A 55,772-nucleotide genomic window follows, 5' to 3' on the forward strand; every position below is an offset into this window, starting at 1 on the left:
ATATCTGCCAGACCCTCGACGAGCATGCCGAACTTACCGCGTGGTTGCGGCGTAATGCTCCTGTCGCGAGGCGAGTGGTGTCGGTGTGCAGCGGCGCTTTCCTGCTGGCCCAGTCCGGTTTGCTCGACGGCTGCCGCACCGCCACGCACTGGGCCATGTGCGACAACCTGCGCGAGCGCTTCCCGGCGATCGACGTGGATGCCGATGCGATCTTCATCCAACAGGGCAAGGTCTGGACCTCGGCGGGGGTCACGGCCGGTATCGATCTGGCCTTAGCGCTGGTCGAGGCCGATTACGGCCGCGAAGTGGCGTTGCAGGTTGCCCGCGAGCTAGTGGTGTACCTCAAGCGCCCCGGTGGTCAGGCGCAATACAGCACATTGCTGCAAGCGCAGGTGCAGGACAGCCCGCAGTTCGACCCGTTGCACTTGTGGCTGATCGATCACCTGGACGATCCGAAGTTGACTGTAGAGCGACTCGCCGAACAGGCGAAAATGAGCCTGCGCAATTTCACCCGCGTCTACAAACAGAGCACCGGGCGCACGCCGTCCAAAGCCATTGAACTGTTCCGCCTCGAAGCGGCCAGGCGCATGCTGGAGAACTCGGCGCACACCATCGACAAGGTTGCGCGTCTTAGCGGCTTCGGTGATGAAGAGCGGCTGCGCGCCTGCTTCCAGCGTCACCTGTCGATTTCACCGCGCGACTACCGCAGCCGCTTCAGCCGCGAAGGTTGATGCCGAAAACCGCTGACGCTCAAAAAGTCTCCACGGACTATACCTAGGTATAGTTTTGCGCCGGTGCTGAGGGCGTATGGTGCAAGAACGACAGGAGTCGCGATATGTGCCCGTCCGGCCAGGGAGCCCTATGCAGCATAAGGTTGTCATTGCGGTGGTTGACGACGACGAGGCCATTCGCGATGCACTCGCAGGTTTGCTTCGCGCCTTCGGTTATCAGGTGTTCACCTATCCGGGCGCGCAGGCATTCCTTGAGTCAAAAAGCCCGGCGCAGACACACTGCCTGATCTCCGATATCCAGATGCCTGGCATGAGCGGCCCGCAACTGCACGAAGCATTACGCGCACAAGGCTGGCGCATTCCGGTGATTTTCGTCACCGCCCATCCCGAAGAATTCCACACCCGCGCGCCCGGCGTCATCGCTTGTCTGCCCAAACCCTTCCCGCCCGACACCCTTCTCAACCACATCGACTTTGCCCTGAACCGTCCTCTGTAGCGTGTTCGATACCTTCGTATACCGCCCTTCGACCCATGCGTAATCCGCACACACCGATGGACAACTGCGCCCGCAGCGCCCACGCCATAGCATTGATTTCGACAGCGGACGATTAAACGCCATGCAGTACGGCAAGCAGTTTGCGGCGGCCAGTGATCATCACGCCAGTGTCGGAAAAAACTCGGGTTATCCATCCATCAGCATCAGGGAGCACATTATGAAACAGCAATTATTGGTGATCGGTGCGGGGTTCGGCGGGCTGTGGAGCACGTTGAGCGCCGCGCGTTTGCTGGATATGCATGACCGCCACGATGTGGAGATCACACTGCTCGCCCCGCAAGCCGAACTGCGCATCCGTCCGCGCTTCTACGAACCCGATGTCCACAGCATGTACGCGCCGCTGGATGCGCTGCTCGCTGCCGTGGGTGTGCGTTTCGTCAAAGGCACCGCCGAGAGCATTGACAGCCAGGCACGCCGTGTCGGTTATCGCGATGAGGCCGGTCGCCCGGGTGAGCTGACTTACGATCGTCTGGTGCTGGCCAGCGGCAGTCAACTGGCGCGTCCGCCGGTGCCGGGCCTGAAAGAGAATGCGTTCGACGTCGACCAGATCGAGTCGGCGGCACGCCTGGAGCGCCACCTACACGCGCTGGCCAGCCAACCGGCCACCGCCGCGCGCAACACCGTGGTCATCGCCGGTGGTGGCTTCACCGGTATCGAAACCGCGACCGAAATGCCGAACCGTCTGCGCGCCATTCTCGGCGAGCTGCAAGACATTCGAGTGATCATCGTTGATCGCAGCAAAGACATTGCCGCGACCATGGGCGACGGCATCCGTCCGTCCATCATCGAAGCGTCAAAAGAACTGGGCATCGAGTGGATCATCGACGCCACGGTCGCCGCCGTGGATGCCAACGGCGTCACCCTCGCCGACGGTCGCCACATCGAGAGCAATACCGTGATCTGGACCGTGGGTTTCCGCGCCAGTCCACTGACCGAACAGCTCAATGCCGAACGCGATGGCCAAGGGCGTCTGCACGTCGACGGCAATCTCAAAGTGCAAGGTCTTGAGCACGTGTTCGCCGCCGGCGATGTCGCCCGTGCTGCCACCGACGACGTCGGCAATATCTCGGTGATGTCCTGCCAGCACGCGATCAGCCTTGGTCGTCATGCCGGCAACAACGCCATTGCTGATCTGCTTGGCGTGACGCCGACCACCTACCGTCAGCCGAAGTACGTGACCTGCCTCGATTTGGGTGCTTGGGGCGCGGTGTACACCGAAGGCTGGGATCGCCAACTGAAGCTGGTGAAAGCCGAAGCCAAGGAACTGAAGACGCAAATCAACAGTGTGTGGATCTACCCGCCGGCCGCTGACCGTCGCACCGCCCTCGCCGCTGCCGACCCGATGATTCCGGTGGCCTGATCTCGCCCCCATTGTCCAAGAACCGATGTCTTGCCTGATAAAAAGGAGAACACCATGACCATACATCTGGATTCCTTCACCGCCCACAAGGCCACCCTGCAAACCCCGACCGAAGAGCTGGTGCCATCGCGTTACGCGCTGCGCCTCGGCAACATCGACGTGATGGTAATCAGCGACGGCGTCCTGCCGCTGCCGACCCAAACCATGTCGACCAACGCCGATCCCGCCGAGCGCGCCGCGTGGTTCAAAGAGATGTATCTGGGTCCCGACGCGTTCGACTGGGCACTCAATGTGCTGGTGGTGCGCAGCGGCGAACAGGTGATCCTCGTCGACGCCGGCCTCGGCGGACAATTTCCCGGTTTCCCTCGCGCCGGGCAGTTTCCCAAACGCCTCGCGGCGGCCGGTATCGACCTCGCGGACGTCACCGATATTGTCATCACGCACATGCACATGGACCACATCGGCGGCTTACTCGTCGAGACGGTGAAAAATCGTCTGCACGACAACGTGCGCATCCACGTCACCGCCACCGAAGTCGACTTCTGGACCTCGCCGGACTTCACCAGCACCGACATGCCCGCGCCTGTGCCGGACGTGCTGCGGTCCACCGCCAACGCCTTCATCCAGCAATACCAAAGCAAACTGCACATCTTCGAGGACGCGTTCGAAGTCGCCCCCGGCGTGGTCGCAAAACTCACTGGCGGCCACACCCCGGGCCACTGCGTGGTTTACGTGAACTCCGGCGACGAACGCCTGACCTTTGCCGGCGACGCCCTGTTCCCGGTTGCCTTCGACCATCCGGACTGGCACAACGGCTTCGAGCACGATCCTGATGAAGCGGTGCGCGTGCGCGTGCGCCTGCTGCAGGAAGCAGCGGCCAGTGGCGAACTGTTTGTCGCCACACATCTGCCCTTCCCGTCGGTCGGCCGCGTTGCCGTCAATGGCGAGGCGTTCCGCTGGATTCCGGCGATCTGGGATTACTGATTGAGCTAGCGCCACACCGCTTCGCCCGGCCTTGGTCGGGCGAAGTTGTTTTCGCCTGTTACAGGTCCGTTCCGGGACAACCGCTACCTTTCCTCCTTTACATGGAACGACGGTCGATCCTTGTTCTCTACCACTGAACCTACAGTGGAGGGATTGACCATGATTGCCCCTGAAACCGGTATGAAACCGGGTGAGCGTTACTGCATTGAAAGCGTCGAGCGCGCGCCGCAATTTCCTGGATTTTTCCTCGATGGCAAGTATTACCTGGGCCCCGAGTTGCAGACGGCCGTCGGCTGGCTTGAAGGACAGAATTTCCTGTATGACCAACTCGATCCCAATGGCGAGCCGGTTTATCCGGGCAGAATCGTTGGCACGATTACCGCGCGGACACTGGAACTGACGGATGGGTTGCGTCTGAGCATCGAGGAAATGCCGTTTCAGGCAGAAGCCGTTTCACCATTGCGGACGTTTGACGAAGTGACCGTTAAAACCCGACCTCTGACGATATCGCAGCGGCACACGACAGCCGGCCGCCAGCCGATGCAACCTTCTGCGCTGTTGGTTGCAGGCGCGGCATTGCTGGTAGGGCTGTGCTTGTTGGCGATCAATCGTTCTGGCCGTCGAGTCAAATAGGCTTTGCACGACGCGGGCGGTGACCGTTTTTTACGGCCGCGATCAAAGGCTGATTACAGCGCTGGCTTCGCGCATGAAGATCTCCACGGTCTTCGGACCGATACCATCGAACTCCGCCAGTCGCCTCTCGAATGCCTGGCGATCAGGGCTTGCCTCGACCATGTGGCTGACCTTGCCCGCGTACTCGTCGTTAAGCTTGCGTGCCAAGGCGTGCAGCCGCACGGCAGTGGTCTCGTCGTAACGCACGTAATGCGCCTTCCCTAGCATCGCGACCAGTTCACGATGGCTGCACGCAGCCAGTTTGCGCGGCGTATCGCGCCCGTGTTTATCGGCAATCACCCGATACGCTTCGGCGGCGATTTCAGCCTGTATCCGCTTGCCCATCAAGAAGCTCGCGAGCAGCCATTTGAACAAGCCACCGTCATCGTTGTGCTTAAGCTGAATGTTCAAATCCCTGGCGCTGATGGTCTTGTTCACCGCTAACCTCCGGAGTTGAAATCGTGGGGATTTTTCGTCCTCTGCCTGCCTGGTAAGTACTTGATCGTTAGGCTGCCGCCGGTTCCAACCGTTCAAAGCAAAACACCTACCAGCGGCCTGAAACGAACTCCCGAAAATCCTTTGAATTTTTTTCGTCGGCAAAACTCATTTGCGTATGAGCGTAAGGAGGAGCGCATGAGTAACGTCGACATCTTCGTCATCGAATACAAACTTCACGGCCAGCCAAAGTCATTCGTCATCCGCGCAAAAACCATGCGCAACGCTGACGCATGGCATTGGGCGAGTTGCGACGCCGGCATTGCGCCGATTCCAAAACCCGGCAAGCCTCCGTTGAAAGTCATCTCCAAACCCCAAGCCGAGCGGTTCGGTATCACCGAGGTGAAATGGCGCGAAACGGCGACGGTGGACTGGACGGAGGCTTAGTCATGTTCAAACAGATCGGTAAGATCATCTGGGTGAGGTGCCGGTGGCTGACGGTGGGGTTTGGCAGTCACCGTGAGCAAATCATCGCTGGCGAGCACTTAAAGGCTCGTCAGCGGCTCATTGAGCAAAATCAGCATTCCGAAAGAGGCCTGCCCTACTGCACATTCAGTTGAAGCAACTCACCACCCTGTTCACTCAGACGCTGCAGATATGCACCGGCGTCAAGCAACTGATAAGGAAAGTAAAGACCTGCCGGAGTCGGCGGCTGACCATCCAGCCCAAGCAATCGCTCCAGCAGCATGGCGACGCTCAGACCCGTCAACGCTGCAGCGCCTGCCGGGTGAACGAGAGCATGCCGGGTGTGCAACGGGCGCCCTTGATGATCCTCACCCAGCAGTTCGATAAGAATCTCGGTCGACATCGGCCGACCGGCGCGCCGCGATGAACTCACTCCGCTGGCGAGATTGAACTGAACATTTGGCGCATCGGTGGCCGCCGCCAGCCCGGTGACATCGATGGACGAGAAGCCGCTGGCTTGCATCGCCGTGCCGTCCAGCGCTCGGAAGCTGACGTTCTTGTCCACCCCTTCGCGCCAGAGGTAATCGCCCTCGCGCCGAGTCAGGGCGGCGGGCAGCATCTTGTTCAGGTGTTCGAAATCCTTAGCCACGGTCGGCCCGCCGCCATCCTGCTCGTCGACCAACGCATCGATGCGGATGTCGCGCACCCGGGCAAACGCCTTGGCAAGATGCAGCGTCGCCACGGTCGTCGCGCCCACCATCCATTCGTAACCCAACACAATGGGCGACGCATCAGGTCGATGGATGAAATTGGCAATTTGCGGCGCTATCTCGAAAATGCCGGAAGAAATGCTCAGGTGCGCCACCCGTCGCCTCTGCGCGAAACGCAACCCGGCAAGGGAATGATCCATATAGAAAACCGCCACGGCACTGACCGGGCGATCACCCAGCCCCAGGTCATCGGCAGCAGGGTCAATGACCACGCCCTGCGCCCCGCCCATTTCCTCGGCGGCTTGCTCAGCCTTGGCCAGGTCTCGGCCGCCGATCAGCAACGGGACGCCGGGATAAGCAGCACGCAACGCTTCGGCAGAACGGTGGCCAATGGCGCCGGAACCGCCCAGGAACAAAATCGGGTGAACTGACATGGGTATCCTTCCTCGTCTTTTGGGGTTGTAACCTAGTGTTAGGTGCGTGCCCTGTCGTGAGGGTTCCCCGCCACTGCCTGAGCTGGAGAGTGGACCGACGAATGTCATTTTGAACAGCGTGTTGATGAGCCGTGTTTAGGCGTCTTTCATGGTTGTTTAAAAGACACGTCGCGTTACCTGCTTAAGGCTACAACGTCTTGCGCCATTGCCTACGACTACGCCAGAATCCGCCGGCTTGTGCGTCTCAAGGGCCACCGGTAACTTTGTTCGCATCACTGATTCCCAGTGATCGGGTTTAGTAGCCCGTGGTAAATGAAAGTGCACAAGCGTCCATTAGAAGGTATTCACTTACCTGCACTTGATGGCGGCTGTGCGTAGGGCGCCCTCGGGCGCGCCGGCTTTCTTCTTTTCCCCGGTCTACTAACCTGCGTACAGCTGCCACCCCCTGTTTAGTAGCTCGGAGCGGCGGCCACCCAACAGGAAAAAGAAGAAATGTTCAAGATCACGCCAAACCCGCCGGAGACAGATCCGGCCTCTCCGTACGAATCACCCGACTCAAAGAAATTCCACGAAGCCGCCGAACGCGCCCTCGACCACTACCTCAAACCGGCCGACCGGATAATGGCCACGCCGTACCGACCCAGCACAATGTTCCAGGCCAACCCGAAAACTGCGACAGAAGAATTACTGGTCAATGCCAGTGAATCGCTAGGCTCTGCTTCGGTGATGTTGGGCAACGTGATCGGAATGGTGGAAGGCCCCGCGCGCAAGACCCTTCAGGGCATTGCGCAAGTGGTAATGCTGGGCGAATTGGCGGTAAATCAAGCGCTGGATAAAGTTGTGCCAGTGGATTGATGAGTAATCCCTTTGTGGCGGCGTTCTGGCTGCTGTCACAAAGGGATCAGGATTGCATTTGGCGTCGGCTCTCGGCCAAAAGCCGTCAGTTGCAATTAAAACTAAACGGCTACGTGTTTACCCAACTCACTTTTACTGAAGGAGCTTCAAGGCGCGATCAAAGTCGAACAGCTCCACCTGCGCCGCGGCAAGTGCCAGACGTTCCGCCAGCGCTCGATCGAGTGGCCTGTTGCGCAGGGCCGCTAGCACGTCCAAAGCCGCCGTATCTCCTTCGTCCAGAAGAACAATAAGCCTGTTCAGTTGCTCGCTGATTGCCGAGTCGTCCAGCAGGTCACCCTCCGTGGAGGCCAGTGTGTCCGCCTCAAGGTTCGCCAGACTCGCGAGGGTCGGGAGCAAGTAATGCTCGACCTGCATCGCTAGCGCTTGTACGACCTCAGCCGGTTCGTTGTCCTGACAGGCCTGTTCTAACAACGTGCTGGCCTGCGCCACGGCCTTGGCGCCGATGTTGCCGGCGGTGCCGCGCAAGCTGTGCGCCAGTCGTGCGGCAGCAGCAGAATCCGGATCGATTCGTGCGGCCTGGAATTGCTCGGAAAAATCTGTCTGAGTGTCGCGAAACTTGCAGAGCAGACGTAAGTAGAGATCCCGCCGCCCCATGCAGGTGGCGAGTCCCGCCGCCAGGTCAATGCCCTCAAGACGATCTGGCAATCCATCGACCAAACCTGCGTTCAGCGAAGCTTGAGCGGCTCGTGGCTTGATCCATTTTGCCATTGTGGCGAACATGGTTTCGACATTGAGTGGCTTGGAGATATGGTCGTTCATACCGCATTCGAGGGCGCGCTCGCGGTCACCGTCCATGGCGTTGGCGGTCATGGCGATCACTGGCAGAGTGCGAAAGCGCGGTTGCTGACGAATTTTCCGGGTGGCCGTGTAGCCATCCATCACCGGCATCTGGCAATCCATCAGCACGCCATCGAAGTCGTCATCCTCGCCGAGAATATCCAGGGCCTCTTGGCCGTGCGTGGCGAGTCGAAAGCGTATTCCGACACTCTCCAGCAGCTCGCTGGCCAGTTCCTGATTCAGATCGTTGTCTTCGACCAGAAGCAGTCGCGCTCCATTGAGGCTGGCGACGGTGTTGGCATTGTGCAGAGAGCGTTCGCCAGCCCGAGTATCGCTGTGGGTGTCTCTGCCCAGCACGACACCGATGGCTTCAAGTAACGAGGACGGCGTGACAGGTTTGGTCAGTACCACCGGCAACTGGATGCCCTGGCGCTCGGCTTCTTCGCGGGCTTCTTCGCGGCCAAAAGCGGTCACCATGATCACCGATGGCGTGCGCATCAGGCTGGCGGAATGCATTCTGCTCACAGCCTCCATGCCATCCATGCCGGGCATCCGCCAGTCCATCAAGACCAGATCGTAAGGCAGCACCTTGTGCTCGGCGTCGGCCAACATGCGCAGCGCCAGACTACCGCTCTGCGCGACATCCACTTCCAGACCAAAGCTGCGCGCCATGCCCGAAAGGATTTCACGGGCACTGGCGTTGTCATCCACGACAAGCACGCGCATGCCCAACAGCTCGCCAGCCTTGAACATGCGACGCGGCGGAACATTTTGCTGTACGCCGAGTTGTACCTGGAAGTGAAACGTGGAGCCGACTCCCGGTTGGCTTTCAACCCAGATACGACCGGCCATCAGCTCCACCAGCTTCTTCGAAATGGACAATCCCAGCCCGGTGCCCCCGTACTTGCGAGTGATCGAACTGTCAGCCTGACTGAACGACTGGAACAGACGTGAACACTGCTCGACGGTCATGCCGATGCCCGTGTCGCGCACCCAGAAATGCAGTTGCACGTGTTCGTTGTGAGAAGCAACTTCTTCAACGCCGACCACGATGTCACCGTGTTCGGTGAACTTGGCCGCGTTGTTGCCGAGGTTGATCAGCACTTGCCCCAGTCGCAGGGGGTCGCCCAGCAGTGCCGTGGGCAGGTCAGGCGGAATCTGAAACAACAACTCCAGACCCTTGTCCTCGGTCTTCAAGCCGATCATGGCAGCGAAGCTGTCGAGCACATCTTCCAGACGGAAGGGGATCTGTTCGAGACTCATCCGGCCGGCTTCGATCTTTGAGAAGTCGAGAATGTCGTTGATGATTCCCAGCAGGTTCTCCGCTGATCGGTGGACTTTTTCAATGTAGTTGCGCTGGCGTTTATCCAGTTCGGTACGCAGCGCCAGGTGGCTCATGCCGATGATGGCGTTCATCGGTGTTCGGATTTCATGGCTCATGTTGGCGAGAAACTCGCTCTTGGCCTGCGTGGCCTCCTCGGCCGCAGCCCTTGCCTCTGCCAGTGCGGTTACATCGATGTTGATGCCGGTTGCGCGCAATGGCTTGCCGTCAGGCGTGCGTGAGAAGCGATTCAGCGACCGGAACGTGCGCACCTGCCCATCGTTTTTACGCACAATCCGGAAGTCGAACTCGGCGCGATCATCGCCACTCTGGACGGCACTCTCGAACGTGCTGCTGACTCGCGCCAGGTCGTCGGGATGCACCAGTGCCTTCCAGTGCGCCAGCGTACCGCCGAAGCAGCCTGGCTCCAGACCAAACAGGACTTCGAGTTGGGGGGTCCAATAATTTGTGCCACTGACCAGGTCGACGTCGAACAGCCCGATGTCACCGGACTCCTGCGCCAGATTCAGACGATCGCTGGCCGTGCGCAGCCTGGCTTCCATCGCCCTGCGCTCACTGACATCGCGCACCGAGGCGCACACACAGACGCCACGCCCCTCCAGTCGCGGTAGATGGGAAAGGCCGATTTCCACGGAGAACAAACTGCCGTCTTTGCGTACGCCGCTCAGATCGTCAAGATCGCCGCCCATCTGCCGGGTTCCGCCGCTGGCAATGAAGCCGTCGCGTAACCTGACATGGCGCTCGCGGGCAGCCTGCGGTACCAGACGCTCGATGCTGGCGCCAATCAGCTCGCCGGGGGCGTAGCCAAACAGGGTATCCATTTGCGGGTTGGTCATCAGGATGCGACCGTCGGCGCCCAGCACCAGCATGCCGTCCGGTGCTGCCTCGATGATGCCGCGGTACCAGGCTTCGGTGGCGCGCAATGCGGCCTGCTGGGCCTCCAGCTCGCTGGCCTGGTGCTCCAGTTGCAAAGCCTGCGCGCCCATTTCGTCTGCCTGACGGCGAGTTTCCAAGAGCAGCGCCTGAGCTGCCTCACTGCGTTCCATAATGGCCATGGCGCCGGCCAACCGGGGCAGGACTTCTTGCAGCAGCAGCGCTTCGTTCTCTTCCAGTTGGCGAAAACCGGCCATTTCCATCACCCCGAGCAGGCGTTCGCCACGCATCACGGGCTGAACCAACAGGACGCTGGCGGGGGCTGCGCCCAACGGCGTGCGCACATGCCAAAACGGTTCCGGTAGGTCCTGAAGCTGGCGGGGCTGGCGATCCAGTGCGCACTGGCCAAGCAACCCTTCACCGAGATCAAGTTCAGCGGGGAGCGGATGAACACTGTCCACCGCATAACCGCCAACCAGGCGCAGGCGTGCCGCGCCTTCATAGAGAACGTAAAGCGCTCCCTGGCACATGCCCAACTGCGGCGCGATGTGGCTGAAAAAAGCCTGGGCCAACTGCTGCGGTGTCTCCGCCTGTTGCAGATCCACTTGCAGGAGCGACGTGTGGTTTTTGATCCAGCGCTGGCGCTCAAGCTGACAAGCTTCCAGCTGCAGCGTGGCGATGGCACGCGCCAGGTCGCCGGTTTCGTTGCGAAGATCGGTGTGCGGGATGTGACCGTCCAGCTTGCCGGACGCCAATTCGTCCACCGCCACGCGGACGCGATTCAACGGCACGCGAATGGAATAACTGACCAGCCAGGTCAACAGCAAGGCCAGCGTCGACCCACCCAGCAGCAAGATGGACGTAATCGCAGTACTTCGCTCTGCGTACTCCGCCAGGTTCTTCGCTGTATCGTGGATGTCGGCTTCCTTGTTTTTCTCGATCTTGTTGAGCAGCCCGTCGCCGCCCTGTTCCAGCGCAAGAAAATCCTTACTGTTGAGCAACATCAAGGCCTGACCCAAGGAACCCTTGCCGGCCAGCTCCAGTGCCTCATCGCCGTCTTTTTGCAGACGCTTTAATACCATTTCGAATTCCAGCAGGCTGCTGATGCTGCTCTGCCTGCGCAGCGTTGGACGAACCTGCTCCAGCGCTTCGTGGAGTCGCGCCTGGGCGACATCCAGCTGGGCTCTGGCGCTGATACGGATGTCTGCGTTGTTGGTCGCGATTGCACGTTGCATGGCGAGCAACAGATGCGGCAACTGCACCCGAACCTCCTGCACATGCTGAATACCTACCAGATCCTGTTGGTACAACTGCTGCATTTCAGTTCTTAGCGAATACTGCGTGCGCAGGCTTTGCACGCCCAATATCAGGATCAATATCAGCAGCGCAGCGAAGCCGATGATCAATTTACTGCGCAGAGACAGGCGCTCGAGCATCTCGAACAGTCTGTTCATAAACGGCCTCTTTCAGCTGGATGTGCAGAGTAATGCGCGGGATTCAGGGACGTTCGGCAATCTGCTCAAGCAGTGCTAACTGCCTGGCCATGTCCTGGTCGCTGTCGGCAAATCGCTCGGCAATTGCGCGGAACTGCTCGGCATTGGCGAGAAACGCGTCACAGATGTCCGGATCAAAATGCGAGCCCCGGCCTTCGCCGATGATTTTCACCGCCTGCTCGTGAGGCATGCCGGGCTTGTACACGCGGCGGCTGATCAGCGCATCGTAGACATCTGCCACGGCCATTAACCTGGCGCTGATCGGGATATCGTCGGCGGCCAAGCCTTGCGGATAGCCACTGCCATCCCACTTTTCCTGATGGCCGTAGGCGATTTCCTTGGCCAAATGAAGGAAATCGACGTTTATGCCTAATTGATCCTCCGCGTGCTGGATGGCGTCACGCCCCAATGTGGTGTGGGTCTTCATGATCTCGAATTCTTCAGCGGTGAGCCGTCCCGGTTTGAGCAGGATGCGATCGGGAATGCCAATCTTGCCGATATCGTGCAGCGGTGCCGATTTGAAGAGCAGCTTGATGCTGTCCTCGTCGAGGAAGTGCCGAAAGCGCGGGTGGTTGCGTAACAGTTCAGCCAGGCGCTTGATGTAGTGCTGGGTACGGCGAATATGGTTGCCGGTTTCGTTGTCACGGGTTTCGGCCAGCGAAGCCATGGCGTGGATGGTGACATCCTGGATGGCGATCACCTCCTGGGTGCGGCGCTGCACTTCCCGCTCCAGAAACTCATTCTGATTGCGCAGGAAATCGGCAACGGACTTGAGCTTGATTTGGGTCTCGACCCTGGCCATGAGCACCGGGGGGATGATCGGCTTGGTGATGTAATCCGCAGCCCCGAGGCTCAAGCCGCGAATCTCGTCCTCCGTTGCGGTCATGGAGGTGAGGAAAATGATCGGTATATGGCGAATGCGAACGTCGAGCTTGAGCTGCTCGGCAACGTCATAACCGGACAGGCCCGGCATCATGATATCCAGCAGGATCAGATCGGGAAGCGGGTCGGCCTGCAGAAGGCGTAGGGCCTTTTCGCCGCTGTTGGCGGCCTTGACCCGATATTTGTCCTTCAGCAACTCGGCGATCAACATCAGGTTGTCGGGGGTATCGTCGACCACCAGAACGGTCGCTGATGGATAAACGCCCTGAGTGCTATCCATGGTTGTTGGCTCCCTTGCCAGACAATTAAGGAGTTGGCGCACTTGCACCAGTCTCTTGCTGGCAAGCGTAGCTAGAAACGCTGCAATCGCTAGGCGGAAATCTGTAGGCTGGTTCCCAGCATCAGGTGGATGAATTCTGGTTAGAGCGCTCGTAAATTAACGAGCATGGGCTTCAGCGTCCGGTTCAGTTAGCGCGATAAAAGCCTTAACGTGCTGGGCGACGGCAAGCAACCCCATTCGATTTGACCGATATCGGATGGCTTGCACACTTCCCAGCACATCAATGATGGTCATTTTTCCCTATTGATTGATCGACGTGCCAAATGCAACGGCTCGGCAAAGGCGCCGGGCCGTGAAGAGCCGTGCTTAGAGGAACGTGAGAACAGCGTTGAACACCAGTGCCGCGACAAAGCCAAGTGGCGCTGCGCGAAACAGGAGCTGCTGGAACAGTGAGCTGCGACTCTGCTCCGTGACACATGAGCCTAATATCAAGCTACCACCAGAGGAGAACGGCGAGATGGAGGTGGCTTGAGCGCCAACGACGATGGCCACAAACAGAATCATCGGATCTAGCCCCAGTGCCGTGGCAAGCGGTGGCACCAACGGGAACAGCGCCGGCGTCACCACCCCCAGCGTGCTGGAGAATAGCGACATGAACGCCGCCACCACACCGAAGACAATCGGCACCATGATCGGCGCAATGCTATTGCCCATCCACGATGCCAGCAAGCCGATGGTCCCGGCCTTGATCGCGACCGAGATCAGCATGCCCACACCACAGATCATGATCAACGTGCCCCAAGGCACAGACGCCATTGCCTTGCGTTCGTCGCCCAGTTTCAGCAAGAGCGCGATCACCGAGAACAGGCTGGCGATCAAACCGATGTCCATTTTCGAATTGATGAAGCTCACCGTGGAATTTGCCGGGAAGACAATTTGCGCGACGGGTGCCGCCAGTACGATCACCATCATCGCTAACGTCAGCCACAGGGTGATTGTCTGCTCGCGGTTCAGCGGCGTCGGCACGGCGACCGCATAAGCGGACGCTTTCATCGCCTTGCCATGGCCGGTGAGAAACACCAATACCGAAATCACCGCCAGCGGTATCACCAGGGTACTGGCGAAAATCGCTGCGGCGTTGATGAAGGCCTCGTTTTCCGGGATGCCAGCGTTGGCCATCAAGCCACGAAAAATGATTCCACTCTGGCTGGAGACGAAGTTGGCTCCGCTCAAGGCGCCATAGTTGACCGCCATGCCGCCCGTGATCAGGCTCATCCCGGTGCGCTCGCACAGCAGCAGCGTGATGGGCGCCATGAACGCCAGCACTGTGTAGTAGCCCGCCCCCATCGCCGAGATGGTGGTTGCCGTGAAGAAGACCGCGAACGGCAACAATTGAGGCATCGACCGGCATCGATAAATCAGATGCTCCGCCAATTTTTCAAGCGTGCCATTGACGGTGGCAAAACTATAGAACAGACAAACCGAGAAGATGATGAAGAAAATCTTCAACGGCCACAGGCTGATGACGTCGGACGGGCTCAACCCCATGCCGTAACAGCCGATCAGGTAAGCAAAAGCGATGGCGAACAGACCTATGTTGATCTTGGTCTTGTAACCCAGGGCAACGGCGACAACGATTGCCGCGACGACGAGCAGGCTCATCATGATGAAAGTCCTATTGTTGTTATTGATCGTTTAGCAGCGTATTTCGAAGCCAAACAGCTTCGCTGGGTTGTCCTTCAGCACATGCGCCCGCTCGGCCGCGTCCGGCAGCAAGCCTTCGAGGAAAGCCACTTGCCGGGAATAGTCCGTCTGCTGTTCATACTGAGTGTTGGGCCAATCGCTGCCCCAGACGAGTCGCTGGAGACCGCCACTCGCGTCGCGCAACAGCGCCAGCCCATGCGATGCCTGGGCAAGATCGGATCGACTGCGGTACGGGGCGGAAAGCTTGAGCCACACCCCGTCATCCTTCAGCAACTCAAGAAACGCCTGATGGTTGGGGTTCCCGGCATCGATGCCCCCCGTCGGCAGGCCGAAATGATCGATGACCACGGTCACACCGCAGGCCCTGATGGCCGATACGATCGGCGCCAGGTCATCGATGCCGCGCTGAACTTCAACTTGCCATCCCCGCAGCGCCAACCGCTGGAACAGAGTGGTCCAGGCTGGGCCGCTGTAATCCGCCAGCGCCTTGCCAATGAGATTCAAACGGATACCAACCACACCCGCTTCGGCCAATTCGTCGAGCAGGGTTTCGCTGACGTCGACATCCACCACCGCCACCCCACGCAAGCGCTGCGGATAACGGCGCAACGCGTCGAGCATGAAGTGATTGTCGGTGCCCAGAAAGCTCGGCTGAATCAACACGCCGTGTGAAAAACCGTGGCGATCCAGGTGATCCACGTATTGCTCCACCAAAGCGTTGTAACGCGGGCTGTAGCGACGGTTGGCAACCATCGGCAGATCCTGGCGGAAGACGTGGGCGTGCGTGTCCACACCGGTGAAGGCAGGCGGGTGAAGGCTGGTCATAAACAGATAACCCCGTTCGTTTGTTGTTATGGAGAATCACCTGCCGCCATGAGAAATCAGGTTATTTGGCCCAATCCTGCAATCGTCAGCACGTGTACAGAAGCTTAAATTCATATATATGACTAGATCACCATATATTCAGGGATGGATATCTGTCAAACCTCACGCAGGTGATAAAGTGGCTGCGCATGCCGAAAAGGAATCAAAGAAAAAATGAACGCCCCTACCCTCGGATACGACGAGCGCTTGCCGCTCTATCAGCGCCTGCGAGAAGAAATGCTCGCCAAGATCGCCACCGGCGAATGGATGCCAGGCGCGCCCATCCCCACGGAGGCCGAGCTCACCAAACACTATGGTGTAGCCATCGGCACGGTACGAAAGGCCGTGGACACACTGGTCAATGAAGGCCTGCTCCTGCGCAGCCAGGGCCGGGGCACCTATGTGCGCCGTCCCAACTTCGATGCCTCACTGGCGCGATTCTTCAGGCAAGTGAATGCCGCTGGCGGGCGCGAAATACCGACCAGCCGCATCCTGGCAAAGAGCCGGCAAAAACCCTCTCAACCTGTGGCAACAGCCCTGAAATTGCAGGGCGACGAAGACGTCGTGCACCTGGAACGGCTGCGGATGGTTGAAAGCCGCACACTGTTTCACGAGGATATCTGGCTCCCCGCCACACGGTTCGGCGTATTGCTGGAAATTGAATCCGAAAGCTTCGGCGAACTGCTCTACCCGTTTTATGAAACCCAGTGCGGACAATGTATCGGCTCGGCGACAGAGACCCTCACCGTAGAGCAAGCCGACCGGGCCACCGCCAAAACCCTTTCAATCAAAGAAGGCGCCCCGGTCGTCACCATCGAGCGCACCGCCCTCGGCTATGACCGCTCCCCGCTCGAATACCGAATTTCCCGCGCGGCGGCCGAGGGGTTCAGGTACCAGATCGATATCTCATAAGCCCAGTGACAAGGGCTCCCACGCCCTAGCAGCCGGGGGTGTCGGGGTTACGCCGGCGGTCCAGCCGGGGGCGTAACCGGCTTGTTCAGGCTCAACCTGAGCCTCAGCTCTGTCATCTTTGGGGCGCCGGTAGCTGTCGGAGTAGATAGCCGCTATGGCGGATCGGCTCCGCTTGGAGAGCTAAACATTGCCCCACCAGGAGCTGCGCCTGTGGCGATGGCCGACTGTAGAGACGTTACCACCACCCGCCCGGCGCTTTCCGCTTGGTCGGGGACCGCGCTGGCGACCCAGTTCGACCACGCCAACGGCCCCCCCCAAAAAAGGCCAGGCCGTGTTTGGCTTGCTGCCCGCTGGGTACCTTCCGGCCAGCCTGTTGACGCCGATGGCGACCGGGCTGGGGGTATCCGAAGCGCTGGCTGGCCAAGCCGTGTGCCGCCCGAACGCAGAGAAAAACCTGTTATCCACCCATAAACCATCGTAATTTACCCGCCATAACTACAAGGTCGTTTGGGGATACACGTGGGAGCCTAACGTCTGCTGTTGGCCGTGCTGGTCGCTGTTTCGCATATGGGCAAGATGTTCATGGGGTTCAACCCGGGCGTGGTGGCGGTGATTTCTTTCCTGCTCATCAGTGGTTTTGTGATGACCTCACTGATCGAGCGCAACTACCAGGCGCCCGAAAAAGTCGGCCTGTTCTACCTGGACCGCGCCCTGCGCCTTTACCCACAGTTCCTGTTCTACTTCATCCTCTCTTGTGCGGTGATCTATTTCCTCCTGCCTGGCACGCCGCAATGGGCCGAATTGACCTTCAGAAACATCGCAGCCAGCCTGGCGATCGTGCCGTTGGGTTTCTATATGTTCGGCGCGAGCGGATCGTGGATTTTGCCTCCGGCCTGGTCGCTCGGGCTTGAGATGTGCTTTTATCTGGTGATCCCGTTCCTGCTCATCTACCGAGCACGGGGCGTGGCTTTCGCCTTGTCCGTTGCGGTCTTCATCCCCGCGTGCCTGGGTTTCGTCAACACCGACTACTACGGCTACCGCTTGTTGCCCGGCGTGCTGTTTATATTCCTGTGCGGCAGTTACCTCTACAAACCGCAGGCCAAGGGATTAATAATCGCCGCAGGCACCGCTGTGGCAGCGGCATTGATCTTTGCAGCGATCATGATGGGCTGGATCGAACGTCGGCCGTCCAACGCCGAAGTGGCCGCCGGCATTGCCCTGGGCATCCCTGCCGTGTACGGGCTGACAACACTCAAATTTCACCGGATTGACGAGTTTCTCGGGAACATCAGCTATGGCGTATTCCTCAATCACTTCCTGGTGATTTACTTCCTGCACGGCCTCTGGCCGATCACCTCATTCGATTGGTCCAAGGTTGCGACGGTGTTGGTGCTGTCGTTCTTGCTCAGTGGTGTTTCGTATTACTGCGTCGAGCGGCCAGCGTTGAAGTATCGGCATAAACTTCGGGCCGGCTCCAAGGATCGAGTGGGGGCCGTTTGGGCAAGTGAGGCAACGGCTTGACGGCGACATTCAACAGGCGAGGGATCACGCTGCTGAACGTGGTCTGTCTCTCACATTCATGTGCCTAAGCGAGCGCGGTCATTCGCGAACCACTGCTGGCGACGCTATGATCGCAACACCCGACGTCTTGAACACAAAACCCATGCCCACGCCAAAAACCCGCCCTACCCCCGCCCCGTTCCTCAACCCCGGCGAATCCGTGGTCCTGTTCGATGGCGTGTGCAAACTCTGCAACGGCTGGGCGCGTTTTTTGATTCGCCATGATCATCAACGTCGCGTGCGTCTGGCAGCGGTGCAGTCGCCGGAGGGACAAGCCTTGCTCGCGTGGGCCGGCCTGCCAGTCGACCAATTCGACACCATGGCGGTAATCCGTGACCGTCACTACTGGGAACGTTCAGACGCGTTCTTCGAAGTCATCAGCCAACTACCCGCCCGCTGGCAGCCATTGCGGCTGCTACGCGTATTTCCGCGCGGCCTGCGCGACTGGGCCTACGACCGCATCGCGCTGAACCGCTACCGACTGTTCGGCAAGTACGACACCTGCCTGCTGCCAACCCCGGATCATCAACAGCGCTTTCTGAAAATAACTACGCCAGAAAGCTAATCAACTGCACCGGTGTCATCTTCGTCACCATCATCAGCACGATGACAAACATTCCGGCAAACCCGAGCACGCCCATCCAGAACCACTTCCGGTAAACGGCTTGATACTGCTCATCAAGCCCCGTCCCCGCCTCGCTCGCACTCGACGCCATCACATACAGGCGCTTCTGCAGGAGCAACACCGGCAGCCACAGCGAGCCGACGCAGAAGAAGACGATCAGCGAGGTCAGCACCCACTCGGTGCTCATCGACAACCCCGAAAGCCGCATCAGCAGATAACCGGTGACGATCTGCACAAACCCGGCCGGCGTGGTGATCCAGGTGTCGAAGCGCACCACCATGCGCGCGACGTGCGCGATCACGTACGGATTGCCGGTGCGGCTGGCGGCGATCAGGTAGAGGTAGGAGCCCATGCCGAAACCGAACAGGAAGATCGCGGCGATGATGTGCAGGTACTTGAGGCACAGGTAGAGCATGTCAGCGCTGCCCGTCCGAGAAATGCACGGCCAGGCTCAGGTTGTCCGGGTCGTTGATCGCGGCCATGTACTCGGCGACGCTGATTTCGCCCACGCACGGTCTGGCGCCGGCGGTTGGCACGTAACCCTGGGCCATTTTCGTGGCCAGGGCCACGGCGGCGCAGCTGGGGATTTCCGGGCCTTTGTCGTTCAAAGCGGTGAGTTGCGCGGTCATCGACAGCGGTTTGCCATCAACACCAAGGCCCTGCACATCGATGTACATCGCACTTTTGCCATCGCCGAATCGCTCGAAATGCATACCCAGGCGATGCAGCCTGCCGGCCCACAAGGCATGGTCGCGCACCAGCCCGACTTTCAGCGCCTGCGCCAGCAAGCCGTTGGCGATACCGCCGAGCTTGAGACCGGCGCCGGCCTTGAAGCTCAGCGTTTGCGCACCATAACGACCGGCGAAGATGTCCATGTCCGGGACATCGACGTTGGCCAGCAATCGCGTGCCCATCTGCGGCATCTTGCGCAGGGTCAGGTCCAGCCAGCCCGACACTTCATGGACTTTGCCGTTCTTGAGTTGCTTGATCGGTTTGCCGGCGTAAGCGAGTACGCCTTCGATGGTCGACAGCCCGGGCATTTTTGCCGAGGAAGAAATGCCATGCTCGATCGAGTCAATGCGCGAAAAGCGCTGGCGCTGCTCATCAATGATCGCGGAAGACAGCGTCGGCACCGAACTGCAACCACTGAGGATCGCCACGCCCGCTTGTTTCGCCCGCGCGTCGAGCACGTCGATGCCGTTGACGAAGGTGCGGCAGTCCGCGAGGTCGCAGTAGTTCACGCCGGCATCGATGCAACGCTGCGCAACAGCATAGGCTTGCCCCTGAAACGGCCCGCCGGTATGGACGACCAACTGAATGCTCAGCGCACGCAAAGCGGCTTCGAACTCCGTCCCCATGGCATCGCCGCACCAGCCTTCGCAGACGTTTCCCGAATGGCTGTTGAGCTCATCGAGTTTGCGCTGCAACTTGCGCGGATCACGACCCGACAGCACCAGCCCGATATCCGGCATCAGCGCCAGATGTCTGCACACGATGCTGCCGAAATTTCCGTAGCCCCCGACCACCATCACCCTGAACGGCATGCAATTCTTCCCTAAGTCATTTCATCAAACAGGCGGGAAGGATATAGGGCCGAACGTCAGCAGGCCATTCAGATCAGTTGTTCGCCAGCCGACGCGATCCATTTGCGCAGCAGACAGCCAAAGTGTGCCGTCGCGATTGTTAGTTGATGAAAGACGCAACACACGACGTGAAAGCTCAGCGGTTCCAGGGGGCTTCGGCGTCGGCGTCGATGCCGTATTTCGCCCGAGCCTGGGCATGTGCCTGCGGATCGACCGAAGCCAGCGCCGCCAAAACGATGTGATAGCGATCCACTTCAAAGAAGCTGCGCAACGCCGAGCGTGTGTCGCTGCGTCCAAATCCGTCGGTGCCCAGGCAGATGCACGGCGCCTGTAAATACGGCACCACCAATTGTGCATAGGCACGCACGTAATCACTGGCCGCCACGACTGGAGCGTTACCGGGCAGACAATGCAGCAGGTGACTCTGGCACTCGACATCGCCGCCGAACACTTGCTGACGCTGCACCTCGCGGGCATCCCGGGCGAGTTCGGAGAAGCTGGTCACACTCCACACTTCGCTGCTGACTTGCCACTCTTGATCCAGCATATGTGCGGCGGCAATCACCTCGCGCAGAATCGCTCCCGAACCCAGTAAACGAACCGCCGGCACCCCCTCGCCATAGCGGGCATAGAGGCGCATGCCGCGAATCACGTCCGCGTGTTCGTCTGGTTCAAGTGAGGCCTGAACGTAGTTCTCGTTGGTTACCGTCAGGTAATAGAACTCATCCTCTTGCTGCTCCAGCATGCGCCGGGCGCCATGGTCGATGATCACCGCCGCCTCGCTGGCAAATGCCGGGTCGTAGGCGCGGCAGTTGGGCACAGTGGCTGCCATCAACTGACTGGAGCCGTCCTGATGCTGCAGTCCTTCACCCGCGAGCGTTGTGCGCCCCGATGTGGCGCCGATCAAAAAGCCTCTGGCGCGCTGGTCGGCCGCTGCCCAGATCAGGTCGCCAATGCGCTGAAAACCGAACATCGAGTAGTAAATGTAGAACGGCAGCATCGGCTCGCCATTGACGCTGTAGGAGGTGGCCGCAGCGATCCAGGAAGAAATCGCACCGGCTTCGGTGATGCCTTCTTCGAGCAGTTGGCCGTCGGTCGATTCCTTGTAATAGAGCAGCGCGCCGGCATCTTCTGGCTCGTACAACTGGCCGACGGATGAATAAATCCCGATCTGCCGGAACAGATTCGCCATGCCGAATGTACGCGCTTCATCGGCGACAATCGGCACAATGCGCGGCCCCAGTTGTTTGTCCCTGATCAGATGGGTAAACAGTCGCACCACCGCCATGGTCGTCGAGTTTTCACGCTCATCGGCCTTCAGCGCAAAACGGCCATAGCTGTCGAGCGGTGGCACGGCTATTGGTGCAGCCACACCGTTGCGCTTGGGCAAGTAACCACCGAGTGCCCGTCGCTGCTGATGCAGGTATCGCAACTCGGGGCTGTCGTCAGCCGGTTTGTAGAAGCGCATTTCTGCCACGGCCTCATCATCCAGCGGCAAGGCGAAACGATCACGGAATGCCTTGAGCACCTCGATATCGAGTTTTTTCTGCTGGTGCGAGGTGTTGCGCGACTCGCCGATCTGGCCCATGCCGAAACCTTTCTTGGTTTTGGCGAGCACCACGGTCGGCCTGCCCTTGTGCTTGCGCGCGGCCTCGAACGCGGCATGCAACTTACGAAAGTCGTGACCGCCCCGGCGCAACGCGTCGATCTGCTCCGGGCTCATGTCTGCAACCAACGCCTGCAACTGCGGATCCTGGTCGAAGAAATGGCTGCGGTTATACGCACCGTCATTGGCCCCCAGATTCTGGTACTCGCCATCCACCATCCCGGCGAAGTGGCGCAACAGTGCATGGCCGTCATCGCGGGCAAACAATGGGTCCCAGTCCGAACCCCACAGCACCTTGATCACATTCCAGCCGGCGCCGCTGAACAGTGACTCCAGTTCCTGAACGATTTGCCCGTTGCCGCGTACGGGGCCGTCGAGACGCTGCAGATTGCAGTTGATCACGAAGGTGACGTTGTCGAGATTCTCCCGCGCTGCCAGCGAAAGCGCCGCGATGGACTCCGGCTCGTCCATCTCGCCATCACCAAAGACGCCCCAGACATGCCGCCCCTCCGTCGAGGCAATCCCACGGTGCTGCAAATACCGCAGGAACCGCGCCTGGTAAATCGCATTGATCGGGCCAATACCCATTGAGCCCGTGGGAAACTGCCAGAAGTCGGGCATCAGCCAAGGATGCGGATAGGAACACAATCCGCCGCCCTTCACTTCTTGCCGGTAACGCTCCAGTTGCGACGCCTGCAAACGCCCTTCAAGAAAGGCCCGCGCGTACACGCCGGGGGCAGAGTGCGCCTGGAAGTAAACCAGATCACCGCGCCCGGCTTCGCTGTCCGCACGGAAAAAGTGATTGAAGCCGACCTCGAAAATTTCCGCCGCCGAGGCGTAACTGGCGATGTGACCACCCAATTCGCCATAGGCCTTGTTCGCCTTCGCCACCATGGCCAGGGCGTTCCAGCGAATGATCGAGGTGATGCGCTCCTCCATCACCAGATCCCCGGGATAAACCGGCTGCTGTTCGAGCGCGATGGTGTTCTGGTACAGCGAATACGCACTCGCCGTCGTTTGTACGCCGAGACGGCTGGCCTGCTCGGCCAGTCGCAGCAGCAAGAACCGCACGCGCGGTCTGCCGCCGACTTTCGCGACACCTGCCAGGGCTTCCAGCCACTCGTTGGTTTCAATGGCATCGATGTCTTCGTGAACCGGCGTTCCGTGGGTCGGTCGTTGCGCGGTATCTTTCATGGCTGCACACCCTGACAGGTTGAATGGACGACTGGATCAGTTCGACACGTGCTCAAGAAATATCAGTTGCAGCGGCTCTTCCAGCAGATCATCCGCCGCGGCGGCAAAGCGCTTGAAGTAAGGCATGGCGAAATGCGCATCCAGTGCCGCCTGATCCATGAAGGCCTCGCGCATGTAGAACGTGCCGCGCTGGTCGCGCAGTTCAAACAACACATAGTCGAGATTGCCCGGCTCTGCGCGTGTCGGCTCAACCAGCGCCAGCAAGCCTTCTTTCAAGGCCTGTTCCTGGCCTGACCTGGCCTTGAGCACGGCAATCGAGATCAATGTTTCTGTGGACTGGCTCATCTTCAATACTCCTGGGACCGGGTGCATTCAGAGAAAGGTAAACAGCGACTGGGACGGCAAGCGGGACTTGGGCAGGCCTGCGTTGAAGTCTTCGCTGCTGTGATAGCCCAGGCTCACCACGACCAGACTGGTGAAGCCCTGTTCGCGCAGGCCCAGTTCACTGTCGAGGACTTTGCTGTCGAAACCTTCCATCGGCGTCGCGTCGATACCCAGCGAGGCGGCACCCAGCAGCAATGTGCCCAGCGCGAGGTAGGTCTGCTTTTCCATCCAGTGCTGCAGGTCTTTCTGATCGAAGCGATGCAGATCGACAAAACCGCGCCGTCCACGCTCCTGCCCTGCTCGCGCCTCGGCATTGTGAAAACGCCCGTCCATGGCTTCCTGAGCCAGCAACGCCTGCAGGTATTCCTCGGGCAGATGCGTGCGAGTGCAGAAGACGATGACGTGCGACGCGTTGAGTATTTTCGGCTGGTTGAAGCTGAACGGCCCCTGAGTACTGTGGGCGATTCGCGCCCGGCTCTGATCACTCTCGGCAACCACGAAATGCCAAGGCTGGGAGTTGACCGACGACGGGCTGTTGCGCAGTTGTTCCAGCAGCGACTCCAGTGTGTGCCTGGGGATCTTGCGGTCGGCATCGAAAACTTTTGTGGTGAAACGGCGCTTGGCCAGAGAAACGAGATCCATGATTGAACTCCTGATCTGAAAAGTGAAAACGTAGAACTCAATGCCGCTTGGAAATCAGCGCGTCGGCGCCGGCGCTGCGTCGATCTTCAGACGCATCAGGCTGTAAGGTTTTTGCCGCTGATCCTGCCCGGAACGGAATGCCGCCTGGCGGTGCAACTGGTTGGCGATGAAATACAGATAGCCGTCGGGGCCAATCGACAATGTGTCTGGCCAGAGCAGGCGCGGGTCGTGTACCAGCGTTTGCCATTGGCCGTCCGGCAGACGCTTGCGGATCGAGTTGTGCTCGTAATCGCCGGCATAGACGGCGCCGGCGGCGTCAGCCTCCAGACCATCGGACGCGCCCTTCTCCCCCAGATCCTGCACGGCGGCCGTCAGTTGCTGTTCACTGAAGTTGGCATCACGCAGCAACGCGGTGGAAACCGAATACAGGTGCCGACTCGACAGCGGTGTGAAATACAGTGTCTTGCCGTCCGCCGACAGCGCGATGCCGTCCGAGGCCACGCCCAGCGGTTTGCGCTTGCCGTCCGGACCTTCAACGGTGAGTGGCAGGCCTTCAACCACCGGGACAAAGGTCGGGTCAACCGAGGTCGCCGGCACACCGCTCAAGCGGCGCATGGCACTGCCGCTGGCGATGTCCATGACGATGATCGCGCCCGGTCCGCGCAGGGACGAGTCAGTGAGATAGACCGTTCCCTCCGGGCCTGTGCGAAAGTCGAAACGCATGTCGTTGACGTAGGTGCTCGGCAACATGACGTTGTCCGGGAACACCAGGCGTTTGACGATCTTGTTGCTGACCAGATCCACCGCGATCAGCTTCGCGCCTTTGGGTTTTGGGTCTGCGAAACCCGGCGCGGCGGTATCGAGCAACCAGACACGACCGCGCCCGTCGGCCACCACGCTCTGTACGCTGATCAGACCATCACTGGGATCGTTGAGGTTTTCCTGGTTGATCGCCGCGTTCGGGTAAGCCACGACTTTGCCGTCGCGGATCTCGCCCACGGTGAACGGCACGTTGTCGCCCCAACGCGGGAAGTTGACGAAGATTCGTCCGGTCTCGGTGACGGTCACGCCGGTGGGCATTGCGTCGTAGAACGCATGGACCTGTTCGAGCTTGCCGAAGGATCGGTCGGCGGGGGCATTGGCCGGCAACGGCACGGCGCTGATTGCATGGGCGAACGGCGCTGCCATGACCATGGCCAATGCAGCAGAAAGCTTTTTCATACGCATGAGCTGCTCCTGACCGGCCCGCGTGCAGGCCCGTCTGAATGAGTGAAATCAGAAACCTTCGAGTACCAGTTTGCCTCGGGCCTTGCCGCTCTCGACCAAGGCATGGGCACGGCGCATGTTTGCCGCGTTGATCGCGCCGAAATGTTCACCGACGGTCGTTTTCAAAATGCCCTGGTCAATCAGATCGCTGACGCGATTGAGCAGGTGATGCTGCTCAATCATGTCCGGGGTTTCGTACAGCGAACGGGTGAACATCAGCTCCCAGTGCAGCGACAGCGACTTGCGCTTGAGCGGCATTACGTCGAGGCTTTCAGGATCGTCGATCACGCCCAGACGCCCTTGTGGTTGGAGCACTTCGATCAGCTGCGCAAAATGCTCCTCGGTATGGGTCAGGCTGGCGACATGGCTGACCTCGTCGATGCCCAGTGCCTGCAACTGTGCGAGCAGCGGCTGACTGTGATCGATGACGTGATGCGCGCCCAATTGCCGGACCCAGTCAGCCGTTTCCTGCCGCGAGGCGGTGCCGATGACGGTCAGCTGCGTCAACTGTCGGGCCAGTTGCACCAGCATCGAACCGACGCCGCCCGCTGCCCCCGTGATCAACAGGCACTTGCCCTGCCCTGAACCTTCGGTGACACCGAGACGGTCAAACAACAGCTCCCAGGCGGTGATCGAGGTCAACGGCAATGCCGCGGCATCCGCAGCACTTAACGAACGCGGTTTGTGCCCGACGATTCGCTCGTCCACCAGGTGAAATTCGCTATAACTGCCGGTGCGGGCAAGGGAGCCTGCGTAGAACACTTCGTCGCCAGGCTGAAACAGCGTCACTTCAGTCCCGACCTCGCGGACGATGCCGGCGGCATCCCAGCCGAGGATTTTCGGTTCTTTGGTGAAAGTGCCGGCGCGTACTTTGGTATCGACCGGATTGACCGACACCGCACGAACTTCTACGAGCAAATCCCGGGGGCCGGGAGTTGGCACCGGAAGGTCGATGTCCTGCAACGATTGCGGATCTTCAATGGGCAAAGCGTGTTGGGTGAAGGTGATGGCTTTCATGGAAACTCGCTGTCTGAAGAGCTGATGTGCTCGCTTGCCGCCATCTTCGACTTCCCAAGCACAAAGAAAAACCAGCAGAATGCGCCAACACTTTCACTTCAGGAGTGAAAATGATCCGCATCGATGATCTTGGTTTGTTCACCCGCAGCGCCGCGCTGGGCAGCTTCACAGCTGCCGCCCATGAGGCGGATTTATTGCCCGGTCAGGTTGCCGCGGCGATCAAGCGTCTGGAGCGTGAGCTGGACGTGCGCCTGTTTGCGCGCACCACCCGCAGCCTGCGATTAACCGCCGAGGGCGAGCAATACTTGCCCACTGCCCACTCGGTGCTGGAGGCGCTCAAGCAAGGCAAGGAAAACCTGCGCGGTGAAAACGCCACGTTGCGCGGCGTGTTGCAAGTGACGGCGCCGTCCGATCTGGGGCGCAACATTTTGCTGCCGTGGCTCACACTGTTTCGCCGCCAGCACCCGGAACTGACCTTGCGCTTTTCCCTGTCGGACCAGATGGCCGACTTGTTTCGTGACCCGGTAGACGTGGCGATTCGATACGGCTCGAATGAAGATGCCAACTACGTGGCGCTGCCGCTGGCACCGTGGAACCGGCGGGTGCTGGTCGCCGCACCGGAATACGTGGAGCGCCACGGATACCCGCAAACGCCGGATGATCTGCACAACCACGCTTGCCTGCTCTACCAGCAAGGCGGCCGGATCTACGACAAGTGGAGTCTGGGCAGTGAAACGATCCAGGTCTCGGGACCGATGTTCAGTGACGACGCCGACATCGTGCGCCGCTGGGCGTTGAGCGGCGAAGGCATCGCCAACAAATCCTGGCTGGACGTCAGTGCAGACGTGATCGCAGGGCGACTGGTCGTGCTACTGAAGGATTTTCCCGGCAATGCCTCACCGTTGAGTCTGGTGTGCCCGCATCGCAAGCAGATCACCCCGGCGGTGTCTCAGCTTTATGCGTGGTTGAGTGGCCAGTTTGTCGCTCTGGAACGTATCCAATAGCTCCCCTGGTGGTTGCTACATTGACGAGACGCTCCTCGAATGTTCAGATGCCGGCCAGTTTCAGGTGTCCCATGCCGCCGTGCATGGGGTGAAACGGGAAACCGGTACGTTCTTTTCGAACAAGTCCGGTGCTGCCCCCGCAACGGTATGCGCGTGATGTTTTCAATACACCACTGTGGCCAGACGGCCATGGGAAGGTGAAAACCTCGATACGCGCGAGCCCGGAGACCGGCCTGGAATTTCGTTTGGCAAAATCCTGCGGTGGGCGGGCATGGGCCGGTATTGGCTGTGCGCGATGCCTTCTCTTGCATGCTCTTCTGCGAAGATCCTTTTCGAGAAGACAATGATTCGACCTTTCAACACTTCTGCTCCAACCCTGTTCCTTGGCTGCCTGTTCAGCCCGCTGCTACTGGCCGACGACGCGCCGCTGGAACTCAATCAACAAATCGTTACTGCACCGTCAGTGGAATCCACCACCGTCGCCGAGATGGCCAGATTCGGCAGCAAGGTCGAAATCGTCAGCCGCGAGCAGATCGAACGCGCCGGCCCCAGCGCCGATGTCAGCCGCGTGATGCAGATGTTCATTCCAGGCTTGTATGTGGCGCCGAAAAACGGCCCTTTCGACTACGGCACGTATTCGCTGCTCGGCGGGCGCAACGACGACACGCTGATCCTGCTCGACGGCGTGCGCCTGAACAATCGCCTGTACGGCGGCCTCTATCTGGACACTCTGCCGGCCAACGCCATCGAACGCATCGAAGTGCTCAAGGGTGGGCAGAGCCTGTTGTTCGGCACCCAGGCCGTGTCCGGCGTGATCAACATCGTCACCCGCAGCCCGCAATCGCGCAAAGCCGCCGGCGAGGTGAATCTGGGCGTCGACAGCTTTGGCGGCACCACCGAAGACGCCCGCGTCGAGAATATCTTCACTAACGGTTTCGGTGACCTCGGTTTGCTGGCGTACTTCAGCCATAACGTCTCCGACGGTTACCAGCCCTATCGCAACCGCGACATGAAAAACGATTCCGGCAAGGATCGCGCCTACGAAGTCACCACGTTCGGCGGCAAGGCGATTCAGTCATTCGGCGATGATTCGCGGCTGGAGCTGTTTTACCAATACGCCGACGCCAACCTCGATTTCGCCCGCCCGGTCGACAACCACAAGACCACTAACGACCGCGTGCAGCAGATCGCCACGGCGACCTTCGAGCAGACCGTCAATGAGCGCCTGAGCTACTTCGTCAAAGGCCATATCAACGACTGGGACACGCGTTATACCCGCGTCAACAACGTGGAGGGCGGCGGCACCAAAGTCATCAACCACAATGACTATTGGGGCTTCACCGATTGGGGTGTGCAGGCCGAGGGCAAGGCTGAATTGCCCGGTGGCCATGTACTGGTGTTCGGCACCGACAACCAGTGGTTCAAGGGCCAGGATGATGTGTTGATCATCGATAACGACAAGGCCGAAGCCCACGCTTTCTACACGCAACTGCGCCCGCAGATCGACGCCCTGCCCGACTGGCACCCGAGCATCGGTGTGCGTCACGAAGCCATGAGCGGTGGCGATGGTGCCACCGTCGGCATGCTCACTTCGCTGTATGACCTCAACGACAACTGGTCGGTGCGCGGTCAGTACGGCAGCGCCTACAAACTGCCGAACGCCGAGCAGCTGTTCGTCAATGAACCGGGCGACGAGATCGGCAATCGCAACCTGAAGCCGGAAAAAAGCCGCAATGCGGAGCTGGGTGTCGACTACAAAGGCTTTCTGCTCGACCGCGAATTCAGCGCCAGCGTGACCCTGTTCAAACGCAAGATCGACGACTTGATCACCCTCGACGACATTCAATGGGTCAACGGTGAAGGCCAGTTGCGTATGCGCGGTTTCGAGGCCGACGCCAAACTCGCGCTCAACGATCAGTGGAGCCTGCAAGCGGACATGACCCGCAACCTCACCGAATCGCGCAGCGGTGTAACCCTCAACGATATCCCGAGCTTCTTCGCCCGCTCGCGGCTTGGCTATGAATCGGAAAACCGTCTGTGGGGCGCCGGCGGTGCGATCCGCTATATCCGCGACATCAAAAGCTCGAAGCAAGTCGAGTACGGTAACTATTCCGTGGTCGACGCCGACGCTTATCGCTACCTCGACAACGCTCATCAGCACCGCGTGAGCCTGCTGGTGGAAAACCTGTTCGACCGCGATTACGTCACCAGCCGTTCGAGCAACGTCGACAACCTCGGCCGGCCGTTCACCTCCGAAGTGCGCTACACGTACCGCTTCTGATGAGTGGAATCAAAACCGTCGACGGCGTCGACACGCACCCGGACTGGTCAAATGTGCCCGAGCATGCGCGCCATGTATTCCTCTGCACCGGCCCGCGTTGCACCCAGCGCGGCGCCTTGCAGTTATGGAAAACCCTGCGCCGGCATTTGCTCGCGCACGATCGCATCGAGACGCCGGATGGCGTCTTGCTGACGCGTACGCACTGCCAGTTTCCGTGCAATCTGGGGCCGATTGTAACGGTGTATCCGGAGCGCTGCTGGTATGGCGTGCGCAGCCATGAAGATGTGCAGCGGCTGGTCGAGGGGCATCTGGTGGGCGGTGAAGTGGTTGCGGATTTGCTGATCAAGGTGCAGACATGAGATCGATTCTGTACGTACTTGGCGCCCTGCTCTGCTCAATGCCTGTACTCGCCGACAGTTACCGCAATTGCGGCGAAGAATGGAGCGCCGATCAATCTTCGCGCATCGTCGCGCTCAATCAGCATGCGGCCGATCTCGTCCTCGCACTGGGTGCCGGGCCAGCGCTGGTCGGCGTGGCGTATCTGGATGACACCGGTGCCGGTCAGCGCCAAGCCGAGTATTTCGGCGTACCGGTAATCGCGCGGCAGTACCCGGCCAGCGAAGTGCTTTACGCTGCGAAGCCGGATCTGGTGATCGGCGGTTTTGCCACGGCGTTCGGCGACGGGGTGACCTCGCGCTCGGGGCTTGCGCGCAATGGCGTGGGTTCGTATCTGCTGGAGTCCGCCTGCAACGGGCACTCACTGGATTATTTCGCGCATGTGCGCAATGACTTGCTGACCTTGGGCAAGCTGCTGCACCAGCAGCAAAAAGCCCAAGCATTGATCGACTCCATGGAAAAGGACATTGCCAGCGCCCGAGCCTTGGCCGGTGTAGGTAAACCGTTGTCCGTGTTCTATCTCGACAGCGAAGTCAAAGGTCTCGACAGCGAAGGTCGACGTGGCTTTGTCACCCAGCTGTTGGCCGCTGCCGGTGCGCGCAATGTGTTTGCCGACATCAACCTCTATCGAGTGACCGTGAACAGCGAAACCCTGCTGGCCAGCGACCCGGACGTGATCCTGCTGGCCGACGCCGAATGGTCGCCCGCCCGCCGCAAACGCTACCTGTTGGCCCACGACCCGGTCCTCTCGCAACTGCGCGCGGTGCGCGAGAACCGCATCATCGAGATCCCTTTCACCCACCTGCTGCCAACCTACAACAGCGGCCGCGTCGCCTTGCAACTGGCCCGCCTGCTCAATGCCCTGAATAAAAATAAATGAACCCGCCGCACCCTACGCCACCTAACGAACAGACCATCAGGAGGTAGCCAATGCAAATCGAAACCGTGTGGATCGTACTGGCGGCAGTTCTTCTGCTAATCGAACTCTGGGCCATCAATCGGGTGCGCAAGAGCGAGGGGAAAGCGAGCAATAAGGGTGTGTGGATTGTGCTGATCGTGTTTGTGCCGTTGTTCGGGTTGATTGCCTGGGCGCTGGCGGGGCCCAAGCATGTCAGTCAGCATTCGGCGTCGTAACCTGATCCTTGATCCATAGCGACTGAGCATCCGTCACGGACCGGCAGGCCTAATGCCCGCCGGAGATATGCTTGCTTAACCCGTTGCCAGCGTACGAGCCCGGCTTTTGGCCGGGCTTTTTTCTGGTTGCTCGCTGCGTCTCCCTGCTGCAGGATCAGCCGATCGACAACAGGGAATGTTGAAATGAACCAGGCAACACATCGACGAATTGTGGTGGTGGGTGCGGGCATCGTCGGCGCCTCGCTTGCGTATCACCTGTCTGGCAAAGGTGCACACGTCACGCTGATCGAGGCTGACGAGATCGCGAGCGGCGTGACGGCAAGCTCTTTCGCCTGGATCACTGCCACGCACGCCGGCGCTGAGCCGATTGCGCAGTTGCGCGGTATGGCCATAGATGCCTACCGACGACTCGAAACCGAGCTGCCGGATTTGCAGATTCGCTGGACCGGAGCGCTGTCGTACAGCGAATCAGCAGAGTATCGGGCGTCGGCGACATTGTTATCGTCTGCCGAAGTGCTTGCCCGCGAGCCCAACCTGAAAAATCCCCCACCCTGCGCGTTATTTCTTGCTGAAGAAGGCGCACTCGACGCCGTGCAGGCCACCCACGCCTTGATTGCCGGCGCCCAGGCGCTGGGGGCGCAATTGCTCACGCAAACCCGAGTGACCGCTTTCAAAACCTGCAACGCAGATGTCACCGGCGTTGAAACCACAGCGGGCACGTTTGATGCTGACCTTGTTGTGCTTGCCGCGGGGACTGGCACCCGGCAGTTAACACAGATGCTCAACGTCTCCCTGCCCATCGACGCCTCGCCCGCCATTTTCATCCGTTACCAGACCCAACCGGGCCTCGTTAAAGGCATCATTTCCAGCCCTGTCATGGAAATTCGGCAAAGCGCCGACGGCACATTGCTGGCCGCTGAAGATTATCTGGGAGAGGCGCCGGGCAACTCGCCGACTGACATCGCCCGGCAAACCGCCGAAGCCATACAGAGTGAACTTCACGGTGTGGTTTCCATTGCGCCGCAAACCGTCGCCGTCGGGCTTCGGCCCATGCCCGCTGATGGCCTCCCCGTTGTCGGTTACTTGCCTGGGGTCGGTGGAGTTTACGTTTGCGCGATGCATCCCGGTGTGACGCTGGCGGCAATCGTCGGGCGCCTCGTCAGTGAAGAGCTGCTGGATCACCAGTCATCTGCTGCCCTTGCACCGTGCCGCCCAGAGCGTTTTTTCAGAATTGCGGCAAAGTGACAAACAACGCTGCTCTTACCCGCTGAGAACCTGCGGCAATATCTACAACAAAGAGATTTTTATCATGGAAGAAGTCATCACCTATCGCATTGCCACTGCTGACGATGCGCCGGTAATGAGCGAATTGGGCCAATTGCTCAACTCGGTACACCACGCCGCTCGCCCTGATATCTACGCCGCCGCCACCGAAGATTTTGCCCGCGATTTGCCGCACTGGGCCGGGGTATTCGAAAAGCCTGGCCAGATCGTCTTCATCGCCAGCGCCGGTGAACGGCCCGTGGCGTTCATTACGGCCATCCTGTCCGCCAGTTCCGGCCCGCTGATGCAGCCGCAGAATGTGGTGCGCATCGGCTCGGTGTGTGTCGCCGAGCCGTTCTGGGGCAAAGGCATTGGCCGCGCACTGATTCAACGGGTAAAAGACTGGGCTATCGAGCAAGATGCTCAGGACTTGCGCCTGACGGTATGGCCATTCAACGAGCGCGCGGTACGCATGTATGCCGAGTTCGGCTTCGAAACCCGTGCCCTGGAGATGGGCGTGCGTTTGTGAGGAGCGGACACGTCCGATCATGAATAACCGTGAACAGCTCCATCAACAAGGTTTCGCCCTGCTCCGTCATGCCATACCCGCCGAATGGCTGAACGACCTGCGCCAGGCGTTCGATGCGGGTGTGCTGCCGTCAGATCGCTGGCCCGTCCCACGGGGTCAGGACTGGCGTCATTCGCTGTTGGATGAGCAGGCGACCGTGCGCGCGGTGTGCCGCTTGCCAACGGTGTTGGCCGTGGTCGGTGAGCTGATCGCCGAGCGCTTCTTTCTGTCCCAGGTTGAGGGTCGCGAACCGCTTGCGGGGGGCGGCCATCAGCAGCTGCATCGCGACTTGTCCGCGCAACGCCCCGGCGACTGTGCGGTGGCCCTGGCTTTTTTCGATGACTATGGTGCCGACAACGGCGCGACCCGCATCGTCCCCGGCAGCCATCGCCCGGCGCCGGGAGCGCCACCGGTAGACGTCAATGATGAGTCGGGGTCAGTCCAGCTCACGGGCCGTGCGGGCGATATTCTGGTGTTCGATGTCGACCTGCTGCATGCCGGCAGCCGAAACCTGCTGGGTGGCCGCCGGCGTTCGATACTGATCAACTATTGGGCCGAGCCGCTGTACGCGTCTCACCTTCAAACGGTGGCTCTGCGAAATATCCGCATGGACCCTATCGAATGGTTCGATCCTGCCGACAACATCCTGATGGACACCGAGGGGTTTAACGGCACAAGTTTCCCCGTATAAAAGCCACTTTCTATTACGATTCAAGAGGCTGCACCCATGAGCAACGCCTGGAACGAAGGTTATTTCACCGACGAAGGCTACACCTACAGCTATAGCCGGGAAATCAATCCGGTTTTCCAGCGTTACTGCCTGTTGTTGCGCGGCGTTGCCGGTCTGGACAATCCCGACGGTTATCACTGTGAACTCGGCTTTGGCCAGGGTGTGTCGATCAATATCCACGCCACGGCGAGCCCTGCCGGCTTCGTCGGGACCGACTTCCACCCCGGTCAGGCGGCCCATGCCATTGAGCTGGCAGAACTCAGCAACAACGGCGCAAAACTCTATGACGACAGCTTTGAGCAACTGCTGGCGCGCCATGATTTGCCGCAATTCGACAGCATCAGCCTGCACGGCATCTGGACCTGGGTCAGCCGTGACAACCAGAAACTGATTGTCGAATTCGCTCGGCGCCACCTCAAGCCGGGTGGTCATCTGTACGTCAGTTACAACGCATTCCCGGGCTGGTCGCCTGCGGCGCCGTTGCGCCAATTGTTCAGCCTGCACGACCGCTTCGCCAATCACTCGACGCGGGCGGATCAGCGCATCGACGCCGCGTTGCAGTTTTCCGAAGCGCTGCTGGCGGCCAACCCCAAGTACGCCATCGCCGCGCCAAGTCTGGGCGCCCGACTGCAGACCATCAAAGGTCAGGACCGCCAATACGTCGCCCACGAATATTTCAATCGCGACTGGAACTGCATGTATTTTGCCGACATGGTGGATGCGCTGGCCCCGGCCAAGCTCGATTACGTCACGACAGCGGTGCCGCTGGATTCGGTTGATGCACTCAATCTGAGTGCCGAAGCCCTGACCTTTCTCGACGGTATCGAGCACCCGGTGATGCGCGAGCAGGCACGTGACTACTTCGTCAATCAGTCTTTCCGTCGTGATCTGTACGTGCGGGGTGCCAACCGGCTCTGCGCCGCCGAGCGCCGGGCGCGCATGCTCAAAACACGCTTTGTCCTCATGCAACCAGCAGAAAACGTAGCGTCCAGCGTCACCGGCCCCGCTGGCGAAGCGTCTTTGCAAGCGGAAATCTACGGCCCGCTGCTCGATGCCCTCGCGGGCCAGACGTATGAAGCCAAAACGATGCAGCAGTTATTCGATGCGGTGTCGCCAATCGCCTATGACGATCTGGAACAGGCGCTCGCCATCCTGGTCGGCATGGGTGCGGTAGCCCCGTGCCAGAGCGAAGCCGCCGAGGCGCGGGTGTACGAACGCTGCGCGGCGTTCAACCTGCAACTGTGCAAGCGCGCGCTGTTCAACGCCGACATTCAGGTGTTGAGCAGCCCGGTCACCGGCGGTGGCGTCATGGTCAGCCGCTTCCAGCAACTGTTCCTGATTGCAATCCGCCAGGGCAAACAGCACCCGGCGGAGTGGGCGCAACTGGCGTGGAGCGTCATCGCCGAACAAAACGAAGTGTTGGTCAAGGACGGCAAAACGCTGACCACCGCCGAAGCCAACATCGCCGCACTGACCGAGCAAGCCCAGGCCTTTGCCGAGCAATCGCTGATCGTGCTGAGCGCTTTGAAAATCGTCTGATCGGGGTAGGTGGTGCGCAGCGGGGCAGGAAATCTTAATCAAACGCCCCGTTGAGCACCTCGTAAATCAGGCCGGTGGCCAGCGCAACCAATATCAGATCCGTGCCCGCCTGCTGCCATTCGTAGCCATCGTAATGCGGCAGATGACCGGCCAAACGCCCATCGAGCTTTTTCGCGATACCGGGCGGCAATGGCTTGCCGCGTGCAAGATTCTTTTGAATGCCCGGTGGTAGCGCAGGCCCCGGACTCCAGTAGTCGCGGTAGCCACCAACAATCCCGAGCACATTGCCGCGATCGATATTTGGGCCATGACTCCAGTCACCACCCGAGTTGTTGCCCTTGTTGCCGTTACCTTTCTGGTTACCGTGGCCCTGCACATTCTGCGAATTACCTTTGCCATTGCCCTGGCCCTTGCCATTACCGGGATCAGCCAATGCCATCGCCGAGCTGAAAACCAGCGCAAGAGAGGAAATCGTTGCAATCAACGTGCGTGACTTGTTCATGCGGCGCGCCTTCATGGTGGGTTGCTCCTGTGTCATCTTGACGTTACACATCAGCTTAGTTTATTCCGGCTGACCGATCGTCGATTACGCCCAGCCCATCGACACTGCCTGACAGGAGCTATTTCATGGATTTGAAGTTCAGCCACATCGACGTACTGGTCAAAGACCTTGAAGAAGCCTGTGCCTATTACGCGCAGATCCTTCAGGCGCGGATCTCCACAACGCAGACCTGGAATCGCGGGGGTCTGCACGTACGCTATGCCGTGGCGTTGATCGGTCAGGAACGCTTTATGCTGGTCCAGCCGCTGGCGGGGAATCTCAAGGAACTGTTGGATACGGTGGGCGAAGGCATGATTTACCGTCATTGCTACACGACCCCTGATATCGAGTTGGCCTACGACGAACTGCTCGCCAACGGAGTTCAGCCGGAAGACGAGAACGGCCAGCCGTTGACCCGCGAGAACCTGCAATCGCCCTCCGGAACCCGCATCATCTGGTTGCCCAAGCGCTTCGGGCATTTCTCGATCGAAATTCTCGAAGAGCAGGCGCTGGGGGCATTTATCGAGGCAGCATTTGCTTGCGGATGAAACTCCGCCGCCCCTGATCGATACGTCTACGCTCTCTCCATCGCCACCACGCCTGGAGACTTCGCCATGACCCGCCTGCTGCTGACTGGCTTCGCCCTGCTCGCCCTGAGTTTCCAGGTCCACGCCGACATCACCCCCTTCCCCGCCACCTTCCACACTCAGGACATCAAAGTCGAAGGCGCGACAATGCATGTGCGAGTTGGTGGCAAGGGTCCGGCCGTGGTGCTGTTGCATGGTTTCGGTGATACCGGCGACATGTGGGCGCCGCTGGCGGCGGATCTGGCCCGCGATCACACCGTGGTGGTGCCGGATCTGCGCGGCATGGGTTTGTCATCGATTCCGCAGGACGGCTACGACAAGAAGACCCAGGCCGGCGACATTCGTCAGGTGTTGAGCGCGCTGAAGATCGAGCACTCGGTGGTCATCGGGCATGACATCGGCACCATGGTCGCGTTCGCCTATGCCGCGCGCTATCCCGAGCTGACCGAGCGCCTGGTGGTGATGGATGCGCCCGTACCCGGCATCACACCGTGGAACGACATCGTTCGTTCGCCGATGCTCTGGCACTTCGACTTCGGCGGCGCGGACATGGAGCGTCTGGTTGCCGGGCGCGAACGCATCTACCTCGACCGTTTCTGGAACGAGTTCGCCGGCACCCCGGCCAAAATCGATGAAGGCACCCGCCAGCATTACGCCAAGCTCTACGCCCGCCCCGGCGCCATGCACGCCGCTTTTGCCCAGTTCCGCAGCATTCGTCAGGACGCCCTCGACAACGCCCCCGTTCTGCAGAAACACCTGGCCATGCCGGTGCTCGCCGTGGGCGGTGAAAAGTCCTTTGGCAACAACGAAGCAATCGTCATGCGCAATGCCGCGGACAACGTTACCGAGGTGGTGATTCCGGCAGCCGGACACTGGTTGATGGAAGAGGCGCCGGCACCGACCATCAAGGCAGTGCGCGACTTTATCGCAATGTGAAGAATGGGCATTGCCTTGGCCCGACGCTTACGTCAGGATTCGCCCCTTTTGCGCGCAAGAGCAGGCTGGACAGAAAACATGAATCGTCAAAAGAAACTGCAGCAGTTGTTCAAGGAAAAGGCCAAGAAGGCCAGCGCCAAACTGGCGCCGAAAAAGCCCAAGTACATCAGCAAGGCTGAGCGGGCGAAACTGGAGGCTGAGGCGGCGGTGGAATCAACCGATACCCGCGAGAGCTGATCCCTGCCCTACAAGAACGGCGCAATATTCGCCAGCGCCCGCTCAATGTAGCGGTCTTTCTCCGCCACCGGCGCCACGTCATGCAGCGCATCGCGTGCAGCTTGCAAACCGACAAGCCGTGCGATGAACCAGGCCGTTCAATGACCGCGCCTTGGCTGTGGGACTGGCGATGGACACGCGCCAGTCCGGCTGCCGAACCCGGTTGAGCATGGCGTAGGCAATCAGTGAATCGAGTTCGTTGAAACCTTCGACAGTCAGAATGGCAATGTGCATGCCGAGCCTCGTGCGAGATAGCCGAAAGCTCATCGTAGAGTCGCAAAATCAACACAATCAATAAATTGTCATGGGTACAACCGTTGGCTCCATGAATTCCCACCGAATTGGATCTTTCCTTAGCCTGTTGCCACCCTAGACTGGTCACACTCCTCAGATCGATCAGGAAGAAACCATGCCGGTATGCGAATTCGACTGCCAACCCGTTCTTCATGGACGCACGCTAAAGCTCAGGGCGCTGACCGCCAGTGACTTTGAAGCGTTGTTTTCAGCGGCGAGTGACCCGCTCATCTGGGCCGGCCATCCTGCCCACGATCGCTATGAACGGCAGGTGTTTGAAAGGTACTTTGCCGCTCGACTGGCCAGCGGAAAAGCACTCGTCGTTATCGATATCGAATCGGGGCAAATCGTCGGTATGTCGAGCTACTACACGCCACCCGATCAGCCCGAAAGTATTGCCATCGGCTACACCTTTCTGGTGCGGGCAAAATGGGGTGGCGATGCCAATCGTGAGTTGAAGGCACTGATGCTGGAACATGTATTCGAAGTCTACGGCACCGTCTATTTTCACATTGGGCCCGCCAATATCCGCTCGCAAAAAGCGGCGTTGAAAATCGGTGCCGTGCACTTGTACGACGCCGAGTTGAGCCTCTCCGGAGCACCGGCCCTGTGCAAGTGCTATGGGCTGACCAGGGAACAATGGATCGAACGCCGACGGTGACGTTAATGGCATGTCTGAGCGCACCTTGCGAACCAGTCCGCATCAAGAAGGCGTTTTACACGCCAGCCAAGCCCCCCAGAACAAACTGCTGAAAAACCGCGTCGCCTCGCCAAACCCGGCCTCATGCAACAACGCCTGAACCGCCGCTTCGGAATGCGGCGGGTCAGCGCCTTGTAGAATCTTGCCCAGCTTGGCCTTCACCTCCTGCGCACTGACGCCCTGCTGCCGCCAACGCTGCCCCCACGCCTGGAGCATTAATGGCTGACTGGCATAGGCGTAATGGTTGCCGGCGACAATCAGCGGCGCGCCCGGTTTGAGCCGCGCCTGAATCGCTTGCAGGATCTGGCGCTTGGGCTCATCACCGTTCAGATGATGGAGCACGCCGATCAACGTTGCCGCATCAAATGAGGCAGCAGCCGGCAGATCTTCGACGTGGCCGAGATGCACCTGGGTTCGGTGCAGCAAGTCGTTGGCCTGCAGTTGCGCTGTCGCGGTTTCCAGCATCGGTACGGAAGGGTCGACTGCGGTGAAATGCCATTGCGGCTCCAGCGCCGCCATCGCAATGATTTCCTGCGCCGTGCCGCCAGCGCCGACCACCAGTATGTTGGCCGGACGCGAACCCAGGCTCGCCGCCAACATGCAGGCCGCCAGATCATGACAGGCGTCGTAGCCGGCCAGCGCGATGCGGCTTTGGCGGGCGTATTCGCTGGCGCGGGAGGTGTCGAATTTTTCTGCGGGGCTGGTCGAGGTTTGGCTCACGGCAATGCTCCTGGTTTTTCGAGCACGCTACGCCGAAGAGCGCGAGAGGGAAAATTCATTCGCTTCATGCCCCGCATTCCTTGCGGGAATGCGGGGCATGTGAACCTGGGTTTTGTATTACCGAGCAAGCAGCGCCTGCAGCCCACCATGGCCGTCGACGATCAGGCTGCGAATCAGTGCCTGATAGTGCTCGGCACTGGTCGGTTCTCGAAGATCGAAACTGGCCAGCCAACTGACCAGTGTTCTGTCCTGGCCTGACAAAGCAACCAGTTCCACGCTGGCCACGTAGTTGTCCAGCGGTAAGGGCGACTCTTCAAAACGGTAGGACAGCCTCAACGCCGAGTCATCAACCGACAACAAGCGCTCTCTGACAACGGCGCCATCGCTCAACGTGAGCGTGCGAATGCAGCCCACAATCTCGGGACCTGCGCCTTCGATATGACTGTCCACAATCGAAGGGTGCCAGTTCTTGATCTCGCCAAACTGCTTCACCACGTTCCAGACCTGTTGTGCAGCGCCTTCCACGACAGCGGAAAACTTAACCTTCATCTCGTATCCCCTTGTAATTGATCATCCGCCGATCCCGGCAACGGACTACCGGGATCGACCGAGACTCAGGCCTCGAACTGGTGATAAACCTTGGCGATGACCTTCCAGACGCCGCCCATTTTGATCAGGGTCAGGTAGTCGTTGTAGTCAGCACCGATCGCATCGGTTTCCATGTCCACGCGCACCACTGCGGTGGTCGGTGTGATCGCCAGCACGTCAAGACGTGTGCTGATTTGCGGGGCAGCACCGTTTTTCTCGACGAAATCAAACAGGTTCTTGATCGGGCCGCCGAGTAATTCGCCGTTGGTGAAACCGTACATCACCGCCTCTTTATGGAAGGCTTGAGCAACGCCTTGAGCATCACCGACCCGAAGACCTTCGACGTATTGATTGGCGGTGGCGATGACAGCGGTGTATTCGGCGGTCGGTACAGCCTTGATGTTCTTCGACATGGTTGTTTCCTTTCGTTGGGGGTGAGTTACAAAGGCCACCGGAAGCCAAGGCTGGCACCCGGTGGCTGCAGCAGCCAACACTCACCAGTCCTGGCGCGTCGGCGAAATGATGAGGTCGTTGACGGTGACGTTTTCCGGCTGGTTGAGCGCATAGATCACCGCACGGGCAACATCGTCAGGCGCGATGGCGATGCGGTTGAGTTCCTGGGCGGCCTTGCGCCCTTGCGGATCACTGACCTTGTCCGCCCAACCGGTATTGATAACGCCGGGGCTGACCGTGTTGACGCGGATGCCATGCTGTACGCCCAGTTCCTTGCGCATGGACTCGGTCATGGCCTGCACAAAAAATTTGGTAGCGCTGTAAACACCCGCCGCCGGCCCGACCTGATGGCCGGCCACCGAGTCCATATTGAGGATCTGCCCGGACCGCTGCTCCAGCATCACAGGCAGCACTGCCGCAGTAGCGTTGAGATAACCCTTGATGTTCACGTCGATCATCTTTTCCCAATCCTCCACGGCCAGATCGACCCAATTGGAGAACAGCATCAGCCCGGCGTTATTCACCAGAATGTCGACACCGCCATAGGCGTCCTGCGCGAACCTGGCGAGTGCTCTGGTTTGCTCAAGCCGGGTCACATCAACGGTAAAAGCGACCACGTCATGGCCGGCCTCACGCAACTCGGCGACGAACGCCTGCAGGCCCTTTTCGTCCAGCGCAGCGGCAACCACGCGAACCCCTTGTGCCGCCAGCGCGCGCGTCGTGGCCGCGCCGATACCGGAAGATGCACCGGTGACGATGGCGACTTTGTTGTGTAGATAATTCATGTTCCGTTCCTCTTTGCAGTGAATGCGATTGCGCCCGGTCGGTGTCAGGGTTGCCATTCAGGCGTTAGCGGTTGGCCAATCGATGTAGCCTTTCGCGCCACCGCCGTAGTAACTCTCACGCGGGGCAATGGTCAGTTCGAGACCGTGGCGCAAGCGCTCGACCAGGTCGGGGTTGGCAATAAACAAACGCCCAAACGCCACCGCATCGATATGGCCCTGCGCCCGACGCTCAAGCGCCATCGCCAGGTCATAGTTGTTGTTGCCAATGAACGCGCCGTCGAACTGCGCACTCAGCGCGTCAAGATCCACGCCCGCAGGAACGCTGCGAGAAGTGGCCGTGGCGCCTTCGACGAAATGCAGGTAGGCCAGATTGAATCGATTGAGTTGCTGGATCAGGTAGCCGTAAGTCGCCATGACGTTGCTGTCGGGCGGCGTATTGCCGGCATCGGGCGTTACCGGAGACAGGCGGATACCGACACGGTCGCTGCCCCAGATGGACGCCACCGCTTCCGTCACTTGCAGCGTCAGCCGGGCACGGTTCTCGATGGAGCCGCCATAGAGGTCCGTGCGCTGATTGGTCGAATCACGCAGAAACTGGTCGAGCAGATAACTGTTGGCCGAATGCACTTCGACGCCATCGAAGCCGGCTCGCTTGGCATTCTCGGCGGCGAGTTTGTACTGCTCGATGATTCCAGGAATTTCCGCGATCTCAAGCGCGCGAGGCATCGATACCTCGACAAAACCTTTCTCGGTATACGTGCTGCCCTCAGCCTTGATGGCCGAGGGTGCGACCGGCGCTTCGCCATTGGGCTGCAACTCGACACTGGAAAAACGCCCCACGTGCCACAGCTGGCAGACGATTTTTCCGCCGGCCGCGTGCACCGCATCGGTGACTTGTTTCCACCCGGCGACCTGCGCTTGCGACCAGATGCCCGGCGTCATCGCATAGCCACGTCCCTGAGCGGAAATGTTCGTCGCCTCGGCGATGATCAAACCTGCACTCGCACGCTGAGCGTAGTAAGTCGCATGCATTTCATTCGGTACGCCGTCGTCGGCCATCCGGCTGCGCGTCACGGGGGCCATGACAATTCGATTGGCCAATTGCAGCGCGCCCATCTGCATGGGCGAAAAAAGGTCGGTATCAACAGCGTTATCAATCATAAGCACTCCTATTCAATAGACCGGTCGTCTAGTAAAGCAACCCAAAAAAAACGCCCCTGCGCCAGCGGGCGTGCACTCGTTATCGGTGCGGTTTCAAACGTGAGGGTCCGACGCTTGAAGGCTCACACTTCGGCAGCGGGATGAACACCTGACGGTTCAAGCGCTGCCCTTTCCCACTTGGCAATCACCAGCGGTGCGATGGCATTGCCCAATACGTTCAGCGTGGTCGTACCGCTGTCGATGATCCTGAAAATACCCGCGATCAATGCCACGCCTTCCAGGGGCAGACCGGCCGAAGCCAACGTAGCGGAGAGGATGATGATGGCAAACCCGGGCACCCCCGCCGCGCCTTTGGACGTCAGGACCATCGTCACCACTAGCAGGATCTGCTGCGACAGCGACAGGTCGATGCCATAGAGCTGCGCGACGAAGATCGTCGCGACGCCGAGGAAGATCGAAGCGCCATCCAGATTGAATGCATAACCCACCGGCACCACGAAACTGACGATCCGCCGCGGTACACCGTAGGTCTCCAAACGGCTCATCAACTGCGGCATGACGGCGGCGGATGCGGCACTTGAGAACGCCAGAATCAATTCACTGCGGAAGTAGCGAATCAATTTGAAAATGTTCTCGCCAATCAAGTAGCAAATGCCGCCGAGTATCACCAGAGCGAACACAATCAGCGCCAGATAAACCACCCCGATCAACTTGAGCAATGGCAACAGCGAGGCAAAACCAAATGTCGCGACCGTGGCGCCAATCATGCCGAAGACACCGACCGGCGCGTAGGCCATGACAATAGAGACCACTTTGAACATCGCATCGGAAATGCTCTGAACCACCGCGATGGCTGGCGCACTTTTTTCTCTTGGCAACGCATTCAAAGCGAGGCCGAACAGCACGGCGAAGAACAGTACCGAGAGCAATTTCGCTTCCGACATCGCCACCAGAACATTATCCGGCACGATGTTCTGCACGATCACCAGCGCGCCTTTCGAGGGTTCCATGTTGATCGATGCCGTGCCATGCGACAGGCCGGAAATATCGGTGCCGCTACCCGGTTCAAAGAGGTTTGCGAAACACAAGCCGATGACAATGGCCAGCGCGGTAATAGCAAAGAAATAACCCAGCGACTTGATGCCCATGCGGCCAAACGACTTGTTATCGCCACCGCCAGCGATGCCCAGAATCATGCAACAGAAGACAATCGGTACAACCACCATCTTCATCATCTTGATAAAGATGTCACCGAGGGGCTTGAGGATCTCTGTACTGACCCACGTTTGATATTGCGGATGGGTATTGAGATACCAACCGACGAGCACGCCAAGCAACAGCCCGGCAACGATTTGCCACACCAGGGGAATACGTTTCATGTCTAGCCTTTTTGTTGGAAGGAAAGGTCTGCGTCAGCGGCAGTTGCTAGAGTCATGAGCTTCCAGCTCACTAGGGACCAAATGGCACAACCGGGTTGTGCCATGACGGTTGTCACTTGGCGAAGAGCTGGCTCATATCCTTGAACGCCTTGAACTCCAGGGCGTTACCGCAAGGATCAAAGAGGAACATGGTGGCCTGCTCACCCACCTGCCCTTGAAAGCGGATGTAAGGTTCGATCACAAACTCGGTGCCAAAGGACTTCAGACGTTCGGCCAATGCTTCCCACTGTTGCCATCCCAAAATGATGCCGAAGTGCGGAACAGGGACGTCGTGACCGTCGACCGGGTTGCTGTGAACGCTTTCCTGGGACGCGGTTTTCGGGTGTTCATGAATCACCAGTTGGTGGCCATAAAAGTCGAAATCGACCCACTGAGTACTGGAGCGCCCTTCTTCAAGACCAAAGACTTCACCGTAAAAGGTGCGCGCTGCAGCCAGATCGTAAACGGGGATAGCGAGGTGAAAAGGCGAGAGGCTCATCAGAAACTCCAATCATGTTTTTGTTGGTTGGTGAACATTCCTGCCGTCATCGGCGCCTTGGGTTCAGCCGCTGCCGGGGGATGGGAAACATCCTAGGGCGGAAAACCAAACATAAAAATCAATATATATTTCTTAGAAACACAATTAATATTTGTGAATGATCAAAGAACTGAAGACACTCATCGCCGTAGCACGCGAAGGTACTTTCGCTGCAGCCGGCAACAGGATCGGCCTCACGCAGGCTGCCGTCAGCGCCCAGATCCAGCGCCTGGAAGCCGAACTCGGCTTCGAGCTTTTCGACCGAAAGGGGCGCTCGGCACACCTCAACAGAATGGGCCACCAGATACTGCTGCAAGCGCAAGAACTGCTCAGGCTCTACGACAGCCTCGGCTCGACAACGGTGGGGCTGCCGCCCAGCGTGCTGGTCAACATCGGCGCCATTGCGTCGGTGCAGCGCTCTTATCTACCCGATGCACTCGCGAAGTTTCACCAGCACTGCCCGCAGTGCAGATCCCGGATCGTTCCGGGGTTGTCGATGGAACTGGTCAACCTGGTGGATGCTGGCGAGATCGACATGGCCGTGATCATCCGACCCCCCTTCTCACTGCAAAGTGATCTGCGCTGGACCACGCTGGCGCTGGAGCCTTACCGGTTGATCGTGCCACGCGATGTGCCGGGCGATGACTGGGCCCAATTGCTTTCCAGCCAGCCATTCATTCGATACGACCGCTCCTCTTTCGGAGGCAGGCAGGTCGACCGCTTTTTACGGCAGATGCATTTCACCCTGCACGAGGTCTGCGAGCTGGATGAACTGGAGGCAATTATCAAACTGGTCGAAAACGGTGTCGGCGTGGCGCTGGTGCCGCAGACGGCGCCCGACTTTGCCTGGCCTGCCGGCGTCCGGGTGCTCGACCTCGGTCAGCACACGTTCCACCGTGATATCGGGCTGGTGCACCGATCGCGCCAGACCTTCACCGAACCTGTACGGATGCTGGCCGAGCTGATCAGTGCGCAGGTCAAGATCGGCTATGACTGAGTGCAGGGTTGCGCCTTCACAAAGCACAGCCATTAACCGCATCAATAACAACCATTGATTCAATGAAGCTCTCTTATCAATAGCACGGCGTAACATCGGCTCCAGACCTGACCACTACCCCAAGGAGCACACACTCATGAAACGCCAAGCCCTTCTCAGCATCGCTTTCTCATTGTTCGCCCTGAACGCTGTTGCCGCTCCCGCGACTCAAACCGATCCGCTGTTCAGCGACGCAGTAGCCGCCGCCACCCAGACTGATCCGCTGTTCAGCGATTCCGTTGCCGAAGGGGGTTCCGACCGTTTGCTCGAACGCCGCGCCGTCTGAATGCAGCGCTTTACCGCCGTCACCGAATAAAGGCCCGACCTCACCCGTCGGGCTTTTTGCGTCTGCAAGTTCTGCTCACCTACCCTGCTCTGCCGGAAACTTTTCCTCGCCAATCGCCTCGATCACCTAACCTCATAGACTGTGTGATCCATTCGAGCCGCCTCACCCATGCGCAACACATTGAAGTCGTTGTTTTTTGTCGCATTCATGCTGCTGGTTGGCGGCAGTCCGACGCTATTGGCCGCCGACTTGCCGGCGCCGGCAACCACCGCCGCCGCGCCGCTGCCGGTGATTTCGCAAAGCGAACTGCAGGCGCTGCAACAACGCCTCGACGGCCTCAAGCAACAGATTTCCGCAGCGAACAATTACAACCAGCTCGAAGGCCCGCAGGATCGGGTGCAGGCGTTCATTCTGGATGTCGACCGGTTGTCGGCGGCGTTGTTGCCGCAGCAGGCGCAACTGGCGGTGCAGTTGGGGGTGCTCGGCGCGGCGCCGGATGCTGATCTGGCGGCGGAACAGGCGGATATCGTCGTGCAACGGGCAGCGCTGGCGGAGCAGAAAAGCAAGGTCGACGGAACCCTGAAGAGCCTGGCGGCGTTGAAGCAGAGCGCGGCGGATCTGATTACGCAGATCGCTGGCATTCGTCGCACGTTGCTCGAGAGCGAGTTGACCTTGGGCACTGACAGCGTGCTGAGTCCGAGTTTCTGGTCACCGCTGGTGAATCCGACCGATGATGATCGTCAGCGTCTGCGTTTTTTCGTCGATCAAGTACGTGATACCTGGGCCACGGTTTGGGCGCCAGGCGAACGCCTCTTCACCAGTATCCTGGTGCTATTGGCGCTGATCATCTGGACCTTCGGTCGCCGGCTGGCCGAACGCGGTCTGACCTGGGTGTGCATTTACCGCATGCCCGAGGGACGTCTGCGCCGCAGTGCGCTGGCGTTCGCCTCGGCGCTGGCGACCATCGCCACCACCGCCATTGCCCTGCAATTACTGTTCTACGCCTGCACCCGTCATCAACCTTTGCCGCCAGTGCTGGAAACCTTCTCCGAAGAGTTCGAAAAGGTCGTCTATGCCTGCGTACTGCTCACCGGGTTGAGCCGCGCATTGCTGTCGACCGAACATCCCTCGTGGCGTCTGCCGGCGATTGCCGATCAGGTGGCGCTGGCGCTCAGGCCCTATCCGCGCATTCTGTCCTGCACGTTATTGGTGCTGGTGACACTGGTGCAGGTGAGCAATGCCACCGGCATGAGCAGCCAGATCGTGATTGCCGGACGCGGGGTCATTTCGATCGTTGTGCTGGCGATCGTGACGGTCCTGTTGTTGCGCGTCGGCAAAGTGCGCAAGGCGCTGGTCGCGGCCAATGATGCGGCAGCAGCGAACAGTACGTTTGCCGGGGTGATTTACACCATCGCCAGCGTCTCGATGTTTGTCTCGGCGATTGCCCTGCTCGCCGGCTACGTGTCGCTGGCGCGGTTCATCAGTTATGAGCTGGTGTGGGCGTACATTGTCTTATCGGGTTTCTACCTGCTGATCCAGTTGATCAAGGACGCCTGCGAGCACGTATTTTCACCCAGACATGCGAGCGGCAAGGCGCTCAAACAGTTATTGGGCATCGGTGATCGCCGCCTCGATCAGATCTCGATCCTGCTGTCCGGCTTCAGTCGGGCCGCGCTGATGCTGCTGGCAGTGATCGCTCTGTTTGTCGGTGGCATCGGCACCACGCTCGGGCAACTGGCGAGCAACATCATGGCGATCCTTGGCGGCGCCGGGTTGCGCAAGCTGAACATCGTCCCCGGCCACCTGCTCAATGCCGTGCTGGCGCTGATGATCGGCATCTGGCTGATCCGCGCCCTGAGTCGCTGGCTCGACAACGAGTTCCTGCCCAGGACCGACATGGACCCGGGCATGTGTGCCTCGTTGAGCACGCTGTTTTCCAACATCGGTTACGCCTTCGTGATTCTGCTGACGCTGTCGTCGCTGGGCGTGCAGTGGACCAATCTGGCGTGGATCGTCAGTGCGCTGTCGGTGGGTATCGGCTTCGGTTTGCAAGAGATTGTGAAGAACTTCGTCTCCGGCCTGATTCTGTTGACTGAACGACCGGTGAAGGTCGGCGACCTGATCAGCATCAGTGGCGTCGAAGGCGACATCCGCCGCATCAACGTGCGCGCCACGGAAATCCAGCTCAGCGACCGCTCGATCGTCATCGTGCCCAACTCGCAACTGATCTCGCAGAACCTGCGCAACGTCACGCTGGGCGGCAGCGCGCAAGGCGTGGCGTCACTGGAACTGGTGTTCCCGCTGGATATCGATCCCGAAGAGGTCAAGGAACTGTTGCTCAACACGTACAAGGAGAACGAAACCATCCTCGATAAGCCAGCCCCTTTTGTGCGCTTCAGCAAGTTGTCGCCGGACGGGATTACCTTGACGGTGACTGGTTATGTGGGCAGTCCGAGGATTGTCGGGGTGACCAAAAGTGATTTGTTGTTCGAGATTCTCAAGCGGCTGGGTGCGGCAGAGATTGCGTTGGCGAAACCGCCGGCGAGTGCGTAATGAATCGGTAAGGCTCTGGCATGGAATATTTTCGCTGTCTGAAAAATCGCTTTCGCGAGCAGGCTCGCTCCCACAATTTTTGCGCGGTGAAGGGTTATTCCGGAAGCGCCTAAATGCCTGCTTTTTAGGTCTTTATTGGCGGTCAGACGGCAACCTTATACTTGAGCGGTTTACTCATCGTTCAATAAGGATGTTCCATGCCTCGACGTTTTCTACTGGCGGCGCTGTTCGTCGCCGTCGCCGGTTGTGCCAGCCCTCCTCCTGCGTCCGTTCACACCCATGATCCCGTCAGTTCGACCTTGCAAGGTGATATTTCGCGGCCGGCGCAGGCGCAGTGGATTCGCACCGAGTTGTACTTCTCCGTTGGTCCGATCGATGGCAAGGACGGTGCAGTCAGCCCGGCGCGCTGGCGCGAGTTTCTTGATCAGGAGGTGACGTCGCGATTTCCTGATGGTTTCAGTGTGTTCGATGCGTATGGGCAGTGGCGGGATAAGGGCGCGAAGGAGCCTGAGCGCTTGAGCACCAAGGTGATTGTGATCTTGCATGAGAACAGCCCGAAGAATGCGGGCAACATCGAAGCGATTCGCCTGGCTTACAAGCGTATTACCGGGGATTTGTCGGTGCTGCGGTTGTCGCAGCCGGCGGAGGTGTCCTTCTAGAATCAGAAGCCCCTCACCCTAGCCCTCTCCCAAAGGGAGAGGGAACTGATTGGGGGATATTGGAGAAGTACGCCGACCTGAACGTGCTTCACTGAATCCGTAATCGATTTCGACCTGTATTTGCCTCACTGAATCCATAATCGATTTCGACCTGTATTTGCCTCACCGAATCCATAATCGACCTCGACCTGTATTTGCTTCACTGAATCCATAATCGACTCAGTCTGTCAGGTCGATGTATCACGCAAGACACCTCGGTCGGCCCCCTCTCCCTCCGGGAGAGGGCTGGGGTGAGGGTTCGCTTTTAAACGGCTCAACCCGGCCAATAGCACGGTACCAACCAGCAACACTCCAATCCCCAAAAACGCCCCAACCCCCACCACCGTCACGCTGGAATACAGCATGTACAGGCACAACCCGAAAAACAGCAGCGGCAACAGCGGATACAACGGCACCTTGACCGGCCTCGGCACCTCGGGAAAACGCCGCCGCAGAATGATCAGCGCCACACTGCTCAAACTCAGAAACAGCCAGTACACCGGGGTCAGGTACTCGACCATTGTGTTGAAACCGCTCTGGGTAAAACTGCCAAACAGCACCAGCAACAACGCCACCGCACCTTCCGCCAGCAGCGCTTTACGCGGTACGCCATGCCGATCGTCCCATTCGCCGAAACCGCGCAGTTGCGGCACATCACGCGCGGCCGCGTAAGTGGTGCGCGCGCCGACCAGCAGGGTCGAATTGATCGTAGCGATCGCGGCGATGCCGACCATCAGCAAAATCAGCATGACACCGGGCGCACCGAATGCACGGTTCAACAACTCAACCGCCGGTGCATTGCTGGCCGCCAGTCCGGCGAATCCCAGACCCTGAACGAACGCCCAATTGAGCGCCAGATAGATCGCCATCAACACGCTCAGCGCACCGAGCATGGCGATGAAAATCCCCCGCCGGCCATCACGCACTTCCGCCGACAACGTCGCCGCATCGCTCCAGCCGCCGAACGCCAGAAAGACGAAAATCATCGCCGCCGAAAACCCGGCCATACCGGTTTTTTCCGCGACGGGCGCAAGACTCGGCGCAGGCGCTTCGATGCCTTGCCAAGCCAAAAAAACGCCGGCACTGGCAATGCTCAAAAAGCCCAGTGCCAACAGTCCCACCAACAAGGTCTGGGTGATAAAACCAATGCGTTTGCCCGTCAGATTGAGCAACACCAGCGCGGCAATCACCGCCCCGGCAAACAGCCCCGAGCCGTACTGACCCAGCGGCACCACCGCGTTGACGTAATCGGCAAACATGAACGCCGACAAAGCAATCCACCCGGTGTGCATCACCGAAAACCGCGACCAGGCGAACAAGAATCCCATGCGCTCGCCATACACCGTGCGCAGAAAGTGATAATCGCCGCCCGGGTGCGGAAACGCCGTGGCCATCTCGGCAAAACACAGCGCGCCAATCATCGACGCGACACCGCCCAGCACCCACACCAGATAGAAATGCTCTGGCCCGACGTTGAGGGCCACGGTCGGCGCGGTTTTCAGAATATCGGTGGTGATCACCATGCCCAGCGTGATCAGCAACGCCTGAAACACCGGCAGGTGCCGCCCCGGCCCTGCGTCAGAAACCATAGGTGGCGCGAGCGTAGTAGTAGGCCCCGTTGGTGCCGATTGGCGAGAGCACGTCGTACGGCAGGTTGCCGCCGTAGTTGATCGCCGAACCGGAGCGTTCCGGGTAGTTGTCGGTGAGGTTGTTGCCGCCCACGGCAATGTTGAATTTCGGAGTGAATTTGTAGGCCACCTCGGCGTCCAGTTGCCACACGGCACCGTAGGTTTGCTCCGGTTGCGAGTCGCCGAAATCGAACACGCGGGTGGTCTCACCCTGGCGCGTCAACCGCCCGAGCAGGCCCCAGTGTTCACTGGCCCAGTTGGCGGAAAAGATGAAGCGATCCTTTGGCGCCGCGTCAGTCAGGGTGTTGGTTTCTTCGACGCCAACGAGGGCGTCATTGCCGATGCCCAGCGCCGTCAGTTGCGACGGCGTGCCTTTGGTGCTGGTGACTTTGGTGTGGTTGTAGGTGTACGCGGTGGTCAGACCCAGTTGCCCTTCGTAAAACGGCTGATGGTAGTTGAGCACCAGTTCGGCACCGTCGGTGCTGGTGTCGGCGGCGTTGGTGAAGAAGTTGACGTCGTGCACGCCAGCAACGCCGAAGTTGTCGTTGATGTAGTTTTCCAGCGCATCGCTGCCAATGCGTTGCGACAGGGTGATGCGGTCTTTGACGTCGATGCGGAACACGTCCAGCGAGGCGTCGAAGCGTTCGTTCAACTGGAAGGTCAGCCCGAGGCTGAAGTTCTTCGAGGTTTCCGGATCAAGCTTCTCGGCGCCCAGTGCGCGGGCGATCGGGTCGTTGACCGAGAGCACGCGGATGTCAGTCAGCGTGCCGCCATCGCCGAAGTTGCTGGTGGTGTTCTGGAAGCCGCTTTGGGCCAGCGACGGTGCGCGGAAGTTGTTCGATACCGCACCGCGCAAGGCCCATTGCTCGGTGAGCTTGTAGCGACCGCTGAGTTTGCCGGTGAGTTTGCTGCCGGCATCGTCGTAATGTTCCCAGCGGGTCGCGGCGTCGACGAAGAAGCGATCAGTGAGATCGCCGGACAACTCGGCGTAAGTGCCGAACACGTTGCGATCCAGATCCGACTCTTCGCTCGGGCGCAGGCCGTTGGCGCCGTCGGCTCCGGAGCCGATGTAGGAGGCCTCGTCACCGGCATAGGTCAGGTAGTTTTCATAGCGGTATTCGCCGCCAACCGCCAATACAAAGGAGCGCTCGCCGAGACGCAGTTCGCGGCTGAAATCGAGGTTGGTGGTGGTCTGGCGCAGCTCGTAATCGCCAGTGTCGAACTTCGTCGGCGAGTCTTCTCCAAGGCTGACGTTCAGCGTGCGCCGGGTCGATCCATCGAAGCGGTTGCGACCGTGGGTGACGCTGCTGTCGAAATCCCACTCGTCACCGATCAGGCCCTTGAAACCGGCGGTGGCGGAGATGTCCTTGTTGTCGCCGAGCGATTGCGGCAAGTAGCCGTTGGGGTAGAACTGCGGCTGTTCGTACGGATAGCGATAGAACTCGGCGCCGGTGGTGTGGCGCTGGTTGTAAGTACCGAAGCTGTAAGCCTTGCCGCCGGCCAGCGGCAGTTCGCTGTTGAACCAGAGGTTGACGTCCCGCGCGACGCCGTCGCCCATCACATAGTTGCGCTGGCCGGGGGTATCGGCAAAGCCGTCAAAACCGGCGCGGTTGGTCGGGTTGCGATCCTTGTATTCGGTGCCGCCACGGATAAACCCGCCCTCCTCACCTAAACGCGTGCCGATCTTCGCCGTGGTCACGCTGTTCTGGCCGTCGGTGGTGGTCTTGCCGATGGCGTCCTGATGGGTGTGATAAGCGCCATAACTGGTCGACACTTCGCCGCCCTCGGGCGCGTCGTCGAGGATGATGTTGATCACCCCGGCAATCGCATCTGAACCGTACTGCGCGCCGGCACCGTCACGCAGCACTTCGATACGTTTGATAGCGCTGAGCGGGATCGAGTTGAAGTCGACCGGCGCAGTACCGCGACCAATCTTCGACGAGTCGTTGACCACCGCTGAGGTGTGGCGGCGCTTGCCGTTGACCAGCACCAGCACCTGATCCGGGCTCATGCCACGCAGTTGCGCCGCGCGCACATGGTCGGCGCCGCCGGAGTTGGATTGGCGCGGTAGGCTGAAGGATGGCAATAACGTCTGCAACGCCGCGCCCAGTTCACCATCAGCGGCGCCGGCGGATTTGAGGTCTTCGGCGGTGAGCACATCGACCGGAACCGGCGAATCCAGCACGGTACGCGAAGTACCCCGGGTGCCGGTGACCAACACCGTGCCGAGTCGGGATTCGCTGTCGGCGCTGACGGAAGTTTCTTCGGCGTTGGCCGGAAGTTGCCAAATAGCGGACACGACAGCGGCCGCCAGTAATGAACGGGAACGGTAATGCATATAACAGCTCCTTGAATCGCAGTTAATACCCGGCCGTTACCGACAATAAAGTTCGGCAAGCAATGCGCGGCAATGTCTGCTGTAGTTTTGGATTTCTGGAAGGCAGTGAAGCTTTTTTACGGTGAATTGCAGTTTCCCCAGCGTGAGACGTTTCCCCTTGAAGCCCGATGCTAGACGAGCTTCAGTTGATCGCAAAAGAACCAATAACGCTTAGGTTAGATCGCTCTAAAGGATTGTTCTTAGTTCAACATAAGTGTTGCTTAGCCAACACCAGAACCAACTAACCTACAACTAAGCAAGGTGCGGAACACATCCCCCCCCTGTGGGAGCGAGCCTGCTCGCGAAAGCGCTGGATCAGTCACCAAAGAGGCAGCTGGCCCGGCCCCTTCGCGAGCAGGCTCGCTCCCACAGGTTGATCGTATTTCAATGTTTGAACAGGTTGCGTCTAGAAAACTTAGTCGAACTCTTTTTCCAGCCAGGCATCCTCGGCAATATCCAGTTCATCACCACTGAAACGCTGTTCGGCAAACGGATCGGCGTGCAGATGAAAGCCATTGCGCTCCCAGAATCCCGCTTGCTCCTGCTCGACGAATTCAAGCCCGCGCAACCACTTCGCGCTCTTCCAGAAATACCGCCCCGCCACCACCAGCCGCAGTGGCCAGCCATGTTGCGCGCTCAGCGGCTGGCCGGCGTAGTGGGTGGCCAACAGACTGTCGGGGGGTAACAGATCATCGAGTCGCAAGTTGGTCTGGTAATCGGGGTCGGCATGAGCCATGACGAACGCTGATGTCGGCTGGATATCGAACGCCTGCAACAAATCCTGCAGATGCACCCCACTCCACTCGGTGTCGAACTTCGACCAGCGTGTCACGCAATGGATGTCGCAGCGCAGTTGTCGTTGCGGCAGTGCCTGCAGATCGGCATAACGTAATTCGATTGGCTGGTCGACCGTGCCGAACAGGCGCAGCGACCAGTTGGCGAGGTCGTATTCCGGTATTTCACCTTCGTGCAGGATTGGAAAACGCTCCGTCAGCACTTGGCCTGGGGGCAGTCGTTTACCGAGCGCCGGATCAGTTTTCGGGGAACGGCTTTTGCGTAAGCGGTCAGCTTTGTTGTGCATGTAAGCTCCAGAACTCCCTCAGTTTGCGCAACTACACGTGACCCCTGTGGGAGCGAGCCTGCTCGCGAAAGCGCTGGGTCAGTCAACAGAGATATCAACTGATCGGACCTCTTCGCGAGCAGGCTCGCTCCCACAGGGGCGACGTCGTGGCAAATGTTCTAGTTGGCCACCGGGATCCACGACGCCCGTGCGACATTCGCGGTATCACCGAAGGCCGGGAGTTTCTGCGCCAGATCACGCACGTTTTTCACATCCAGATCCAGCAACTGTTGACGAGTAATCAGTGTCGGCGGTACCAGCACCTGATGCCCCGGATTTTCCCCGGCAATCAACATCGCCAGACTGCGCACACTGATTGCCCCGGCCACTTGCGGATTGACCGCTGCCGTCGCCGCCCAGGCGCTGTCCGGCTCTTTCATGATTTGAATATCGGCAGTGGAAATATCGGCGCTGTAGATCTTGACCTTACTCGCCAGCCCCGCTTCGTCGACGGCGATTTTTGCGCCTTTGGCGAACTCATCGAACGGGGCAAAGATCACGCTGATGCCTGGATTGGCTCGAAGCACGGCGCTGGCCTGATCCGCCACGGAGTTGGCAATCGGCGGATTCAGTGTGCCAAAGCGTGCCTTCTCGACGATCCCCGGATTGGCTTTCTTGACCTGACTCCAGATCTCGTCGCGGCGCTCCATCGGCGTAAAACCGCTGATGTACACGTAGCCGGCATCAAACTTCGTGCCGTTGTCCTTGACGGCTTGATCGAGGGCCAGACGCGCCAGCGCATGGTGGTCCTGCTCGACCTGGGTCACTTGCGGGGTGTTCAGATCGACATCGAAAGCGACGACTTTGATGCCTTTAGCGATAGCGCGATCAATCGGTGCTTTAAGGGTTTCGGCCAAGCCGAGTTGGACGATGATGCCGTCGACGCCCAGATCGACTGCCTGATCGATCATCTCGCCCTGACTCGCCGCTTGCTGCCGGGCATCGAATACCCGCAGGTTGGCACCCAGTGCTTCGGTCTGTTTTTCGACGCCGCGCAAATACGCCTCGGGGAAGTCCCCGGAGAACAAATACCCCACCAGCGCGATCTGCACCTGACCTTTGTCGAACGGTGCGGGCGCGCCGGGCAAGGCTTTGGCCTGCGCGCTCAGCGCCAATGCCGAAAGCAGCGCACCGGCGAGGCAGTGACGGGCGAACTGTGTGATTGAACCGTGCATACAACTTCCTTGCATAAAGCGGCTCAACGCGCCCGATGCGCGAGGCCGAACGTGAACATCAGGGCCAGCACCAGCACCAGTCCCTTGACGAAATCCTGCGCGTAATACGGCGCGTTGAGCATGGTCAGACCGTTGAGCAACGCCGCCACCAGCAGCGCGCCGACCAGGGTGCCAAAGGCGTTGGGCTTCTTCGCGCCGAGTACGGCAAACCCGATCAGCGCCGCGCCGAGGGCATCCAGCACCAGACCGTTACCGGAACTGACGTCACCACGGCCCAAGCGCGCCGCGAGCAACAATCCACCCAGCGATGCGAGCAACGCCGAGAGCACGTAAGCCAATAACTTGAAGCGCTGCACCGGTGCACCGGCCAGTCGTGCGGCTTGCTCGTTGCCGCCGATGGCATAGAACAAACGACCAATGCGCGTGCGCTCGAGAAACAGCCACACTGCGATCGCGACCACCGCCGTGATCAACACCGGAATCGGCACCACCTCCCACAACCGCCCACGCCCCAGCGCCAGAAACGCAGCACTGAAGGTACCTTCGGTTTCCTCACCGCTGGGCAGCGTCATGCCTACCGCAATCGAGCGTCCGCCGGTGGGAATCAATTGCACGCCGATTACCAGAAACATGCTGCCCAGCGTCGCGAGAATGTCCGGCACCCGCAGTTTGACGATCAGCCAGCCGTTGAGCAGGCCGACCAGCGCCCCACCGGCCAGAC

Annotated in this window: 54 protein-coding genes, 2 pseudogenes and 1 riboswitch (2 of these 57 only partly in view); of the genes and pseudogenes, 28 read left to right on the forward strand and 28 right to left on the reverse strand. The window is 59.6% G+C overall.

What is annotated here, in order from left to right; genetic code table 11:
* From BMY54_RS13580 to BMY54_RS13600, 5 genes are all read left to right on the forward strand, one after another.
* Positions 1-731, forward strand: partial view of a GlxA family transcriptional regulator gene (locus tag BMY54_RS13580; RefSeq protein ID WP_093433323.1) — the 3' portion only. Its footprint begins 277 nt before the window's first position; 731 of the gene's 1,008 nt are visible here — the last part of the coding sequence; the start codon falls outside the window, past its left edge; its stop codon occupies positions 729-731.
* A 130-nt stretch (positions 732-861) separates the two neighbouring features.
* Entirely contained in the window at positions 862-1,227 is a 366-nt protein-coding gene (locus tag BMY54_RS13585) for a response regulator transcription factor (RefSeq protein ID WP_093433326.1), read from the forward strand.
* Positions 1,228-1,444: 217 nt separating this feature from the next.
* A complete protein-coding gene (locus BMY54_RS13590) occupies positions 1,445-2,647 on the forward strand; it encodes an NAD(P)/FAD-dependent oxidoreductase (RefSeq protein ID WP_093433598.1) in 1,203 nt (400 codons plus the stop codon).
* Between the two features lie 54 nt (positions 2,648-2,701).
* Positions 2,702-3,631, forward strand: coding sequence for an MBL fold metallo-hydrolase (locus BMY54_RS13595; protein ID WP_093433329.1), 930 nt, complete (start codon positions 2,702-2,704; stop codon positions 3,629-3,631).
* 159 nt (positions 3,632-3,790) lie between these two features.
* Entirely contained in the window at positions 3,791-4,264 is a 474-nt protein-coding gene (locus BMY54_RS13600; protein WP_093433332.1) for a short chain dehydrogenase, read from the forward strand.
* Positions 4,265-4,306: 42 nt separating this feature from the next.
* Here the strand turns inward: BMY54_RS13600 and BMY54_RS13605 are convergent, their stop codons facing one another.
* Positions 4,307-4,741 (reverse strand): HhH-GDP family DNA glycosylase, encoded by a 435-nt coding sequence (locus BMY54_RS13605; protein WP_093433335.1) that lies wholly within the window; start codon positions 4,739-4,741, stop codon positions 4,307-4,309.
* Between the two features lie 195 nt (positions 4,742-4,936).
* On the opposite strand from BMY54_RS13605, the gene BMY54_RS13610 reads away from it, so the two are divergent.
* Both BMY54_RS13610 and BMY54_RS30610 read left to right on the forward strand, forming a co-directional pair.
* Entirely contained in the window at positions 4,937-5,185 is a 249-nt protein-coding gene (locus tag BMY54_RS13610; protein WP_077572547.1) for a DUF6555 family protein, read from the forward strand.
* A gap of 2 nt (positions 5,186-5,187) precedes the next feature.
* Positions 5,188-5,358, forward strand: a complete 171-nt coding sequence (locus BMY54_RS30610; RefSeq protein ID WP_175559598.1) for a hypothetical protein — start codon at positions 5,188-5,190, stop codon at positions 5,356-5,358.
* Here BMY54_RS30610 and BMY54_RS13615 read toward each other — a convergent pair.
* On the reverse strand, positions 5,340-6,347 hold the full coding sequence (locus BMY54_RS13615; RefSeq protein WP_093433338.1) for a Rossmann-fold NAD(P)-binding domain-containing protein: 1,008 nt from the start codon (positions 6,345-6,347) through the stop codon (positions 5,340-5,342). The genes BMY54_RS30610 and BMY54_RS13615 overlap by 19 nt on opposite strands.
* Positions 6,348-6,839: 492 nt before the next feature.
* Here BMY54_RS13615 and BMY54_RS13620 point away from each other — a divergent pair, with 492 nt between their 5' ends.
* Entirely contained in the window at positions 6,840-7,202 is a 363-nt protein-coding gene (locus tag BMY54_RS13620; RefSeq protein WP_093433341.1) for a DUF6124 family protein, read from the forward strand.
* Positions 7,203-7,334: 132 nt separating this feature from the next.
* Here the strand turns inward: BMY54_RS13620 and BMY54_RS13625 are convergent, their stop codons facing one another.
* From BMY54_RS13625 to BMY54_RS13640, 4 genes are all read right to left on the reverse strand, one after another.
* Positions 7,335-11,708 carry a response regulator gene (locus tag BMY54_RS13625; RefSeq protein ID WP_093433344.1) on the reverse strand — a complete coding sequence of 1,458 codons (4,374 nt, stop codon included), beginning with the start codon at positions 11,706-11,708 and terminating at the stop codon, positions 7,335-7,337.
* Between the two features lie 43 nt (positions 11,709-11,751).
* A complete protein-coding gene (locus BMY54_RS13630) occupies positions 11,752-12,909 on the reverse strand; it encodes an HD-GYP domain-containing protein (protein ID WP_093433347.1) in 1,158 nt (385 codons plus the stop codon).
* Between the two features lie 366 nt (positions 12,910-13,275).
* On the reverse strand, positions 13,276-14,574 hold the full coding sequence (locus BMY54_RS13635) for an SLC13 family permease (RefSeq protein WP_093433350.1): 1,299 nt from the start codon (positions 14,572-14,574) through the stop codon (positions 13,276-13,278).
* Between the two features lie 30 nt (positions 14,575-14,604).
* Positions 14,605-15,438: an amidohydrolase family protein gene (locus tag BMY54_RS13640; RefSeq protein ID WP_093433353.1), complete on the reverse strand. Its 834-nt coding sequence runs from the start codon at positions 15,436-15,438 to the stop codon at positions 14,605-14,607.
* A gap of 213 nt (positions 15,439-15,651) precedes the next feature.
* Between BMY54_RS13640 and BMY54_RS13645 the strand changes: the two genes are divergently transcribed.
* Positions 15,652-16,389 (forward strand): GntR family transcriptional regulator, encoded by a 738-nt coding sequence (locus tag BMY54_RS13645; protein WP_093433356.1) that lies wholly within the window; start codon positions 15,652-15,654, stop codon positions 16,387-16,389.
* Positions 16,390-16,568: 179 nt separating this feature from the next.
* Here BMY54_RS13645 and BMY54_RS30885 read toward each other — a convergent pair.
* Positions 16,569-16,715: pseudogene (locus BMY54_RS30885) on the reverse strand (MFS transporter); the annotation flags it as partial.
* A gap of 208 nt (positions 16,716-16,923) precedes the next feature.
* On the opposite strand from BMY54_RS30885, the gene BMY54_RS13650 reads away from it, so the two are divergent.
* Together BMY54_RS13650 and BMY54_RS13655 are read left to right on the forward strand one after the other, a co-directional pair.
* Positions 16,924-17,910 (forward strand): acyltransferase family protein, encoded by a 987-nt coding sequence (locus BMY54_RS13650; protein ID WP_371914440.1) that lies wholly within the window; start codon positions 16,924-16,926, stop codon positions 17,908-17,910.
* 142 nt (positions 17,911-18,052) lie between these two features.
* Positions 18,053-18,514 (forward strand): thiol-disulfide oxidoreductase DCC family protein, encoded by a 462-nt coding sequence (locus BMY54_RS13655; RefSeq protein WP_093433359.1) that lies wholly within the window; start codon positions 18,053-18,055, stop codon positions 18,512-18,514.
* Here BMY54_RS13655 and BMY54_RS13660 read toward each other — a convergent pair.
* The 7 genes from BMY54_RS13660 to BMY54_RS13690 all read right to left on the reverse strand — a co-directional run bounded on the left by BMY54_RS13660 (position 18,498) and on the right by BMY54_RS13690 (position 26,266).
* On the reverse strand, positions 18,498-18,989 hold the full coding sequence (locus BMY54_RS13660; RefSeq protein WP_093433362.1) for a DUF2269 family protein: 492 nt from the start codon (positions 18,987-18,989) through the stop codon (positions 18,498-18,500). The genes BMY54_RS13655 and BMY54_RS13660 overlap by 17 nt on opposite strands.
* Position 18,990: 1 nt before the next feature.
* Positions 18,991-20,118 (reverse strand): saccharopine dehydrogenase family protein, encoded by a 1,128-nt coding sequence (locus BMY54_RS13665; RefSeq protein WP_093433364.1) that lies wholly within the window; start codon positions 20,116-20,118, stop codon positions 18,991-18,993.
* A 175-nt stretch (positions 20,119-20,293) separates the two neighbouring features.
* On the reverse strand, positions 20,294-22,957 hold the full coding sequence (mdeB, locus tag BMY54_RS13670; protein WP_093433366.1) for an alpha-ketoglutarate dehydrogenase: 2,664 nt from the start codon (positions 22,955-22,957) through the stop codon (positions 20,294-20,296).
* 36 nt (positions 22,958-22,993) lie between these two features.
* On the reverse strand, positions 22,994-23,302 hold the full coding sequence (locus BMY54_RS13675; RefSeq protein ID WP_093433368.1) for a putative quinol monooxygenase: 309 nt from the start codon (positions 23,300-23,302) through the stop codon (positions 22,994-22,996).
* Positions 23,303-23,329: 27 nt separating this feature from the next.
* Positions 23,330-23,983, reverse strand: a complete 654-nt coding sequence (gene nfsB, locus BMY54_RS13680; protein ID WP_093433370.1) for an oxygen-insensitive NAD(P)H nitroreductase — start codon at positions 23,981-23,983, stop codon at positions 23,330-23,332.
* Positions 23,984-24,037: 54 nt separating this feature from the next.
* Positions 24,038-25,210 carry an L-dopachrome tautomerase-related protein gene (locus BMY54_RS13685; RefSeq protein ID WP_093433373.1) on the reverse strand — a complete coding sequence of 391 codons (1,173 nt, stop codon included), beginning with the start codon at positions 25,208-25,210 and terminating at the stop codon, positions 24,038-24,040.
* A gap of 48 nt (positions 25,211-25,258) precedes the next feature.
* Positions 25,259-26,266 (reverse strand): zinc-binding alcohol dehydrogenase family protein, encoded by a 1,008-nt coding sequence (locus BMY54_RS13690; protein WP_093433375.1) that lies wholly within the window; start codon positions 26,264-26,266, stop codon positions 25,259-25,261.
* A gap of 110 nt (positions 26,267-26,376) precedes the next feature.
* On the opposite strand from BMY54_RS13690, the gene BMY54_RS13695 reads away from it, so the two are divergent.
* The 9 genes from BMY54_RS13695 to BMY54_RS13735 all read left to right on the forward strand — a co-directional run bounded on the left by BMY54_RS13695 (position 26,377) and on the right by BMY54_RS13735 (position 35,181).
* Positions 26,377-27,270: a LysR family transcriptional regulator gene (locus BMY54_RS13695; protein ID WP_093433378.1), complete on the forward strand. Its 894-nt coding sequence runs from the start codon at positions 26,377-26,379 to the stop codon at positions 27,268-27,270.
* 45 nt (positions 27,271-27,315) lie between these two features.
* Positions 27,316-27,522: riboswitch (cobalamin riboswitch) on the forward strand.
* 91 nt (positions 27,523-27,613) lie between these two features.
* Positions 27,614-29,551 (forward strand): TonB-dependent receptor plug domain-containing protein, encoded by a 1,938-nt coding sequence (locus tag BMY54_RS13700; RefSeq protein ID WP_093433381.1) that lies wholly within the window; start codon positions 27,614-27,616, stop codon positions 29,549-29,551.
* On the forward strand, positions 29,551-29,910 hold the full coding sequence (locus tag BMY54_RS13705) for a (2Fe-2S) ferredoxin domain-containing protein (RefSeq protein ID WP_093433383.1): 360 nt from the start codon (positions 29,551-29,553) through the stop codon (positions 29,908-29,910). The genes BMY54_RS13700 and BMY54_RS13705 overlap by 1 nt, the downstream gene beginning before the upstream one ends.
* Positions 29,907-30,827 carry an ABC transporter substrate-binding protein gene (locus BMY54_RS13710; RefSeq protein ID WP_093433386.1) on the forward strand — a complete coding sequence of 307 codons (921 nt, stop codon included), beginning with the start codon at positions 29,907-29,909 and terminating at the stop codon, positions 30,825-30,827. The genes BMY54_RS13705 and BMY54_RS13710 overlap by 4 nt, the downstream gene beginning before the upstream one ends.
* Positions 30,828-30,877: 50 nt before the next feature.
* Positions 30,878-31,081 (forward strand): PLD nuclease N-terminal domain-containing protein, encoded by a 204-nt coding sequence (locus tag BMY54_RS13715; protein ID WP_007916127.1) that lies wholly within the window; start codon positions 30,878-30,880, stop codon positions 31,079-31,081.
* Between the two features lie 183 nt (positions 31,082-31,264).
* A complete protein-coding gene (locus tag BMY54_RS13720) occupies positions 31,265-32,326 on the forward strand; it encodes an NAD(P)/FAD-dependent oxidoreductase (protein ID WP_139213404.1) in 1,062 nt (353 codons plus the stop codon).
* Positions 32,327-32,390: 64 nt separating this feature from the next.
* Positions 32,391-32,873 (forward strand): GNAT family N-acetyltransferase, encoded by a 483-nt coding sequence (locus tag BMY54_RS13725; protein WP_175559599.1) that lies wholly within the window; start codon positions 32,391-32,393, stop codon positions 32,871-32,873.
* A 19-nt stretch (positions 32,874-32,892) separates the two neighbouring features.
* Complete coding sequence (locus BMY54_RS13730) at positions 32,893-33,603, forward strand: phytanoyl-CoA dioxygenase family protein (RefSeq protein WP_093433389.1); 711 nt, start codon at positions 32,893-32,895, stop codon at positions 33,601-33,603.
* Between the two features lie 36 nt (positions 33,604-33,639).
* Positions 33,640-35,181 (forward strand): methyltransferase regulatory domain-containing protein, encoded by a 1,542-nt coding sequence (locus tag BMY54_RS13735; RefSeq protein WP_093433392.1) that lies wholly within the window; start codon positions 33,640-33,642, stop codon positions 35,179-35,181.
* Positions 35,182-35,215: 34 nt separating this feature from the next.
* Here BMY54_RS13735 and BMY54_RS13740 read toward each other — a convergent pair whose 3' ends face one another.
* Positions 35,216-35,683 (reverse strand): anti-virulence regulator CigR family protein, encoded by a 468-nt coding sequence (locus BMY54_RS13740; protein ID WP_175559608.1) that lies wholly within the window; start codon positions 35,681-35,683, stop codon positions 35,216-35,218.
* Positions 35,684-35,808: 125 nt separating this feature from the next.
* Between BMY54_RS13740 and BMY54_RS13745 the strand changes: the two genes are divergently transcribed.
* From BMY54_RS13745 to BMY54_RS13755, 3 genes are all read left to right on the forward strand, one after another.
* Positions 35,809-36,270, forward strand: a complete 462-nt coding sequence (locus tag BMY54_RS13745) for a VOC family protein (RefSeq protein ID WP_093433398.1) — start codon at positions 35,809-35,811, stop codon at positions 36,268-36,270.
* Positions 36,271-36,336: 66 nt separating this feature from the next.
* On the forward strand, positions 36,337-37,245 hold the full coding sequence (locus tag BMY54_RS13750) for an alpha/beta fold hydrolase (protein WP_093433401.1): 909 nt from the start codon (positions 36,337-36,339) through the stop codon (positions 37,243-37,245).
* Between the two features lie 78 nt (positions 37,246-37,323).
* On the forward strand, positions 37,324-37,482 hold the full coding sequence (locus BMY54_RS13755; protein WP_093433404.1) for a DUF2986 domain-containing protein: 159 nt from the start codon (positions 37,324-37,326) through the stop codon (positions 37,480-37,482).
* Positions 37,483-37,608: 126 nt separating this feature from the next.
* On the opposite strand, the pseudogene BMY54_RS30745 reads toward BMY54_RS13755, so the two are convergent.
* Positions 37,609-37,755 (reverse strand): annotated as a pseudogene (locus tag BMY54_RS30745) (AraC family transcriptional regulator); the annotation flags it as partial.
* Positions 37,756-37,930: 175 nt separating this feature from the next.
* Between BMY54_RS30745 and BMY54_RS13765 the strand changes: the two are divergent.
* A complete protein-coding gene (locus tag BMY54_RS13765; RefSeq protein ID WP_175559600.1) occupies positions 37,931-38,476 on the forward strand; it encodes a GNAT family N-acetyltransferase in 546 nt (181 codons plus the stop codon).
* 42 nt (positions 38,477-38,518) lie between these two features.
* Here the strand turns inward: BMY54_RS13765 and BMY54_RS13770 are convergent, their stop codons facing one another.
* The 7 genes from BMY54_RS13770 to BMY54_RS13800 all read right to left on the reverse strand — a co-directional run bounded on the left by BMY54_RS13770 (position 38,519) and on the right by BMY54_RS13800 (position 44,139).
* Positions 38,519-39,235 (reverse strand): class I SAM-dependent methyltransferase, encoded by a 717-nt coding sequence (locus tag BMY54_RS13770; protein WP_093433407.1) that lies wholly within the window; start codon positions 39,233-39,235, stop codon positions 38,519-38,521.
* A 117-nt stretch (positions 39,236-39,352) separates the two neighbouring features.
* Entirely contained in the window at positions 39,353-39,784 is a 432-nt protein-coding gene (locus tag BMY54_RS13775; RefSeq protein ID WP_093433410.1) for an SRPBCC family protein, read from the reverse strand.
* 65 nt (positions 39,785-39,849) lie between these two features.
* A complete protein-coding gene (locus BMY54_RS13780; protein WP_093433413.1) occupies positions 39,850-40,236 on the reverse strand; it encodes a nuclear transport factor 2 family protein in 387 nt (128 codons plus the stop codon).
* A gap of 81 nt (positions 40,237-40,317) precedes the next feature.
* Positions 40,318-41,061: an SDR family oxidoreductase gene (locus BMY54_RS13785; protein WP_093433610.1), complete on the reverse strand. Its 744-nt coding sequence runs from the start codon at positions 41,059-41,061 to the stop codon at positions 40,318-40,320.
* A 57-nt stretch (positions 41,062-41,118) separates the two neighbouring features.
* The gene (locus BMY54_RS13790) at positions 41,119-42,222 is read right to left on the reverse strand and encodes an alkene reductase (protein ID WP_093433416.1); all 1,104 of its coding nucleotides are present in this window, start codon (positions 42,220-42,222) and stop codon (positions 41,119-41,121) included.
* 122 nt (positions 42,223-42,344) lie between these two features.
* Positions 42,345-43,601 carry a cation:dicarboxylate symporter family transporter gene (locus tag BMY54_RS13795; protein ID WP_093433419.1) on the reverse strand — a complete coding sequence of 419 codons (1,257 nt, stop codon included), beginning with the start codon at positions 43,599-43,601 and terminating at the stop codon, positions 42,345-42,347.
* A gap of 112 nt (positions 43,602-43,713) precedes the next feature.
* Positions 43,714-44,139, reverse strand: coding sequence for a VOC family protein (locus tag BMY54_RS13800; protein ID WP_026000724.1), 426 nt, complete (start codon positions 44,137-44,139; stop codon positions 43,714-43,716).
* A 157-nt stretch (positions 44,140-44,296) separates the two neighbouring features.
* Here BMY54_RS13800 and BMY54_RS13805 point away from each other — a divergent pair, with 157 nt between their 5' ends.
* The 4 genes from BMY54_RS13805 (at position 44,297) to BMY54_RS13820 (ending at position 48,712) form a co-directional block, all read left to right on the forward strand.
* Positions 44,297-45,175, forward strand: a complete 879-nt coding sequence (locus tag BMY54_RS13805) for a LysR family transcriptional regulator (RefSeq protein ID WP_093433422.1) — start codon at positions 44,297-44,299, stop codon at positions 45,173-45,175.
* 136 nt (positions 45,176-45,311) lie between these two features.
* Positions 45,312-45,500 (forward strand): hypothetical protein, encoded by a 189-nt coding sequence (locus BMY54_RS13810; protein WP_093433425.1) that lies wholly within the window; start codon positions 45,312-45,314, stop codon positions 45,498-45,500.
* Positions 45,501-45,668: 168 nt separating this feature from the next.
* Positions 45,669-48,053, forward strand: coding sequence for a DUF3772 domain-containing protein (locus BMY54_RS13815; RefSeq protein WP_093433428.1), 2,385 nt, complete (start codon positions 45,669-45,671; stop codon positions 48,051-48,053).
* Between the two features lie 197 nt (positions 48,054-48,250).
* A complete protein-coding gene (locus BMY54_RS13820; RefSeq protein WP_093433431.1) occupies positions 48,251-48,712 on the forward strand; it encodes a DUF3574 domain-containing protein in 462 nt (153 codons plus the stop codon).
* 227 nt (positions 48,713-48,939) lie between these two features.
* On the opposite strand, the gene BMY54_RS13825 is transcribed toward BMY54_RS13820, so the two are convergent.
* The 5 genes from BMY54_RS13825 to BMY54_RS13845 form a co-directional block, all read right to left on the reverse strand.
* Positions 48,940-50,340 (reverse strand): APC family permease, encoded by a 1,401-nt coding sequence (locus BMY54_RS13825; RefSeq protein ID WP_093433434.1) that lies wholly within the window; start codon positions 50,338-50,340, stop codon positions 48,940-48,942.
* Complete coding sequence (locus BMY54_RS13830; protein WP_093433437.1) at positions 50,330-52,717, reverse strand: TonB-dependent receptor plug domain-containing protein; 2,388 nt, start codon at positions 52,715-52,717, stop codon at positions 50,330-50,332. Before BMY54_RS13830 ends, BMY54_RS13825 begins: the two co-directional genes overlap by 11 nt.
* Positions 52,718-53,171: 454 nt before the next feature.
* The gene (locus BMY54_RS13835; protein WP_093433440.1) at positions 53,172-53,837 is read right to left on the reverse strand and encodes a sulfite oxidase-like oxidoreductase; all 666 of its coding nucleotides are present in this window, start codon (positions 53,835-53,837) and stop codon (positions 53,172-53,174) included.
* 158 nt (positions 53,838-53,995) lie between these two features.
* Positions 53,996-55,051 (reverse strand): substrate-binding domain-containing protein, encoded by a 1,056-nt coding sequence (locus BMY54_RS13840; RefSeq protein ID WP_093433443.1) that lies wholly within the window; start codon positions 55,049-55,051, stop codon positions 53,996-53,998.
* A 23-nt stretch (positions 55,052-55,074) separates the two neighbouring features.
* A protein-coding gene (locus BMY54_RS13845) for an ABC transporter permease (RefSeq protein WP_093433446.1) crosses the window boundary here: on the reverse strand, positions 55,075-55,772 show its 3' portion. The gene runs 328 nt beyond the window's last position; the window shows 698 of its 1,026 coding nt (coding positions 329-1,026); the start codon falls outside the window, past its right edge; it ends in the stop codon at positions 55,075-55,077.

The sequence above is a fragment of the Pseudomonas sp. ok266 genome (assembly GCF_900110195.1).
GTDB lineage: Bacteria > Pseudomonadota > Gammaproteobacteria > Pseudomonadales > Pseudomonadaceae > Aquipseudomonas > Aquipseudomonas neuropathica.

What these genes read in the sequence shown, in the direction of transcription:
- BMY54_RS13725 (WP_175559599.1), top strand. Translation starts at nt 32,391, where the DNA reads ATGGAAGAAGTCATCACCTATCGCATTGCCACTGCTGACGATGCGCCG.
- nfsB (WP_093433370.1), bottom strand. Translation starts at nt 23,983, where the DNA reads ATGGATCTCGTTTCTCTGGCCAAGCGCCGTTTCACCACAAAAGTTTTC.
- BMY54_RS13630 (WP_093433347.1), bottom strand. Translation starts at nt 12,909, where the DNA reads ATGGATAGCACTCAGGGCGTTTATCCATCAGCGACCGTTCTGGTGGTC.
- BMY54_RS13740 (WP_175559608.1), bottom strand. Translation starts at nt 35,683, where the DNA reads ATGAACAAGTCACGCACGTTGATTGCAACGATTTCCTCTCTTGCGCTG.
- BMY54_RS13785 (WP_093433610.1), bottom strand. Translation starts at nt 41,061, where the DNA reads ATGAATTATCTACACAACAAAGTCGCCATCGTCACCGGTGCATCTTCC.
- BMY54_RS13640 (WP_093433353.1), bottom strand. Translation starts at nt 15,438, where the DNA reads ATGACCAGCCTTCACCCGCCTGCCTTCACCGGTGTGGACACGCACGCC.
- mdeB (WP_093433366.1), bottom strand. Translation starts at nt 22,957, where the DNA reads ATGAAAGATACCGCGCAACGACCGACCCACGGAACGCCGGTTCACGAA.
- BMY54_RS13825 (WP_093433434.1), bottom strand. Translation starts at nt 50,340, where the DNA reads ATGGTTTCTGACGCAGGGCCGGGGCGGCACCTGCCGGTGTTTCAGGCG.
- BMY54_RS30610 (WP_175559598.1), top strand. Translation starts at nt 5,188, where the DNA reads ATGTTCAAACAGATCGGTAAGATCATCTGGGTGAGGTGCCGGTGGCTG.
- BMY54_RS13585 (WP_093433326.1), top strand. Translation starts at nt 862, where the DNA reads ATGCAGCATAAGGTTGTCATTGCGGTGGTTGACGACGACGAGGCCATT.
- BMY54_RS13735 (WP_093433392.1), top strand. Translation starts at nt 33,640, where the DNA reads ATGAGCAACGCCTGGAACGAAGGTTATTTCACCGACGAAGGCTACACC.
- BMY54_RS13655 (WP_093433359.1), top strand. Translation starts at nt 18,053, where the DNA reads ATGCCCACGCCAAAAACCCGCCCTACCCCCGCCCCGTTCCTCAACCCC.
- BMY54_RS13820 (WP_093433431.1), top strand. Translation starts at nt 48,251, where the DNA reads ATGCCTCGACGTTTTCTACTGGCGGCGCTGTTCGTCGCCGTCGCCGGT.
- BMY54_RS13620 (WP_093433341.1), top strand. Translation starts at nt 6,840, where the DNA reads ATGTTCAAGATCACGCCAAACCCGCCGGAGACAGATCCGGCCTCTCCG.
- BMY54_RS13840 (WP_093433443.1), bottom strand. Translation starts at nt 55,051, where the DNA reads ATGCACGGTTCAATCACACAGTTCGCCCGTCACTGCCTCGCCGGTGCG.
- BMY54_RS13685 (WP_093433373.1), bottom strand. Translation starts at nt 25,210, where the DNA reads ATGCGTATGAAAAAGCTTTCTGCTGCATTGGCCATGGTCATGGCAGCG.
- BMY54_RS13810 (WP_093433425.1), top strand. Translation starts at nt 45,312, where the DNA reads ATGAAACGCCAAGCCCTTCTCAGCATCGCTTTCTCATTGTTCGCCCTG.
- BMY54_RS13715 (WP_007916127.1), top strand. Translation starts at nt 30,878, where the DNA reads ATGCAAATCGAAACCGTGTGGATCGTACTGGCGGCAGTTCTTCTGCTA.
- BMY54_RS13660 (WP_093433362.1), bottom strand. Translation starts at nt 18,989, where the DNA reads ATGCTCTACCTGTGCCTCAAGTACCTGCACATCATCGCCGCGATCTTC.
- BMY54_RS13790 (WP_093433416.1), bottom strand. Translation starts at nt 42,222, where the DNA reads ATGATTGATAACGCTGTTGATACCGACCTTTTTTCGCCCATGCAGATG.
- BMY54_RS13775 (WP_093433410.1), bottom strand. Translation starts at nt 39,784, where the DNA reads ATGAAGGTTAAGTTTTCCGCTGTCGTGGAAGGCGCTGCACAACAGGTC.
- BMY54_RS13780 (WP_093433413.1), bottom strand. Translation starts at nt 40,236, where the DNA reads ATGTCGAAGAACATCAAGGCTGTACCGACCGCCGAATACACCGCTGTC.
- BMY54_RS13730 (WP_093433389.1), top strand. Translation starts at nt 32,893, where the DNA reads ATGAATAACCGTGAACAGCTCCATCAACAAGGTTTCGCCCTGCTCCGT.
- BMY54_RS13835 (WP_093433440.1), bottom strand. Translation starts at nt 53,837, where the DNA reads ATGCACAACAAAGCTGACCGCTTACGCAAAAGCCGTTCCCCGAAAACT.
- BMY54_RS13600 (WP_093433332.1), top strand. Translation starts at nt 3,791, where the DNA reads ATGATTGCCCCTGAAACCGGTATGAAACCGGGTGAGCGTTACTGCATT.
- BMY54_RS13765 (WP_175559600.1), top strand. Translation starts at nt 37,931, where the DNA reads ATGCCGGTATGCGAATTCGACTGCCAACCCGTTCTTCATGGACGCACG.
- BMY54_RS13755 (WP_093433404.1), top strand. Translation starts at nt 37,324, where the DNA reads ATGAATCGTCAAAAGAAACTGCAGCAGTTGTTCAAGGAAAAGGCCAAG.
- BMY54_RS13815 (WP_093433428.1), top strand. Translation starts at nt 45,669, where the DNA reads ATGCGCAACACATTGAAGTCGTTGTTTTTTGTCGCATTCATGCTGCTG.
- BMY54_RS13665 (WP_093433364.1), bottom strand. Translation starts at nt 20,118, where the DNA reads ATGCCGTTCAGGGTGATGGTGGTCGGGGGCTACGGAAATTTCGGCAGC.
- BMY54_RS13745 (WP_093433398.1), top strand. Translation starts at nt 35,809, where the DNA reads ATGGATTTGAAGTTCAGCCACATCGACGTACTGGTCAAAGACCTTGAA.
- BMY54_RS13720 (WP_139213404.1), top strand. Translation starts at nt 31,265, where the DNA reads ATGAACCAGGCAACACATCGACGAATTGTGGTGGTGGGTGCGGGCATC.
- BMY54_RS13635 (WP_093433350.1), bottom strand. Translation starts at nt 14,574, where the DNA reads ATGATGAGCCTGCTCGTCGTCGCGGCAATCGTTGTCGCCGTTGCCCTG.
- BMY54_RS13645 (WP_093433356.1), top strand. Translation starts at nt 15,652, where the DNA reads ATGAACGCCCCTACCCTCGGATACGACGAGCGCTTGCCGCTCTATCAG.
- BMY54_RS13690 (WP_093433375.1), bottom strand. Translation starts at nt 26,266, where the DNA reads ATGAAAGCCATCACCTTCACCCAACACGCTTTGCCCATTGAAGATCCG.
- BMY54_RS13805 (WP_093433422.1), top strand. Translation starts at nt 44,297, where the DNA reads ATGATCAAAGAACTGAAGACACTCATCGCCGTAGCACGCGAAGGTACT.
- BMY54_RS13750 (WP_093433401.1), top strand. Translation starts at nt 36,337, where the DNA reads ATGACCCGCCTGCTGCTGACTGGCTTCGCCCTGCTCGCCCTGAGTTTC.
- BMY54_RS13705 (WP_093433383.1), top strand. Translation starts at nt 29,551, where the DNA reads ATGAGTGGAATCAAAACCGTCGACGGCGTCGACACGCACCCGGACTGG.
- BMY54_RS13695 (WP_093433378.1), top strand. Translation starts at nt 26,377, where the DNA reads ATGATCCGCATCGATGATCTTGGTTTGTTCACCCGCAGCGCCGCGCTG.
- BMY54_RS13710 (WP_093433386.1), top strand. Translation starts at nt 29,907, where the DNA reads ATGAGATCGATTCTGTACGTACTTGGCGCCCTGCTCTGCTCAATGCCT.
- BMY54_RS13590 (WP_093433598.1), top strand. Translation starts at nt 1,445, where the DNA reads ATGAAACAGCAATTATTGGTGATCGGTGCGGGGTTCGGCGGGCTGTGG.
- BMY54_RS13830 (WP_093433437.1), bottom strand. Translation starts at nt 52,717, where the DNA reads ATGCATTACCGTTCCCGTTCATTACTGGCGGCCGCTGTCGTGTCCGCT.
- BMY54_RS13595 (WP_093433329.1), top strand. Translation starts at nt 2,702, where the DNA reads ATGACCATACATCTGGATTCCTTCACCGCCCACAAGGCCACCCTGCAA.
- BMY54_RS13625 (WP_093433344.1), bottom strand. Translation starts at nt 11,708, where the DNA reads ATGAACAGACTGTTCGAGATGCTCGAGCGCCTGTCTCTGCGCAGTAAA.
- BMY54_RS13615 (WP_093433338.1), bottom strand. Translation starts at nt 6,347, where the DNA reads ATGTCAGTTCACCCGATTTTGTTCCTGGGCGGTTCCGGCGCCATTGGC.
- BMY54_RS13800 (WP_026000724.1), bottom strand. Translation starts at nt 44,139, where the DNA reads ATGAGCCTCTCGCCTTTTCACCTCGCTATCCCCGTTTACGATCTGGCT.
- BMY54_RS13795 (WP_093433419.1), bottom strand. Translation starts at nt 43,601, where the DNA reads ATGAAACGTATTCCCCTGGTGTGGCAAATCGTTGCCGGGCTGTTGCTT.
- BMY54_RS13675 (WP_093433368.1), bottom strand. Translation starts at nt 23,302, where the DNA reads ATGAGCCAGTCCACAGAAACATTGATCTCGATTGCCGTGCTCAAGGCC.
- BMY54_RS13700 (WP_093433381.1), top strand. Translation starts at nt 27,614, where the DNA reads ATGATTCGACCTTTCAACACTTCTGCTCCAACCCTGTTCCTTGGCTGC.
- BMY54_RS13610 (WP_077572547.1), top strand. Translation starts at nt 4,937, where the DNA reads ATGAGTAACGTCGACATCTTCGTCATCGAATACAAACTTCACGGCCAG.